Raw genomic sequence first — 57,671 nt, 5'->3', positions numbered from 1 at the left:
CGGGCCTGTGGAACGGCATGATCATGACCCTCAAGCTGATGGCCATGGGCGTGGTCGGCGGGATCATTCTCGGCACGATCCTGGCGCTGATGCGCCTGTCCCATAACAAGCTGCTATCGAACCTGGCCGGCGCGTACGTCAACTATTTCCGCTCGATCCCGCTGCTGCTGGTGATCACCTGGTTCTACCTGGCGGTACCGTTCGTGCTGCGCTGGATCACTGGCGAAGACACCCCGATCGGCGCGTTCACCTCGTGCATCGTGGCCTTCATGATGTTCGAAGCAGCGTACTTCTGTGAAATCGTCCGCGCCGGCGTACAGTCGATTCCCAAGGGGCAGATGGGTGCCGCGCAAGCACTGGGCATGAACTATGGCCAGATGATGCGCCTGATCATCCTGCCGCAAGCGTTTCGCAAGATGACGCCGCTGTTGCTGCAGCAGAGCATCATCCTGTTCCAGGACACCTCGCTGGTCTACGCCGTCGGCCTGGTGGACTTCCTCAACGCTTCGCGCGCCAGTGGCGACATCATTGGTCGCTCCAATGAGTTCCTGGTTTTCGCAGGTCTCGTGTACTTCATCATCAGCTTTGCCGCCTCGCAGCTGGTCAAGCGTCTGCAAAAAAGGTTCGCCGTATGATCTCTATCAAAAACATCAACAAGTGGTATGGGGACTTCCAGGTGCTGACTGATTGCAGCACCGAGGTCAAGAAAGGCGAAGTGATCGTGGTGTGCGGGCCATCCGGTTCCGGCAAGTCGACCCTGATCAAGTGCGTCAACGCCCTGGAACCGTTCCAGAAAGGCGATATCGTGGTCGACGGCACCTCCATTGCCAATCCGAAGACCAACCTGCCGAAACTGCGCTCGCGGGTGGGCATGGTGTTCCAGCATTTCGAACTGTTCCCGCACCTGACCATCACCGAAAACCTGACCATCGCGCAGATCAAGGTGCTTGGCCGCAGCAAGGAAGAGGCCACCAAGAAAGGCCTGCAACTGCTGGAACGTGTCGGCCTCTCGGCTCACGCCCACAAGCACCCGGGCCAACTGTCCGGTGGCCAGCAGCAGCGTGTGGCGATTGCCCGTGCGCTGGCGATGGATCCGATCGTCATGCTGTTCGACGAACCCACCTCGGCACTGGACCCGGAAATGGTCAACGAAGTGCTGGACGTGATGGTGCAACTGGCCCACGAAGGCATGACCATGATGTGCGTGACCCACGAAATGGGCTTCGCCCGTAAAGTGGCCGACCGGGTGATTTTCATGGATGCGGGCAAGATCATCGAGGACTGCAAGAAAGAGGAGTTCTTCGGCGACATCAGCCACCGTGCCGAGCGTACGCAGCACTTCCTCAACAAGATTCTGCAGCACTAAAAACCAGACGGCCGCCCCTCTGTAGGAGCGAGCTTGCTCGCGATGGTCGTCAACGATGACGCGCTCATCCTGGATGTACGCGGCGTCTTTGAGTTCTTCGCGAGCAGGCTCGCTCCGACAGTTGGGGCGAGCGCTGGTTGACCCAAGGCATCTGTGATGAAATGCGACCCCAATCTCTATCGCGCCACGTCGCCATCACTCGCCGTGAAACCTCGCCTGATTCGTCATCTGTTCCTGCCGCCGCTGATCATCGCACTGATGATCGGACTGGGTTATATCGGCTTCTGGACCAGCGAGCACTATGGTATCCGCAGTCTCGGCGAAAACGGCCAGCGCCAGCTGGAACTGCACGCCCGCGCCGTCGAAAGCGAGATCAGCAAGTACACCTACCTGCCCAGCCTGCTGGAACTCGAAACCAGTGTTTCGAAACTGCTGGCCGACCCTACGCCGGAACACCGGCAGACCGTCAACGATTACCTCGAAGGCCTGAACCGGCGTAGCCGCAGCCGGGCCATCTACGTGATGGACACCACCGGCCGTGTCATGGCCACCAGCAACTGGCGCGATGTCGACAGTTACCTGGGTGAAGACCTGTCCTTCCGCGCCTATTTCCAGAACGCCGTGCGCGGCCAGCCCGGACGTTTCTACGGCATTGGCAGCACCAGTGGCGAACCCGGCTACTACCTGGCCCATGGCCTTGAGGAGCACGGCAAGATCATTGGCGTCGCGGTGGTCAAGGTCCGCCTCGAAGCCATGGAAGAACGCTGGCAACGCGCGCGCCTGGAAGCCTTCGTCAGCGACGAGAACGGCATCATCATTCTCTCCAGTGACCCGGCGCGACGCTTGAAGTCAGTGGTACCGCTGAGCGACGAAACCAAGGAAAAGCTCGCCCGCAGTCTCCAGTACTACTGGTTCCCGCTGAACGAACTGCAACCGCTGGCCCGGGAAACCCTGTCCGAGGGCGTGGAAAAACTCACCTTCCCCGCCAACAGCGAACTGGTTTCCGATGACGAAAACATCAGCTACCTGTCGCAAACCCGCCCCTTGAGCGATACCCCGTGGAACTTCACCCTGCTCACGCCACTGCAGGACCTGCGGCGCGAAGCGATCAATCAGGGGATTCTGGTGGCCGTGGCATTTGCCCTCGTGGCGTTCCTGCTGATTGCCTGGAACGAACGGCGCAAGGTGATCGCCACCCGCCTCGCCGCCCGCGAAGCCCTGCAGGAAGCCAACAATCAACTGGAGCGTCGGATTACCGAACGCACCACTGACCTGCGCGCCAGCAACGAACGGCTCAAGGGGCAGATCCGCGAACGCCGTCACGCTGAAGAGACGCTGCGCCGTGCCCAGGATGAACTGGTGCAGGCCGGTAAACTCGCAGCGATTGGCCAGATGTCCACCAGCATCGCCCACGAATTGAACCAGCCGCTGGCGGCGCTGCGCACCCTGTCCGGCAACACCGTGCGCTTTCTCGAGCGCGGTCAGCTGGACGTGGCCAGCACCAACCTCAAGACCATCAACGAATTGATCGACCGCATGGGCCGGATTACCGCCAGCCTGCGCTCCTTTGCCCGGCGCGGTGACGACAAGGGCCAGGCCTGTCTCGGCAAAGCCGTGGAGGCGGCCTTGCAATTGCTCGGCGCCCGGGTGGAAAACGCGCACCTGCAACTGCACCGCCACTTCAAGGATGTCCAGGTGCAGATAGACCAGACCCGCCTCGAACAGATTCTGGTCAACCTCATCGGCAACGCCCTCGATGCCATGCAGGCGCAGCCGCAGCCGGTGTTGTGGCTCGAAGGTGAAACGGACGATGGCAAATATCGACTGCGCGTTCGGGACAACGGCCATGGCATCGACGCCGAAGCGCGCAAGCATCTGTTCGAACCGTTTTTCACCACCAAACCCGGCGAACAAGGCCTGGGCCTGGGCCTGACCCTCTCCGCGAGCCTGGCCGCCGCCACTGGCGGTCACCTGGGTGTCGAACACCCGGCCAGCGGTGGTACCGCTTTCGTCCTCAGTTTACCGTTGGTAAGCCCCACTTCCGCTGAGCCAATATGAACAACGACCTTAGTGTATTGATCGTCGAAGACGACCCCCATGTACTGCTCGGCTGCCAGCAGGCATTGACCCTGGAAGACATTCCCTGCATCGGTGTCGGCAGCGCCGAGGAAGCCCTGGAACGGGTGGGCGAGAACTTCGCCGGCATCGTCATCAGTGACATTCGCCTGCCGGGCATCGATGGCCTGGAACTGCTGAACCGACTCAAGGCTCGCGATCGCAGCCTGCCGGTGGTGCTGATTACCGGTCACGGCGACATTTCCATGGCCGTCGGCGCCATGCAGAAAGGCGCCTACGACTTCATGGAGAAACCCTTCTCGCCCGAACGCCTGGTGGATGTAGCCCGCCGAGCCCTGGAGCAACGCAGCCTGGCACGGGAAGTTTCGTCATTGCGCCGGCAACTGGCCGAGCGCGACTCCCTCGAAGGCCGGATCATCGGCCGCTCGCCGGCCATGCAGAACCTGCGCGAACTGATCGCCAATGTTGCCGATACTTCGGCCAACGTGCTGATCGAAGGCGAAACCGGCACTGGCAAGGAACTGGTCGCGCGCTGCCTGCACGATTTCAGTCGTCGGCACACCCGACAATTCGTCGCGCTCAATTGCGGGGGGCTGCCGGAAAACCTGTTCGAAAGCGAGATATTCGGCCATGAAGCCAACGCCTTCACCGGCGCGGGCAAACGGCGGATCGGCAAGATCGAGCACGCCGATGGCGGCACGCTGTTCCTCGACGAAGTGGAAAGCATGCCCCTGCCCCTGCAGATCAAACTGCTGCGGGTGTTGCAGGAACGCACCCTCGAACGCCTCGGTTCGAACCAGAGCGTGGCGGTGGACTGCCGGGTGATCGCGGCCACCAAATCCGATCTCGACGAGTCGAGCAAAGCGGGTGAATTTCGCAGCGACCTGTATTACCGCCTCAACGTGGTGACCCTGGAACTGCCGCCCCTGCGCGAGCGCCGCGAAGACATCCTGCAATTGTTCGAGTACTTCTTGCAGCAGTCGTCGTTGCGTTTCGACCGCGCCGCACCGGAACTGGATAACCAGACCCTGTCAAACCTGATGAGCCATGACTGGCCAGGCAACGTGCGCGAACTGCGCAACGTCGCCGAGCGATTTGCCCTGGGCCTGCCGGCGTTCAAGAAACCGGGTGCCGGCGGCAGCGCCCAAGGCCTGGCCTTTGCAGAAGCGGTGGAAGCTTTCGAGCGCAACCTGCTGAGCGACGCCTTGCAACGCAGCGGCGGCAACCTGACCCAGGCCAGCCAGGAACTGGGCATGGCCAAGACCACACTGTTCGACAAAGTGAAAAAGTACGGCCTGAGCCATTAAGCCTGCACGGCTGATCAGTGGGTCAAAGCAGGTTGTGTTCCGCCACAGGCTCAACCTGCGCCCAGTGCGAAGTGTCCTCTCGATGAGCCCGCAGATACGGCAACACGGCCGCCAGCAACGGCGCCTTGAACGCTTCCTGGAAACGATGAGCCAACCCCGGTATCAACTTCAACTGGCTGCCCCGCAGATGCGCCGCCAGGTGCACGCCATGCATCACCGGCAACAACGGATCGGCCGTGCCATGCACCACCAGCGCCGGCACCCGCAGTTGGTTGAGCAAGGCCACCCGGCTTGGCTCGGCCAGGATCGCCAATATCTGGCGCTTGGCCCCCTCGGGATTGAAGGCCCGGTCATACGCCTCGGCCGCCTGATGCAGCAGTGCCTGTCGATCGTCAGTCACCGCCGGGCTGCCCAGTGCCGCCAGCAGGTCTGCCTGCTGCTCCAGCGCGACTTCACGATTTGGCGCACCGCGGCGCGCCAGCAACTGCAACAGCGCCGCACTCGGCGCGGGTAAACCTTCGGCGCCGGAAGTGCTCATGATCAGGGTCAGGCTCTCGACCCGTTGTGGCGCCATCGCCGCCATGTGCTGAGCGATCATTCCGCCCATGCTGGCGCCGAGCACATGGAATTGCTCGATGTGCAACGCATCCATCAGCCCCAAGGCATCGTCCGCCATATCGGTCAGGCTGTAAGGCGCCGACACCGGCAGGCCGAGCTTGTAGCGCAGCACTTCGAAGGTCAGGTTGGCCTCAACCGGCGTTTGCCGCCAGGTCGACAGGCCGACGTCACGATTGTCGTAGCGAATCACCCGAAAGCCCTGCTGGCAGAGCGCGACCACCACTTCGTCAGGCCAGTGAATCAGCTGCCCCCCCAGGCCCATCACCAGCAGCAACGCCGGGTCCGAGGCACGTCCGATGCTCTGGTACGCCAGGCTGACCTGATCAAGGTCGACCCGTTCGGTCGCCACATTGACGTCACAGCGAGACGCCGAAAAAGAGGGAAAACTCAACAACAACGCGGTCAAGAAGACCGCTGCCGATAAGAATCGTGCACACATGAAAAAACACCAAAACGCAGAACCCCAGTAGAGCGCGAGTCTGATGAAGTTTGTGCAAGCGCGCTGCCACAGTTGCATGACAGTTTCATGAATACCGCTCAGTGGTCGATGCGATAACTATGTAGTGCCACAGGCCTGGGGGATTTTTCTTAAATGGCGCTTGATCAGGAGTGGACCCGCCGCTCCCCTTGGAAGAGCCCTGTGACCATGACCGAAAGACTGCTCCCGACACTCCCCGCCTCAACGCTACCCGCCATTCCCGAGTCTTCAACGCTGCCGGGCAATATCGATCAAAGCCTGTTGCAAAGCGCCCTGGCCCGCTGGCAAACATCCCAGGAAGGTTTGCAGGCGCTGTTCGCAAACGCGCCAATGAACGACGGCGCAAATACCTATTGGGCTGCCCGCGCCCCCGGTACACCACTGTCGCGGCGTGATCGGGCCAATCAGTTGTACCGCGGGCATATCGAAGCAACGGCTCAAGTGGCATTCGCCCTGGGAACGCTGAACGCCGAACAATTGAAACCGCTGTGGCTGGTTCTGGACTCCGGACCCCAGGCAATGCGTCTGGACGATCAGCCGATCCACTGCGAACACCTGGCGCTGAAATTGAGCGACAACAGCATCCGCAAACTGCCCGCGGCCTGGGTGATCAGCGTGGGCAACCAGCAACCTGTCGCGCAATTGCTCTACTTGCCCACTCGACCGGTTCCCGTCCAGGCCTTCAAAGACCGTAGTGACATGGAGCATTGGTTGTCCACGCAATTACTCGCGCCCCCTGAGTTACCCAGCCATTTCAGGTTTGAATACACGACCAGGACCGGGCCATTGACGACCGGCATCGCGCAGCTGTTTTCGCCCGCACTGCAAGCCCGCCCCACCGAGGTGTTTGCCCAAGCACCCAGCCTTGAGGACCTGGAGTTGACCGAAGGCTTTGGCGATGTAGATCAGTCATCGCTGTTCGATAGCCTGGCTGCCGATATCCCACTGGCCCTGCGTCAGGCCTCACTTGGCAGACAGCGTGCGGCGCTGGAAACGCTGCTGGGGGAGGACCTGGACAGTGACCGTCAAAAAGCACTTGACGACACACTCAAGGCGCTGGAAACCGCAGAGCTCGCTGCGGACACGGCCGCATCCACCCTGCTTTACCGATCGCGTACGCTGGACCTGGAAACGTTCAATCGTGCTTTCAACGCGCTTTACCAGGCACACAAGGACGGCTTGAAGGCCGAGGTTGAACTTCAACGCACGCTCACCCAGCTCGATAGCACGGAACTCGAATTGCTCAAGGTCTTGCTGGACCCGCCTGACGCCGACGATCACGACCCTGACGTTGCATTTGCCAGCCTGTTGCTGAGCATGAGAACCGACACTGGCGCGCCTTTGCGCCAGGAGCTCAACGGAGTGTTTGTCATTGCCCGACAGCAAGCGCTGTCCGATCCAGGCTCAGCTGACAGTCTGCTGCTCTACTGGCCCGGCATCGGCGGCGGCTTGCAGCGTTTCGCTGACCGCAAAGACCTGGAACAGCAGTTGTTGAAAATCCAGGGACAGAACCCCGTGCTGATCCTGCAACTGCAGGCCATCACGACAGATCCGTTGCTTTACAGCCTCAATCAACAGACCCGCCTTTTCGAAGAACAGGCCGCGCAAATACGCCAGCGCTATCCAGACGACACCCTGGCGTCACAACGTGCGCAGGAACTGGAAAAACTGCGCAGACAAACCCTGGCGTTGCTGCAGGTCCCGGTAAACCCAGCGAGAAGTCTGGCCCTCATGCACTTACAGGAACAACGCCTGAGTGCCTCGATGGTTGGCCGTCTTCCCACCTGGCTGGGCACCTTGGCAGCGCCCGATGGTGCCAGGCTAAAAAGCCTGACCAGCACCTACATCCAGGCCATGCAGCGCAGCCACGAGCAACTGCAAACAACCCTGGTGCCCCGCGATGTGTTCACCCGTCGACACCTTCAAGCCCAGCTTCGCGAAGACTTCTCACTCAAAGGCGACTTTGACGTCCAGTTAGACCTGCCCGACTCCGTCACGCTGCAAAAACAACTCTCCGACGGTGCGGCTCCCGGCACCCCGCAAAAACTGGTGGCAGTGCCCAGTACCGCCAGAAGCAAGATGTCACTCGAAGAACTGGCCCAGCTCAACATCGACAACTCGCCGTCCATGCAGCTTGAGCCCTTGTCCCTGCGCCTGGGTTTCATGCGTGTGGAGGTCACGACGGCGGACGACCGCGAACGCCAGGCCCTGACGGCCGGCATCACCCCTGCCTACCTGCGCAAGACGCTGCCGCAGCTGGACCTGCCCAAGGCCTACGAAAAACTCATCTACGACACCTTCATGGGCGATCGAAGCGAACCGTTGTTTGTACGGGAGCATCGCCGGGAATGCCTGATCGAGCCCTGGCGCCTGACCCTCCAACTTCAAGGTGAGTGCGCTCGTCTACAAGGGCAGATCGGCCTCGACGACCTGCAAGCGCTGAACACCGCCATCGACGCCGATAACCCGCAAGCCTGGCAAGCGGGCGGCAAGCGCATCGAGATATTACCGGCCTACCTGAGCGCGGGCGGCAAGGACACCCCCAATGAAGGCCCGGTGACCTTGTCCGGCGTGACGTTCATTCAGGAACAGGTCAGCGGCATGACGTTGTTGTACCTGCCGGACACTCCCGATGGTCAGCCCTTGCGCCGTTACGACAGCCTCGAAGAAGCGCGCAGGGCCCTGTTCAACCTGTGCCTGCGCAGCGAGATGGTCAGCTATCTGGCCGGTCGCGCCTTGCAGGGAGACGTGCGGGCTCATGAAAGCCGGATCAACCAGGCTGTCCTCAAGCACTTCGACGCCATGATCGGTGTCGGGGTGCGCTGGCCGGCGGCCACTTCGCTGGCCGCGCACCTGCTCAATACACAGATGGGACGCCTGATCGAATCGCATCGCGGCACATCGCGTTCCAACGATGCGTTATTCCTGGAACGCTGCGCGCTGAGCGGACCGAAGACGTTGAATTACATAAAAATGGCCATGGGTCTCGTGCCCTTCGTGGGCGCAGCCATTGCGCTGCACGATGCCTGGACCAGTGCCAACCGGGCCGTTGCAGCACTGTTACGCGCTGATGTGGGTGAAGGCCTGACAGAGATAGAGTCGGTGCTGTTGTCTGTGATCGATGCCGCCATGGACATTCTTCCCGGTGCGGCGGCCAGCAAATCGGCTACGGGCGCCCGCGCATTGACCCGTGCTCGTCAGTTGCAGGCGCTCGGCAAAGGCGCCATGGCCTTGCCACCGACGTCAAAATACCGGGCACGGCATATCGCCGAACGCTTCGCCGGTTACGAGTATGAGAAACCGATATCCCTCCTCGGGTTGCAACCCGTCGAGCACGGTGTCTATCGCAATATCTACCGTCATGCCGATGGCGACTTTATCACTCGCCAGGGCCGCCTCTATCAGGTTGAGCCGAGTACGGACTCACGTGGCTGGCGACTGAGTGGCACGCATAAAAAAACCTACAAGCAACCCATCGCTCTCGATGAAGCCGGCCGCTGGGACACCTGGTTCGGTGTCTACGGGGCGACCTTCGAGGGCGGCGGGCTGGGTGGTGGTGGCGTGCTCGGGCATCTGGCGGACACCCTCGACCCGATCTGGCCGGTGGCCATTCGCGAACGACTGCCTCGGTGGTGGGGCGATCGGGTGTTTCGCCATCAGCAAGCATTGACTGAAGCGGCCGACAACTTTGCGCCGCAACTCAATGCCCGGCCCAGCGCACCAGCACGGCCCTGGAAACGTACAACAACAGCGCCATCGAAGCCCGTCCGGCGTTGCTACCGGCCACCGAAGCAGCCTGCATCGGCGACATCGAACTGGCCAGCACGCAGTATCAGACGCTGGCCGAACTGGCACCACTGACCCATGGCAACAAACGGCGGGCAATCATGGAGATGCAAAGTCAGGGCGCCTTCCTGATCGCCGACAGGCAAAAGCACCGGGTGTTTTTTGCCAACCATCGGGCTAATCCGATCATGGACAAAATCGACGCTTTGGTCGACCACCTGGACACGTTACCGGACAATGCGCTCGTCGAACGCATTCAGATCCTGCACGACATCCGAAAACTACGCGTGGAGTTCGTCGGCCACCTGGAGCAGATAGAACGGGTAATGCACGATCTCAACCTATGGTACGAACGCATTACGGTCAGGACCGAAAGGGCACAACTGACACCCGAAGTATCGATGTTGAACGCACGCCACAGCGAAACCAATCTGCTTTACCTGAAAACCGGTAATCTGCTGGAAGTCGTCAAACGCTTCGACACGGCAAAGGATCTTTCCTGGTTCGACCTACAAGTCCAAGCCGAGAGCCTGCGGACCCAAGTCGACCGGGCATTGTTCACCCAATTCAGTCTGCCGGAAGTCACCGCCCCCCGAACCCAGCGCAATCAGATTCTTCAGGAGTGTATTGAGCACTACCGGCAATTCCGCCGCGGTATGAATGCCTGGACCGCCAGCTATCCCCAGCACTTTGACCTCGACGCTGTGCCGCCTTTGCTGGAGGGTATCGAGAAAATGGCCGAACGCGCCCGCAAGGCCATCGACCTGCCGGCTCCCGCCACGCCGGCCGGGCAAACCCGCAAGAAAATTTTCATCACTGAAGACGACCACTTGTTGATCGGGGTGGAACACTGGGAACCGACGACCCAGAAGCGCCAATACGTCCTGTCCGGTCGGGGTGGCGTCGAGGAAATATGGGAACAGGGGGCAAACGGCAAGTTTCGCCTGCTCAATCCACCAGAGCCGACCGCTCGTCCCGCGCAAAGGGACCCGAGTGCCATGATTGAAGATGCACGTAACCGCCTGCAGGCGCAGCCGGGCTACCAGACGAAGGTTCAAGCCTATGCAGCTCAGGACATGCTCCCGGTCGATCTGGAGCACATGATGGTCAGTGAGGCCAACGAACTGACGCGCCGGGCGCTCTATATCGAAGCGGTTGCCCCACAGAGCACGGTCATCGAGCAACTGCGTAACAAGGCAACGGAACTGATTGCCACCGGACGGCAGATGCGCACCCGGCAGTCACTGCGCAGCAAAAACCCTACGGATGGAATGCTCGATGATCTGATCAGCCAAAATGCCGTGGAAATACGTAAAACCAGCCCGATCAAACGTCTGCGAAAGCGCCCTGACGGCCGAACCGATTACCTGCAGGAATACGAAATCTGGGACCAGACCAGCGCCCCACCCAAAGTGTTGTGGTACGCCCATTTTCATTACACCAAGGCGGCACCTGCCTTCGCCGAGTTCGAAAAGGCCCACCTGAAATTGCCGCAGTATCGGTATCTGACCCACGCCGATGACGTCACCCTTCCCTATGCCGACATCGGCAAACGGTCACCGGCATTGCGCCATTTCGATCAGGTCTGACAGGTAAAACGGGAGCGGATGATCCGCTCCCGTTTTTCGTCCTCAAGCCAGTTGGCTGCGCAGTTGTCGTGCCGCGGCGACCATGTTCACCAGGGCGGCCTCGGTTTCCGGCCACGCCCGGGTCTTCAAACCGCAATCGGGGTTGACCCATAGTCGCTCGGCCGGGATCCGCTTCGCGGCTTTGCTGATCAACTTGACCATCTCGGTGGTGTCCGGCACCCGTGGCGAGTGGATGTCGTAGACGCCCGGACCGATGTCGTTCGGGTAATCGAAGGCTTCGAAGGCTTGCAGCAACTCCATGTCCGAGCGTGAGGTTTCAATGGTGATCACATCGGCATCCATCTTTGCGATGGCCTCGATCACATCGTTGAACTCGCTGTAGCACATGTGGGTGTGGATCTGGGTTTCGTCACGCACACCGCTGGCGCTCAAGCGGAACGCTTCTACCGCCCAGTCCAGATATTCCTGCCATTGTGCCCGACGCAGCGGCAGGCCTTCGCGGAACGCCGCTTCGTCGATCTGCACGATCTTGATGCCGGCGGCTTCCAGGTCCAGCACCTCATCGCGCAGGGCCAGGGCCAGTTGCTGCGCCTGCACTTTGCGCGACACGTCTTCGCGGGGGAAGGACCACATCAGCATGGTCACGGGACCGGTGAGCATGCCTTTCATGACCTTGTCGGTCTGGCTCTGCGCATAGCTGATCCAGTCGACCGTCATGGCTTTGGGACGGCTCAGGTCACCGTAGATGATCGCCGGTTTCACGCAGCGCGAACCGTAGCTCTGCACCCAGCCGAAGCGGGTGAAGGCATACCCGTCGAGCTGCTCGGCAAAGTACTCGACCATGTCGTTGCGCTCGGCTTCACCGTGCACCAGCACGTCCAGCCCCAGGCGCTCCTGAATCTGCACGGCGTGGCGGATTTCGTGATGCATGGCATCGGTGTAATCGTTGGCCGACAGCTTGCCTTGCTTGAAAGCCTGGCGCGCCAGGCGAATCGAACCGGTCTGCGCAAACGAGCCGATGGTGGTGGTCGGGAACGCGGGCAACTTCAAGCGCGCCCGCTGCTGCTCAATGCGTTTGGCGAACGGCGAATGACGTTGGCTGTCGGCTGTGCCAATGGCGTCGATGCGAGATTGCACCTCGGTTTTATGGATACGCGGCGATTCGGCGCGACTGGCGGCAATGGCGCGGCTTTCGGCCAGCACGGCCTGCACCTTGGGCGCTTGCGGGTCGTTCAGGGCATCGCGCAGTACGGCGATTTCGCCACATTTTTGCACCGCGAACGCCAGCCAGCTTTTCAGTTCCGGGTCGAGTTTGTCCTCGCGTTCCAGGTCCACCGGGCTGTGCAGCAGCGAGCAGGAGCTGCTGACCCACAGGTTGTCGCCAAATCGCTCCTGGGCAAATTGCAGTTGCGCCAGCACCGGTTCCAACTCACAGCGCCAGACGTTGCGGCCGTTGACCAGGCCCACCGAGAGAATCTTGTAGGTTGGCAGGCGATCGAGCACGTGCAGCAATTGATCCGGCGCACGCACCGCATCGATATGCAAACCTTGCACCGGCAGGCCGACAGCCAGGCCGAGGTTGTCCTGCAGGCCGCTGAAGTAGGTGGCCAACAGCTTTTTCAGCGGCGAGTACTGCAGGATGTGGTAGGCGCGCTCAAACGCGTTTTTCCATTCCTGCGGCAAGTCGAGGGTCAGGATCGGTTCATCGATCTGTACCCACTCCACCCCTTGGGCAGCGAGACGCACGAGGATTTCGTTATAGACCGGCAGCAGGCGTTCCAACAGCTCGAGTTTGTCGAAGTCTGCGCCTTTGACTTTGCCCAGCCACAGGTAAGTCAGCGGGCCGATGATTACCGGCTTGACGGTGTGCCCCAAGGCCTTGGCTTCGTCGACTTCATCGAACAGCTGTTCCCAGCTCAGCGTGAATTGCTGGTCGGCGCTGAATTCCGGGACCAGGTAGTGGTAGTTGGTGTCGAACCACTTGGTCAGTTCCTGGGCGTATTGCGCCTGGCCGTGCTCAACGCCGCAGCAGCTCGCCGAAGCGCCACGGGCCATGGCGAACAGCGTGTCGAGGGTCGGCAGGCCACGCGCGTCCCGGCTGCTGTCGAAACGCTCGGGGATAACGCCGAAGGCCAGGGAATGGGCCAGTACCTGGTCGTACCAGGCGAAGTCGCCGACCGGCAGCAGGTCGATACCGGCGTCTTTCTGCAATTGCCAGTGGGTGGCGCGCAATTGGCGACCGACGCTTTTCAGCGCTTGCTGGTCAAGGTCGCCCTTCCAGTAGGATTCGAGGGCTTTTTTCAGTTCGCGGTCGGCACCGATGCGGGGAAAACCAAGGGTGTGGGCTACGGCCATGTCGAATTGCTCCTGGGTAAAAGATGGCGCTATTGTCGACAGCGAAGCCATCATGAGACAAACTCAACCTTTTCGTGTTGATCACAAGTTTTTCTCATGGAGCCACCCGGTGCTTGAAATCCGTCACCTGAAGACCCTGCACGCCTTGCGCGAAGCCGATAGCCTGGTGGACGCGGCCGACCGCTTGCACCTGACCCAGTCGGCGCTGTCCCATCAGTTCAAGGAGCTTGAGGAACGCATGGGCATGCCGTTGTTCGTGCGCAAGACCAAGCCGGTGCGTTTCACCAGCGCCGGTTTGCGCCTGCTGCAACTGGCCGATGCCACCTTGCCGCTGCTGCGCGCCGCCGAGCGCGACATCGCGCGGCTGGCCGGCGGCACCGCCGGGCGCCTGCACATGGCCATCGAGTGCCACAGTTGCTTCCAGTGGCTGATGCCGACCATCGACCAGTTCCGCGACGCCTGGCCGGAAGTCGAGCTGGACCTGGCTTCGGGCTTCTCCTTCGCCCCACTGCCCGCCCTGGCCCGTGGCGACCTGGACCTGGTGGTGACGTCCGACCCGGTGGAACTGGTAGGGATCACCTACGTGCCGCTGTTTACCTATGAAGCGATGCTCGCGGTGGCGAACCAGCACCGCTTGGCCAGCAAGGCCTACATCGTCCCGCAAGACTTGCTCACCGAGACCCTGATCACCTACCCGGTGGAACGCGACCGGCTGGATATCTTCACGCGTTTCCTGGAGCCGGCCGACGTCGAACCGGCCCAGGTCCGCACCTCGGAACTGACGGTGATGATGATGCAACTGGTGGCCAGCGGGCGCGGCGTATGCGGCATGCCCCATTGGGCGCTGCATGAATACAGCTCGCGGGGCTACGTGAAAGCCAAGCGCCTGGGCGAGAAAGGTTTGTTTGCGACGCTGTACGCGGCCATTCGCGCCGACATGCTCGATGCGCCGTACATGCGCGACTTTTTGCTGACGGCCAAGGACACGTCGTTTTCGACCTTGGACGGGGTCAGCGCCGTCCGCTAGCGCCCCACCGATCGTTCCCACGCTCTGCGTGGGAATGCCTCAACGGACGCTCCGCGTTCGGCTCTGGAAGGGACGCAGAGCGTCCCGGGCTGCATTCCCACGCAGAGCGTGGGAACGATCAGACCCCAGCGAACTTTAGATTTCGCGCCACATGTGAATTTTGTCGAAGTATTGCTCGCCCACATGTTCAGGCCATCCGTTTTTGCTCAAGCATCAAGCGCAGCGCCAGCGCCGACAACACGAAGCCCATGAAGTAACGCTGCATCGCCAGCCAGGCGGGATTGCTGACGAACCATGAGGCGATGCCCGCCGCGAACAGGGCGATCATCAGGTTCACGCAGAAACTGACGCTGATCTGGGTCAGGCCCAGTACGATACTTTGCGTGAACACCGAACCGTGCTCTGGGGTGATGAATTGCGGAAACACCGACAGGTAAAACACCGCGATCTTCGGGTTCAAAGCGCTGGTGAGAAACCCCATGGTGATCAGCTTGCGCGACGAGTCCGGTGGCAACTGCTGCGCTTCGAACGGCGATCGCGCACCCGGCTTGACCGCCTGCCAGGCCAGCCACAACAAATACAGCGCACCGGCCCACTTCAACACTTCATAGGCCATCGGCACCGCCAGGAACACCGCGGTCAAACCGGCCGCGGCGGCGAACAGATGCACGAAGAATCCCGCGACCACGCCGAGCAACGAAGTCACCCCGGCCTTGCGTCCCTGGCAGATCGAACGGGAGATCAGGTAGATCATGTTCGGCCCCGGCGTCAGCACCATCAACAACGCGGCAGCGGCGAAAATCAACAGGTCTTGAAGCGGGATCATGGGCGAAGTCCTTTGCGTGAATGATCAGGCGGTCGCGGTCAGCGAAGCTCGATAAAACGGCAGGATCAGGTCCCGTGTCAATGGCGCCAGAACGACACCACCGTCGGTGCCCGGATCGATCCAGAGCACCTCTTCGATCTCGGCGGCGGGGGTGACATCGGCATCGATGGTCAGCAAAAACAATTCCGCCTTTACGACAAAACCCGGCTCATTGGCGGCCGGCGCCGAGAACTGGCCGAGGAAGGTGGCATGCGCCGGATCGATGACCAGCCCCAACTCTTCTTCCAGCTCACGGGCCAAAGCGTGGACCGGTTGTTCATGGGCTTCGATCTTGCCCCCCGGCTGCATGAATGCCTGGGTGTCGCGCTTGCGCACCAGCAGGGTACGGCCGTCAGGGCCGATCAACAAAGCGGCGGCGATGTGGATAACTCCGGTGGATTGGGCAGCAAACGTCGACATGAACAAAGGCCTTTGACTCAAAAGCGGCAAGGATCACATGTCCGCCGTTTGAGATCAAAAGCCTGAAGCGGCTTGTTTGATCGTTCCTCCGGCAACTTCAGCCGGCGAACAACAGCCCGCCATCCTCCGCTTCCACACGGTTGACCATCAGCGCAAGTGGCAGCGGCCTGACCGACACGGCCCCGGCCTTGCGCGTCACCAACGCAGCGATTGGATCGGGGCCGGTTCTTTCATGACGATAAAACCGTAATCCCCGATCAGGTAAATCCGGTAGTACTGGCTTTCCACCAGCGGCGAGTAATCTAGATAACCCACCCGTGTCGCGTTGCGCCGCTCCTTCTCCGCCACCACGTTGGTGATGCCCACTTTCGGCAGGTTTTCAGCCAGCATGTAGTAGTCGACGTTCAGCAGATAATGCAGCACCGGCAGTTGCTTGAACGAACCCGCGGCCCCCATTAGCCAGTGATCGGAGTAGGTCACCGACATGTAGATGCGCTTGGCGTCACGCAAGGGTTGATGGCTGGCGATGTCGCGTTCAAGGCTGTTCAGTGCGCTGCTGGCGAAGGCTTTCTGCACCGTCAGGACCCGACCATAGGCAAAACACAACGACAACATGGCCAGCAGTGGCACCAGTAACAGCAGTGGCAAACGCTCGTGCATCGTTGCCAGCACCAGATGACTCAAATAGAACAGCAGCACCAGCAACACCGCGAACCCCATCAAGGTCCTGGCGCCTTCGTTGAAGTCGCGGAAAAACAGCGCGACACCGGACACCAACACGACCATGACCGGCACGGTCAGCAGACACAGCAGGCCGATCAGCAGCTTCTTCGACCCGCTGTCCTTGCGCTCGATAATCTTCAATGCCAGACAAACAGCACCGGCGATGGCGCAGAGCAACAAGCCGGCGAACACCCAGGCAAATCCTCCATGGAACAGCAGCACGACTTTTTCCAGGACTCGCGCGATGTTGATGTGGATTTGCAGCAGAGGCTGAGCCGCGCCGTTGAGCAACACCGTGCGACCCTGCCCCATAAAAGGGAATGCGCTGACGCAGTAGATCAGCCAACCGAGAAACAGTTGGGCGATCCGCCAGCCGATCAAAGCGCCCCACCGCGACCAGGCCACTTGGTCATTGACCGCCCTGAAAACTTCAAGACAGCACAGGCCGAGAAACACATTGATGCTGATTTGATACAGGCCCAGCGCCAGCGCAATCAGCAAGGAAGGCACCAGCCATTGCAGAATGCGCGACGGGTGATGAAAGGTGATGGCGAAGATCACCGCCACCACGCTCAGGGTCATGACCGGGCCGTCGTATTGATAGGTCAGGTTTTGCAGGAAGAACGGGCTGTACCACAGCGGCAACAGCACCAGGCAGCAGCTGATGGTCGGCTGGCGGAAGTGATGAAAGGTCAGGCTGGTCAGTGCCCAGGACATGGCCAGGGTGGCGATCAACAGCGGCAGTGGAAAGATGTTCGGCGCGCCATTGCTGAAGGTCAGTGCGTTGTAGAACAACTCGGCGAACAACCGGCCTTCCTGTGCCCAGGCCATGCCGGCCGACAGCGAGCGCCAGTTGTCATCGATGTAGGGAAAATCCGCGAGGATCAACGGCAGGACATACACGAAAGTCGCGGGCAGAAAAAAAAGCCAGGCCTGGCGTCGAGTGAGTTCCTTGATGAAGAAATCGCTGAACCGGCCCATGCTAGGGTTCGCGCCTGTTTTTGCCGCCGATGATGTCCTTGATCACATAGCGCGGCCGATGCTTGGCTTCGATGTAGATGCGGCCGACGTATTCGCCAAGGATGCCGATGCCAATCAGTTGCACACCGCCGAGAAACAGAATCGCGGTCATCAACGAAGGGTAACCGGGTACGCTGTTACCGAAGAAAATCTTGTCCAGCACCATGTACACCGCGTACAGCACCGCAAATATCGAAATCCCGCCGCCAACGTAGGTCCATAGGCGCAACGGCACGGTGCTGAACGACGTCACGCCCTCCAGTGCCAGGTTCCACAGTTTCCAGACATTGAACTTGCTGCTGCCCGCCACGCGCTCGGCCCGCTCGTATTCCACCACCACCGTGTTGAACCCGGCCCAGGACAGTACGCCTTTCATGAACAACTGATGCTCGGGCAAGGTGCGAATCACATCCACCACCTTGCGGTCCATGAGCCGGAAGTCACCGACGTTCTCTTCGATCCGGGTGTAGGAAATCCGATTCAACAGGTGATAGAACAGCGCTGCGCTGTGGCGCTTCAAATAACTATCGGAGGTGCGGTCGCGGCGCTTGGCCAGCACCACGTCCGCGCCTTTTTGCCATTGTTCGATCAACCGCGGAATGACACTGATCGGGTCCTGCAGGTCGACGTCCATCGGGATGACCGCATCGCCGCTGGCATATTCCAGCCCGGCAAACAGCGCCGGCTCCTTGCCGAAATTGCGCGAAAAATTGATCAGCATTACCTGTTCGTCCATCTGCGCCAGAGCCGACGCCTGTGCGGCGGTACCATCGGTACTGCCGTCATTGATAAAGACGATCTCGACCTCGGTCCCGTCGAGTTTCAGCTCTCGTCTTACCGCCTGGTAAAACAGATTGATCGCCTGCTCTTCGTTGAACACCGGGACGATGAGTGAAACCTTCATAGGTCACGCTCACGAAACACCACGTACTTGGAAAACAGGAAGCCGAACACCAGGCTCAACGCAGAAAACAGTGCCACGGTCAGCAAGCCATGCAAACGCCAGACATCGCCGGCATGGCCGATGCCGAGACTGAGCGCACCCATCGCCAGCATGAACGACAGGTAACCGCCAACTGACGCCTTGGCATCAAAGGTATAGAGCGCATTCATATAAAAGGAAAACGAGGCGGCCACGCAAAAGGCCGCCAGGTTGCTGGCCGCTTGCGTGAAGCCGGCAGCCACACTCAGGAGAAAAAAGATCTGCCAGTGAATCAGCGTGTTCGCAACGCCAATCACGGTGTAGCTGGACAAACCCTTGCATGAAAGTCTCACGTGACGCTCCTGCGATAGAACGCTGACCACACAAGTATTTGAGCTTGTCTGCTGTCATAAATCGCAGGTATGGCAAGCTTTCAGACCAGCGGTCAGGGTCTGCGATCACCCCAGGAGACATTCCGAAATACCCCGCCTTTGCAATTGCCGGCGAATCAGTCCACCCTGCGCGCCGCCCATATTCGGCCTGCAACTTTTTGCGCCTTCGGCCAATCCTTTGTTCAATACCTGTCTACGAGCCTGACGTCATGACGCTAGCGCGCGATCACCGGATCGATTTTTTTCGCGGCCTGGCACTGATCTTCATTTTCTGGGATCACGTGCCCCACAACCCTCTGGGTCAAATCACGCTTCGCAACTTCGGCTTCAGCGATGCCGCCGAAGTCTTCGTGTTCCTGGCCGGGTATGCGGCCGTGCTGGCCTACGGCAAAGTCCTTGCGCGCGAGGGCTTTTTGATCGCCTGCGTGAAAATCCTGCGTCGCGCCTGGGTGCTCTATGTAGTACACATCTTCCTGCTGGCGATGCTGATGGGCATTGTGTTCTTCGCCAACAGCCACGTGGAAACCCGCGACCTGGTGGAAGAAATGGGCATGCACCATTTCATCAGCGACCCTCAGCAGGCCTTGATCGATGAGCTGTTGCTGCGCTTCAAACCGAACCTGATGGACCCGCTGCCGCTGTACATCGTGCTGCTGGCGGGCCTGCCGCTGGTGTTGCCGATCCTGGTGCGCAAGGTCTGGCCGGTGGTGGCGGTGTCCTTTGCGCTGTACCTGACCGTGCCGCTGTTTGGCTGGAACCTGGCCGCGATCAAGGATGGCGTCTGGTACTTCAACCCCGTGGCCTGGCAACTGCTGTTTGTGCTCGGCGGCGCGGCGGCCATACAGTCTCAACGCCCACGTTTGCCCGACACCCGGCCGCTGGTGCGCCAGCCGTTGTTCATGACGGCGGCGGTGTATGCCGTATTCGCCGCAGTGTTGACCATCGCCTGGCGCTGGCCACAGATCCACGATGCCCTGATGCCCGCCAGCCTGAGCAACCTGCTGTATCCGATCAGCAAGACCAACCTGTCGCCCGTGCGCCTGCTGCACTTCCTGGCGCTGGCCTACGTCACCGCGAAACTGCTGCCCGATACCGGCTGGACACAAAACTGGCTGGCACAGCAATGCTGTCGCATGGGGCGTTTTTCCCTGGAGATTTTCTGCCTGGGCGTGCTGCTGGCGCCCCTGGCGGACATGCTCAATGCGCTGACCGACGATGCGTTCGCCATGCAGATCTTCACCGCGTTGGTGGGGGCTGGGTTGATGGCGTTGCTGGGGGCGTGGCTTGAGTTCAACAAGCGCTTGAATCGACCAGCTCCAGCGGTCACCGTCGCGTAGGAGCCAGGCTTGCCGGCGAAGGCGTCCTTTCGGGCGCCTTCGCCGGCAAGCCTGGCTCCTACAGGTGAAAAAAAGCCCCGGTCATTTCGACCGGGGCTTTTTCATTTCAGGCGTTACGCGTTACGAAGCCGAACGCATCGCACCTTGCGTCACATTGGTCGGTTGCAGCTTGAACATGTAGAACAACACCGTCAGCAGCACCAGGAACGCAGGCCCTACATACAGCGCCACGCGCGTGTCCGGGAAATACGCCATCAGGCCCACCACCAGCACCAGGAACGCCAGCGCCAGGTAAGAGCTGATCGGGTACAACCACATGCGGTATTTCAGGCCGGCACGCTCGCTGGCGCTCAGGCCTTGGCGGAACTTGAGCTGGGCCAGCAGGATCATCACCCAGGTCCAGATCGCGCCGAAGGTGGCAATCGCCGTCACCCAGACAAACACCTTCTCAGGCACCAGGTAGTTGAGCAGCACGCCCAGCAGCAGGGCGCCAATCGACAGCAGCAAGGCACGACGCGGCACGCCATTGCTGGAGGTCTTGGCAAAACCGGCCGGGGCCTGGCCGTTCTGCGCCAGGCTGTAGAGCATGCGCCCGGTGCTGAAGATGCCGCCGTTGCAGGACGACAGCGCGGCCGTGATCACCACGAAGTTGATGATGCCGGCGGCGGTCTTGATGCCCAGACGCTCGAACGTCATCACGAACGGGCTGCCCTGGGTGCCGATTTCGTTCCACGGGTAGATCGACAGGATCACGAACAACGCGCCGACGTAGAACAGCAGGATCCGCCAGAACACCGAGCCGATGGCGCTGGGAATGGTCTTCTGTGGGTTCTTCGCTTCACCGGCGGTCAGGCCGATCATTTCCACGCCGAGGTAGGCGAACATCACCATTTGCAGGGACATCAACACGCCCTGCACGCCGTTGGGCATGAAGCCGCCGTGGGTCCAGAGGTTGGAAATCCCCAGGGCCACACCGTCGTTGCCGAAACCGAAGGCAATGATGCCGATACCACCGAACACCATGGCAATGATGGTGACGATCTTGATCAGGGCGAACCAGAATTCGAATTCACCGAAGGCCTTTACCGCGATCAGGTTGATCGAGCCCATGCTGACCAATGCCGCCAGCGCCCAGATCCAGCGCGGCACATCGGGGAACCAGACGCCCATGTACACCGCCACGGCAGTGATTTCCGCGACACAGGTCACCAGCCACAGGAACCAGTAGTTCCAGCCGGTCAGGAAGCCCGCCAGCGGGCCGAGGTAGTCTTGGGCGTAACGGCTGAACGAGCCGGCGACCGGGTTGTGCACGGCCATCTCGCCGAGCGCACGCATGATCACCAGGATGGCCAGGCCGCCGATGATGTAGGACAGCATGATGGCCGGGCCAGCCATTTCAATGGCCTTGGCCGAACCGAGAAACAGACCGACGCCGATACAGGCACCGAGTGCCATCAAGCGGATATGCCGTTCGCCGAGTTCACGTTTGAGCGGGCCGCTCTGGGCGGTCTCGCCGTGGGGCAGATGATTGCCTACGGGCATGGGGTACAACCTCGTCTTGTTATTGGATATATCCACCGAGTGGCGAAGCGTTGACCGATAAGCCATCGCCTCCCTTGACCGACCCTGCTTCGTGGGCAGAACCGTCTTGCAGGCCGAAACCTGCGAGATCAGCGGGGGTGCAGTATAAAAAGCTCGCGATAGAGATTTTCACTCTAAAAACCACAAAAATCAGGTGTAAATCTCGGTAAAAGCGTTATCCACGGAGATGAATTATCTGGGCTTTGTAGGAGTTTTCGCTTTAGAGACGGCGGCGAGTATTGCACGGTATTGGTGCGTCGTCATGCCCCGGTAATCCTGTCGAAGGCTCTAGATCAAGCCTGCAGGCGCTGCTTAGTGCAACAAGGCTGCGATCCTTTGACTTTGTTGTGTGAAAGCCAGATCAAAAGATCGCAGCCTTCGGCAGCGCCTACTAAGCTTCAGACAAGTCCGATCAATCTGCGTGAATGGATCAATCGACTATGGGCGCTTTACAGCAATCCGATTCGAGTACAACCGTGGTCCAGACTGAACCTGTGGATGAAGCGCCATTACCTGAAAAACCCCCTCGCAGTCGCGTCAAGCACGGCTGGAAAGCGTTCTGGTTGTTGTTGGTGATCATTGCGATTGTCGTGGGCCTGGCGGCGTCCAAGGAGATGCGCACCTCGAGGTTTCAAGCCAGGGAAGTCAGCAAGTTCGCCAAAACCTTGAGCTATGAACTCAAACCCGGTCCGAGCGACGCGATTCATTACCCTGGCGCCGGGCCATTCGACCTGCGCCTGGGTTACAGCTCGCTGGATGAGTTCCTGCCGCGCCTGCTCAAGCGTGATTACGTCATTTCCGCCCAAACCAGGTTTTCCCCGGCCTTGATGGCCTACACGAACAAAGGCCTGTTCGTGCCTTATGCGGAGAAAATCCAGGCGGGCTTGTCGATCACCGATTGCCGCGCCAACCCCTTGTACCAATACAAGTATCCGCAACAGCTCTACGACAGCTTTGAGGCGATCCCGCCGGTGGTAGTCAATAGCCTGCTGTTCATCGAAAACCGCTTTTTGCTCGACCCGCGCCAGCCCCTCGCCAACCCCGCGGTGGACTGGCCGCGGTTCGGCATGGCGGCGTATACCCAGGTCGCCAAGATGCTGCACCTGCCCGGTCAATCGGCCGGTGGCAGTACCCTGGCAACGCAACTCGAGAAGTATCGGCACTCACCCGATGGCTTGACCGTGTCGGGCGGGGAAAAAATACGCCAGATGATTTCCGCCACCGTGCGTGCCTATCAGGATGGGCCGCAAACGCTCAAGGCGCGGCAGAACGTGGTACGCGACTACCTCAATAGCGTGCCGCTGTCGGCGGTGCCGGGCCACGGTGAAGTGCATGGCATGGCGGAGGGTTTGCGCGTGTGGTACGGCGCCGACTTCAACAAGGCCAACGAAACCCTGGCGAGTAACGCCACCGATCCGCAAAGCATGGCGGAAAAAGGCCTGGCCTTGCGCGAAATGCTGTCGTTGATGATTGCTCAGCGCCGCCCTTCCCATTATCTGACCAAGGGCCACGATGAACTGGCCGACCTCACCGACAGCCACATTCGCCTGCTGGCACAAAATGGTGTGATCGATGCACCCTTTGCCGCCGCGGCCTTGGCCAGCAAAGTCACGTATCGCGACTGGGCGACCCAACCGACCATTCAACCGATCGAAACCAACAAGGGCATCAGCGTGGCTCGCAGCCGCCTGGCCGGGCTGCTCAACCGTCCGCTGTACGATCTCGACCGCCTCGACCTTTCCGCTACCAGCACCCTGCAAGGTGAACTGCAAACCCAGGCCACCGCCTACCTCAAACGCCTGGCCGACCCGGCCTATGCCGCTGAAATCGGGCTGATGGGCGAACGCTTGCTGACCCCCACCAGCACCACTCAGGTGCGCTACAGCTTCACGCTGTTCGAGCTGACTCCGGATGGCTCACGGGTGCGGGTACAAACCGACAGCACCGATCAACCCTTCGATATCAATGAAGGCAGCAAACTGGAACTGGGCTCCACCGCCAAAATGCGCGTGCTGACCACTTACCTGCAGATCATTGCCGAGTTGCACGACAAATACGCCGAGATGTCCGTCCCGGATCTGAAGAAACTTGAGGTGCCGGAACAGGATCGCCTGAGCCGCTGGGTGGTCGATTACCTGATCCAGAACAAGGACCACAGCCTGCAACCCATGCTCGGCGCCGCACTGGATCGCAAGTACTCCGCCAGCCCCGGCGAAGCGTTTTTCACCGGTGGCGGCTTGCACACGTTCAATAACTTCCGCAAGGAAGACAACGGTCGCAACCCGACCCTGCGCGATGCCCTGCGCGAGTCGATCAACCTGCCGTTCATTCGCCTGATGCGCGACATCGTGCGCTACACCACGTATTCGGGCCCTAACAACAGGGCCGAATTGTTCAAGGACGACCGCGACCCGCGGCGCCAGGAGTACCTGGCTTCCTTTGCCGACCGCGAAGGCACCTCGTTCCTGCTCAAGTTCTGGAAAAAATATCGCAACAAGGACACCCAGGCGCGCCTCGAGACTTTCCTCGACAGCATGCGCCCGACCCCGATCCGCTTGGCCGCCGTGCACCGTTACCTGTTGCCGCAGGCCAGCCAGCAAAGTTTCAACACCTTTGTGCGTTCGCACCTCACCGGCGAAAAGGCCAGCATCGACAAGGAAAAACTCACCGACGAGCGCCTCGAACGCCTGTACCTGGCCTATGGACCCGGCACCTACGACTTACCCGACCAGGGCTTCATCGCCAAGGTCCACCCTTTGGACCTGTGGATGATGGGTTACTTGCTGACCCACCCGGACGCCACCTTCAAGGACATCGTCAAAGCCAGCCAGTTCGAGCGCCAGGAAGTCTACAGCTGGCTGTTCAAGAGCCGTCACAAGGGCGCGCGGGACAACCGCATCCGCACCATCCTGGAGATCGAAGCCTTCCTCGACATTCACCAGCGCTGGCAGCAAGTCGGCTACCCCTTCGATCACCTGGTGCCGTCGCTGGCCACTGCCATCGGCAGTTCCGGTGACCGTCCGGCGGCTTTGGCGGAGCTGATCGGCACCATCCTCAACGACGGTGTGCGCATGCCGACGCTGCGCATCGACAGCCTGCACTTCGCGGCGAACACCCCCTATGAAACCAAGCTGATCAATGACCCGGATGTCGGCAAGCGGGTGATGCCGTCCGAGGTTGCCACGGCCATGCGCGAAGCCTTGTCGCAGGTGGTGGATGCCGGTACAGCCAAACGCGTCGCCGGCAGCTTCACCACCCCGGATGGCAAAGCCCTGGCCATGGGTGGCAAGACCGGTACCGGTGACAACCGCATCGAGGCCATCGGTTCGGGCGGTCGCATCCTCAGTTCGAAGTCGATCAACCGCACGGCGACCTTCGTGTTCTACATCGGCGACACCCATTTCGGCACCCTGACCGCGTTTGTGCCGGGGCGCACGGCCGAAGCCTTCAAGTTCACCTCGGCCTTGCCGGTGCAAGTGCTCAAGGGCATGGCACCGATTCTCACGCCGTATCTGCAACCGGGGAGCAACAGTCAGTGCCTGCCGGTCGAGGTGGCACGGCGCTGAAAAAGGAAAGGTGGTACATAGTTGTTTTCGGCATGGATAATTCAAATGGTTTAAGCGGGCAGGCAGCCATTGGGCAACGATAAATCCGTCTTTTACTTTAAGCCCCGAGCGTTAGGCTGGAACACCACTTAACGCTTGAGGTTTATGCAAGACATGCCGCAATTACATGGACGTATATCTGCTGACACCGGCGAAGAAAAAGGTCGCCACTACGACTTCATCAAGGGCCGAATCCACCCCACATTCAAGGATGCCTCGCGCCAACGCATCCACGAACTGAGCCTGAGAAAAAGCACGCCCGGGCAGTGGACAAAGATCTCCAAAGCCTTTGATCACTCACCGCTGCAACAGGCCAACCTCGAACTCTGGTCAGCGCAAAACAGCGTCGACCGCACCCTGGAGAAAGTCCAGGGCGTCTACGAGTTCGCCGAACCGTTACTCACCGACGCCCTGCTGAAACAGTACAGGGTTGATGTCGATGTCACCCAAACCTGCCTGTACCTCTACCTACCGAAAACCCTGCCCTGGTACGCCAGCGACCTGGGTGGCGTGGTCACCCGCACTGTCTCGTTGCTGGACGCGGCCCTGCACAACTTTTCGAGCAAGGAAACCTGCGAAGCGGACTCGGACTTCATCAGCCAGCCCGATGCGCGCGGGCACTTCGATATCCTGCCGATCAAACGCAAGATGAGCATCGCCCAGTTCCAGACCCTGTGCCGTGAGCTGGACATCGGCGCACGCTACAACAAGTACCTGGAAGAACAGTTGAAGCCCAAGGACGGTCTTGCCCAAGGCGTCTTGAAACGCAAGCTCATCGAGAGCGACAAGGCCGCCTTCAAGGCCGCCGCGCAACTGGCGGTCCTGACCGGCGACATCGACGCACAAGCGCGAGACCTGATCCTGAGCATGCTCGATGGCCAGCGCAACCTCACCCGCAAAGGCTGGGTGATGGAGTTCAGCGAGTTGTCCATTCTCGACAGCCGGCTGACCGGCATCGTGTTGCTCACCGCCCGGGCGGAGCAAGATCCCAGTGCCGTCACGCCGGTGATTGCCTATGTCCCGCAAGACCCTGAGCACCCACTCAAGGAATATGCTTCGGGTGTCGCCTTCATGGATGAACTGACCCGCCAACTGCGCAACAACCTCGTCGTGCCGTCCACCGGCATGACCTACCAGCAATTCTTCAGCCGGTTCGTCGATCAGGCGGACCGCGGGCATTTTTTCGGTGGACTGCAACAGCGTCTGTTCGAAGTGAAATGGCATGAAAAAGCACCGCTGGACCCGGGGCCGAGCTGGCGCGAAGTGCCCGTCACCACCCCAACCTGCATTTCGATACAACCCCGATCACCAGAGAACTCTGGCAGTACCGCTTCGAGCTAAAACTCAGCAAAGTGCTCAACGACGCCAAGTACATCGCCGTGTCCACCGCCGAGGCCGACTCCAACGCTCGCTGGGCCTGGTGGGAGAACTTCAGGAAAATAGTCTCGGACCTCTTCAACATCGCCCTGATGGTCGTCACGCCTTTCGTTCCGGGGCTGGGTGAGATAATGCTGGCGTACTCCGCGTACCAGATGACCAGCGACGTCGTCGAAGGCATCCTCGACCTCACCATGGGCTTGCGGATCGAAGCGGGCGAGCATATTACCGCTGCAGTCACCGACTTCCTGTCGCTGGTGGCGTTTGCCGCCGGCGGCCAGATCGGTGAGGTGGCGCGCCTGAAACTGTCGCCGCTGATCGAAGGCATGAAGCCGGTGACCCTGCCCAATGGCGAACCTCGCCTGTGGAACCCCGACCTCACCCCCTATCAACGGCCCGATGTTCAGCTGCCGACGGACTCGCGTCCTGACACGCTGGGGCTGCATACCCACGCGGGCGAAAAAATCCTGCCGCTGGAGAATCAGCACTACGCCCTGCAACAGGATGCGCAAACCGGCACCTGGCGAGTCAAGCACCCCGAACGCGACAATGCCTATCAACCCGAGGTGAAACACAATGGTCGTGGCGCCTGGACCCATGAAGCGGAAAACCCGCGCACCTGGGAACGCCCGACCCTGATGCGGCGCCTCGGCCACTCGGTAGATGCCTTTACCGACGCCGACCTGGAACAGGTACGCATCGCCAGCGGCACCGACGAAGGTGCGTTGCGCCGCATGTATGCCGACAACACTGCCCCGCCGCCCTTGCTCGACGACAGCCTCACTCGCTTGCGCATCCAGCGCCAGGCCCGGCAGAACGTGGAGAAAATTCGCACAGGCCAGGCAATCGATTCTGACGCGTACTGGTTTGAACCGCTGGCGACTTACCTGGACGGCTGGCCGGCGGACAAAGCCCTGAAGGTCTACGAAAAAACCGATAGGACCGGCCCGTTCCGTCAGTATGGCAATGCCGAGGCAACGAACGAGCAGACGCTATCGACCAGCCTCGCACAGCTCACCAGCGCTGAGTTCGCCCCTGACCTGGTCGAGTTTCTAAGCGAAGAAGAACTGCAGGCCATGCCAGGCGGCACGATTGACAAAAGCGCGCAAACGCAGGCCATGCGCGATCGCCTCGCGGATGAAGCCACCCGACTGAACACCGACATCGTCAATCAGTTGTATCAGGGCGCGCAAGCCAGCGACGATGCGCAGGTGAGCCTGATCCGGCAGACTTATCCCGAGCTGCCATCCCGGGCAGCGAGAACGCTGCTGGACACTGCCGAACCGGGCGAGCGCGCTCGCTTGGTCCGGGAGCAACGGCTCCCCCTGAGCCTCAAGAGCCGCGCCCGTGAAGCCGCGTTCGAAGCCCGGGCGAACCATGCCTACGAAGGTTTCCACGACGGCGCGCAGTGGTCGGCGCAAACCGAAAGCCTGGTGCTGAACGCCTTGAGGATTCATACCGACACCTTCGCGCAGCTGCGCATCGAGGTTCGCGAGGGCGTCACCGACGGCGCTGTGCGTACGAGCGTGGGCAACGAGGACGCCTCGACCGTTCGGCTGCTGGTCAGGAATCAGCAGAACCAGTTCGAAGTCCGGGACAACACCCAACGCAAACTGCATGACGCCGCTGATTTTTACGAGGCCGTGCTCAATGCCGTACCGAGCGACAAGCGCGCACAGCTTGGGTATCAACCCGGCCAGGGCGAGCGCTTCAGGCAATGGGTCATGGCAAAGACCGACACCCCGGCCGAACGCCGCACCGCCCTCGCCGCACCGCCGATCCTGCCCACGGCCAACCACGAAGACATGACGCTTTTGCGCGGCCCCACGCTCTCGCGCACCGCCACCACGCTGACCGAACGAGTGGAAGACCTGTATCCCCATTTCAACGAACGCGAGGTCAGCATCTTTGTACAGTCGCTGGGTTCGCACGAACAGGCGCATCAGACGCTCGACAGGCTGGACCGTGAACTGGATGACCTGGACGTGCTGTTGAATCGCTGGCGCTACGAACGAGCCGAGAACTGGGGGCCGGATGGCGATGGATTCGTGAACGGTGGCGGGTTGCACATTTCTGAACGGCTCATCGAATGCTTCCAGCGAAAGCCCACGGTGCTGGGTGAGCGCAACACCAGCGCCAACGGCCGTTACGTACTGGACCTGTCCGGCGACATGAGTGCCATCGACCTTGAGCTATGGTGGCAGAAGCTGCCGGACATCAAGCACTATCTGGATCAGGTCGACACCCTGAACCTGGACCGCACGAGCTTTTCCGTCACCTCCTCCGGCCTGCTGGAAAACTTCCCTCACCTGCGCCAACTGAGTGCCAGGAGCTGCGGCTTGACGCAACTGCCGCAAAGCATCGGCAAGATGCACTTCCTGCGCACCTTGCGCCTGATGAACAACGACATCACCCTGACGGCGCCAGCCGTCGAGCAACTGCGCAACCTGACCCACCTGGAAACCCTCAGGCTCGATGACAACCCGCGCCTGGGGCTACCTCCAGATGTCTCGCGCATGCCCAAGCTGAGGATCCTGGGTTTGAGCACCACGGGTGCAACCCGATGGCCGGAGGGTCTGTTCGGGCCGTTCAGCAAACATCGCCCGCGGGGGTTTTTCCTGGACTTGCTGAACAACCCGATCAGCGAAATGCCGAACGTGGTTCCCGGTTCCGCCGATGCCTTTATCGTGGCCCGCACCCTGATCCACGAAACCCCCTTGTCAGAGCGCAATCGACTGCTGTACCGGGAGTATCGCCGCTCGGTCGGCATCCCCGCCGAGCAGGTGTACGCCGTCCATGCGCCTCGCGCCATGGAGCAGTGGCCGATGAACAACGATTCGACCTGGTGGAGTAACCGGGCGCCGGGCCTGGGGACCTTCCGCGAAGAAGCCTGGGACGAACTGATGACCGAGCCGAACTCCGCCGGCTTTTTTACCCTGATCGACAAGCAGACCCGCTCGGCCGATTACCGCGCCGGTGGCCAGTTGCGCCAGCAGCTCAGCGATCGCGTGTGGCGCATGATCGAAGCCATGGAACTGGACACGGACCTGCGCAGGGACCTGTTCGAAATGGCCAGCGCGCCCACCACTTGCGCCGATGCCGGCGCCCAGGTGTTCAACCATATGGGCATCAAGGTGCTCGCCTCCGAAGCCTATGCCCTGTCGACTTCCAATGCCGTTCTGGAAAGCAAGCTGGTGCGCCTGGCCAAAGGCGCTGCGCGCCTGGGGCGGGTGGATGATATCGCCCGCGCGGATTTCGCCAGCCGGGAGGGCAACCCGGATGAAGTGGAAGTCTACCTTGCCTATGAAACCGGCCTGGCCCAACGCCTGGAGCTCCCCTGGCAGTCGGAGTCGATGATGTTTCGCCAAATTGCCGGCGTGAGTGCCGAGACCCTCGATACCGCCTTCGACACCGTGACCTCGATGGAGGCCGGCGACGGTTTGGTCAACGAGATGATCGAGCAACCGTTCTGGCAGAAGTACCTGCTCGATACCCATCCGGACGCCTTCAGGCGCAATGCCCGGGCGTTCGAAATCAAGAGCAGTCTGCTCGATGACCTGCGCGAAGCCCAACAGGCCTGGGCCAGCACCAAGGGTCAGCCGGAGTCGCAACGCCGGGCACTGCAACAGCGTCTGCAAACCATTGCCCAGCGCCTGGAAGTGGATGACGACATCGTGATGACCGAGGAAGGCATGACCGATGAGACCTACAACCGGCTGTTTCAGGACATGGCCTACGAAGAAAAAGAGCTGAGTAGAACCCTGACCCATGCCGCGCTGAAAAAAGACGCCGAGCAGTAACGGGTAACCCTGATGCATCGACCGATGCATCAGGGTGCTTCATCAACCCACCTCCGAGTCCCAGATCACCGTGACATTGCCCGAATAGGATCGAGTGATTCCGGGCTTGAGCATCTCGTCTGTTTCACCCGGCGCAATCTCGAAGTGCAGGGTTCCCGGCTTGCGGTCGACATAAAAACGCGGCTGGAACAACTCGGTGCCACTGCCGTCGCGACGCAATGGCCGCCGGTTGACCGGCTGCAAGGTGGCATCCAACAGGCCCGAGGGCAGGGTCACGCTGACATCCAGCGGCACGACATGCCCGGAAACCGGGTCGCGCACTGAGCAGCGGTTGCCATCGAGGCTGTACTGGCAGTCCATGTTCATCTTGAAGCGGCTCGATGCGGAGAGATTGAAGGTCTGATCACGAAACAGCCGTGTCGGCTTGCGGCCCTGCGTCAGCCAGGCCTGCCAGCCGCCCTGCGGGACCAGTTCCACGCGATTGCCGCCGGGGGGAATCTCGGCTTTGAGCGTGTGCTCAACGTTCAGGGTGAAGTTGAGGGTGATCAATTCATCGTCAGGCAACATGACATCACCCATGTCGAAATCCCCCCCTGGCCCAACAGTGTAGTTCAACACCCCGCGGTACGTTCCCGTCGACATGGTGAGCGGATTGGGAGTGATCAGCTCGTAGGAAAAACCGGCGTTCTCATAAGCAAACTGGTAGTCCTCGGTAATGTCCCTTTGAGCCTGCTTGACACACACACCCGCATTGGCAGGGACTCGCCAGAAAAAGGCGTAATACAGACTGTGGCCATAACCTACTCCTCCGTAGGTGCAAGGGGCAGGTGGATAGACCCACGAACTCTGCCAGATTCCTACGGGTAAAGGCTTTTTGATCGTATAAGCCGCTCCGATGCCATTCACGCGCATTTTTACCGTCTCGGATTCACCTGTCGCCTCATGAATGACCGTGACGTCCTTCCAGTACGAAGGCACCCGGAACATCGGTCCCCGACGCTCATCATGTAACGCCGTAATTTCTGTCACGGACTTGAACCGAATGGGCAAAGCGACGCTGAAAACACCATTCTCACAGTACGCAGGATGACCCTGGCAATACCCTCCCGGTGGCGTTGTATTCTCGAAAGAATTTTGCATCGGACGGGCTGGATCTGGCCGGAACACGGCCGTCATCTCCAGTGTTGCGGCCTCGACCGACATTGTGCATCCGCCCACCAACACCATCGCACACAGGCGGTTCACTGTTCTATTCATGTTCATGGCGCTATCAACTCCCTATCCACCAACGACCTCTCTCTGGCCGCTATCCCCGGCCCAGTGATTATCACGCCCCCGGCAGCACCGCGTTGAAAACCATATTGACGCTGCCAAAATAACTGCCGGGCTTGTAAACGCCGTCGGCTGGCGGCATTGGCTGCACGTCCAGCAACACGCGCTTGCCTTGCGCCGCTTCGCTCTTGGGCACCACCTCGCTGCTGGTAAGTTCGCTCAGCACCTTGCCGTTGAACAGCACCCGCAACGCTATGTCATCGACCTCCCTGCCGTTGGACAGGTAAGGTCGACCTTCCAGCCGAGCCTCGATGGAGCCGGCTTCACTCCTCACATCGAAATACTTGCGCAAGCCGCCCAGTGTCGAAGTCGACGGATTCCACGGCAGTCGCTGCTCGCGGTGAATCCAGTCAGGGTCCGCCGGGATGACGTAGAACGCCTGGCTCGGAATCGTCACGAACACCTCAAAGTGCTGCACCTCGCGGGCAGCCAGTACTGAATGGCATGCCAGGGCGGACACCATCAGAACCGTCAATTTTCTAAACATGGTCATCAGCCCTTCACATCGAGTTTCTTGCTGCTCTCGCCTTCAATCAGCGTAAAGCGGTACTCGCGACCGGCCTGTTTCTCGAATTGAAAACTGCGGCCCGCCAGAATGTGATGCTTGGTAGTCGGCATACAGTCCTGCTCGTTGCTGACCGAACAATCCTTGAACTCATCGATCACCACCACGGTGTTGCCGTTGTTGCGGATGCGGTAGTCCTTTGCGCCGTTCTCGATCACGCTGGCGTACCGCGTATCTTTGGGCCGCACGAAGAACACCGCGCCGTAACCGGCCAGTACCGTGACCCCGGCGGACAGAGCCTCGCGGTACGCCTCACGCTCCTCCACGGACACCGCGAACTCGTCTTCCTTCTCGGGCACCACCGGCACAAAGCGCACGCGAAAATATCGCTCGCGTTCGCGTTCGCCCATGTACAGCAGGCGCGTGCCCTGCATGCCGTTGGCGGGCACGATCAAGCGCGCCGGGCTGGCCATCAGGCCATCCCGGGCGGCGCCGTCGGGACTGACTTGGAGCGGCACTTCCCGGGCCTTGCCGTCGGCGTCGTAGAGGATTTCGAGGATATTGACCTTGACGAAGGCGGTGCTGTCGCCGCCATTGAATACCCGTTTCAAGTAGGTACTTTTATCGCCGTCCATGTAGTCGTAGACGGTGCCGATATTGATATTGGGGCCGGCGTGGGCCAGTTGCGTGAACAGGAAAAAACCAAACAGCGCCAACAGGGGTTTCATCGTTGCGAACCTCGTTAATGGGAAAAAGAGCAAAGGGCGAGCCGCTAGACTTGCGAATCCCAGATCACCGTGACGCTGCCCGAGTAGGACCGGCTAATGCCCGGTTTGAGCATCTCGCCTGTTTCGTCCGGGGCAATCTCGAAGTGCAGGGTTCCAGGCTTGCGCTCCACATAAAAACGCGGCTGGAACAGTTCGGTGCCACTGCCGTCACGTCGCAATGGCCGTCGGTTGACCGGTTGCTCGGCACCGTCCACCAGGCCATGGGGCAGGCTCACGCTGACATCCAGCGGCACGACATGCCCGGAAACCGGGTCGCGCACTGAGCAGCGGTTGCCATCCAGGCTGTACTGGCAGTCCAGGTTCATCTTGAAGCGGCTCGACGAAGAGAGATTGAAGGTCTGATCACGGAACAGCCGTGTCGGTTTGCGCCCCTGCGTCAGCCAGGCTTGCCAGCCGCCCTGCGGGACCAGTTCGACGCGATTGCCGCCTGGGGGGACCTCGACCTTGAGGGTGTGCTCGACGCTCAGGGTGAAGTCGAGCTGGATGATGTTGTCCGAGGGTATGACGATGTCGCCCAGATCGAAGTCGCCGCTCGGGCCAATCGTGTAAATCTGAGTTCCTTCGTATACCCCCGTAGCCATCTTCAGCGGATCCGGGGTGCGCAGCTCGTAGGTAAAGTCCAGATAGTGGAACGTAAAACCGGGAATCAGGAACTTGGCCTGCTTGGCACACACGGTCTCCTGAGGAGTCAGCCAGAAAAACATGAAACCGGTAAAACCGTGATAGGAGGTAGAGCCGATCCCCACGCATGGGCTGGGCGCAATTCGCCAATCGCTTCCCCACAACACCGTGTGTGCCCAGGTAAGACTCGATTCACCGGTAAGCTCTCTTACATTCTGACTGAGGCGGTACACACCACCCAACCCGGCAACACGGATCTGCACTATGGCGGGTTCGCCAGTTTCACGATTAACGACTGTCAATGAACGCCAGTTGGCGGGCGTCTTTATCATCGCGCCCTGTCGCACATCTGAATGGTTGGGCAGGACGGGACCACCGGCCGGAATATTCCCAACGTGTGAGCGCAGACTAAAAATGTTGTGAGCTTTGCATATGGCGGGTTGGTCCGTGCAAAACCCCATATTGGGCGTCGTATTCCTGAATTCATTTTTCTGCGGGTTACTCGGGTCCGGATTGAAGGTGGCCGTGATCGGCAACACCCTCGCCTCGATCTGCTGACTCGATACCGCCAGGCAGGCGCCGATGAGCACCACCCTTGCCGTGTGCCAGGGAAAGCCAGTCAATACATTGAGCATGTGAAAAACTCCAGATAAGTGGGATCAACCGGCCCTCTGCACGGCATCGGCCACATTCGCCAACGTATCCGGCGTGCACCGCAAGTCGCCGATCATCAGCACATTGTTTTCCGTGCGGCCCTGGCTCGGATCCAGGCGGAACTGGCACAGCAACTGGCTGCCGTGGCGAACTTCCAGCGTCGGCGACCCGGCGTTCATTTCCATGGAGAAGAAGCCGTCCACTTCACTGACCCCGCGACTGGCGTGGTTGATGATGTGGTGGCCCTTGAGCGGGTTGCCCTGGGGGTCGACCAGACGACCGAGCACGGTGAGGGTTTTCATCACGCGAACCTGGCGATACTCGACGCCGCCCTTGTTCAAGTGATAACTGGAACGCGCCGGCTGGATGGTGGCGGCGGGCACGTGATTGCCTTCGAAGTCGAAGCTGACCGAGCTGCTCTTGTACGCGGTGATCGGCACGAAATTGCGCCCCGGCCTGAGGACCGCGCTGGCGCCGCTCAAGTCGTCGGCGCGCAGGGCGATGCCGTCGATGTCGGATTCGACATCGATGATCATGCCGGCGCCGTTGCGGCTGTACTGGCTGGTCATGACCATCTTCTGGCCACCCACCGCCACGGTGCTGTCCATGTTCAGGCCGCCGGTGAAGTCATTGTTGTAGGACGAGCGCTGGATGAAACCGTCAGCGTTGAGGACGTCCGTTTGCATCGTCGCCATCGCGTTCATGCCGACGCCGTAGGTGTCGGTGATGGCCGTGGCCGAGACGTTTTGCAACAGGTGATCCTGCAGGTCTTTGCGGTAGGTGACCGAGGCATTGTTATCCCGGCCGCCCTCTCGGGCCGTGCGCGTGCCAATGCTGCCGGAGATCTGCTCACCCGGGCCGCCCAAGGCGATGTTGATGCTCAGGTCGATGCCACGGTTGCGGTCGTCACCCGAACTGAAGCTGCCGGGTCGGTCGAACAATGACAGCCGCCAGTTGGCGTCACTGCCAAACAATCGGGTGCGCTGGGTCCAGCCCAGATCCACGCCGGTGCCTTCGGTGTTGCCTTCGCTGTGGGAGACCCGGGCATTGACCGAGCTTTTGCTGGTGATTCGGTGATTCACCGACAGCGACGAGTTACTGGTCTGACCGACAAACACATTGCGTTGGCGCACCCGTGTGCCGTCGGGCAGGGTGTCGTAGAGCCGAGTGGTGTCGAGCCAGCTGCGGTTGTGGCTGGCGACGATGCTGCCGCTGCCATAGGAATACAGCCCCTGCACATCCAGGCCGGTGCCGTGGTCTTCGGTCTGGTAGACGTTGGCATAGACACTGGCATTGTTGACGATCGCCCAATCCACCGACGTGCCGTACTGCAACGCGTCGCGCACCTGTCGCCCGCTCAACCCCAGAATGACCCGTGGGTGCAGCAGGAAGTTGAAGGCCGCGCCAGCGGTCATGTCGCCATCGTCCTGCTCATCCCAGTTGCTGAGCACTTTGGACTCACGACCGGCAAACAGGTTGTAGCGCCAGCGTTCTTCGTGATTGCGCCAGTTACTCGGTTTGTAGACCAGCTCCTGGGTGCTGGAGGTGATCTGACCGTCTTCGATCAGGCGTACTTCCACTTCGTAGATGCCACCCGGTAGCGGGCGGGTATCGAGGGTTTGCAAGCCGGCGGGCATCGCCTGGGTATTGATCAACAGACCGTCGCGGTAGATTTCCACCGAACCCTGGCGGTTGGCAGTGACATAAATCGGATAGACCGCCGGCTTCGGGTTATTGATGGCCAGGCTGTCGGAACTGCCATACATCACGCCCAGCGTGGTGTCGGGGCTGGTGCCGAACGTACGGGGTTGTCGGGTCAGCCCTTCGGACGAGGGAGTGAACAAACCCAAACGCAGAAAACTGCCCTCCAGTTCGCGTTGCGTGTAGAGCTCGTTCACCGAGTGATAAGTCTGATCATCCAGGCCACCCAGTCGTGACAGTTGGATGTTGACCGCCTGGGTCCAGTTGCCCAGGCTGCTGCTGGCTTCAAGGCCATAGCGCCCACCCAGGTCCTGGTTCTGCCCACCATTGAGGTTGAGCTGGTTACGCACGATCAACCCGGTGCTGCCGCCTTCGGGCTGACTGTAATAAAGTGGCGCCTGGTCATCGCGCTCGGCGTTTTCCGTGAGGATCGACACCAGGGAATTTTCCAGGCTGTAGTGCACCGCCATCAGTTGCTCCGGGCAGTTGGCCTGGCAGCCACCCAGCGCTACACCTTGCTTCAAATAGTTCGACCAGGTGTCGCGCTCACCCGCCTTGATCGTACTGTCGCTGACATCCGCGAAGTCAACGAGGGTGATGCGATCGTCGCGTGTTAACACCACCATCGCCTCACCGAGAAATTGTTGGTCAAGCTCCACGCGCACAGCCAATGGCACATCAAAAAAATGCTCTTCGAACTCACTGGGCAAACCCTTGGCTTGCGCCAGCAAACTTCGAGGCGTATTAGTGTTATCCGCTGGTGCGGCCAAGGCCGTTGCACAGAAAAAAAGGGCAAGCGCCGTCGCGATGGAAGTCATCGGGAACATGAACGAAATACTCTGAGGATAAGTGCGTTAAAACCCGATCGACAGGCAGTAACTGCCCATCGACCGGCAAGTGTTAACGAATAAGGCCGAGCCTTGAGTTATGCTGTCTTAGTTGATGCGCGGAATAGCATCGAAGATCACCACTGGAGTGGCCGTGAACAGGCCCGTTTGTGCGGCAGTGGGTTTGGCTGCGGCAATCACCAGATCCGCGCGCATGCCGCCGTTGGACTCGGTATCGCCAACCACTTCCTGAGAAGCGCCGGTCAAGGTGACGCCGTTGAAGCTATAGGTCAGGGCGATGTTGCTGCTACCGTTGAACAGCGGTTGCGGGCCGCCTTCCACATAAGCGCCCACCGAACCGTTGGTGTGGCGAATATCGTAAGTCGCACGCAGCGGATCCAGGGTGCCATCTGTCAGGCGGTAAGCCATTTTTTCATCTTTACCAAAGTCAGGGTTGACCGGTTGGGCATGGAAGACCTGGGTAGGAATGGTGGCGCTGATGTTGATGGAGGAGCGCGATTCTTCCGCAGCGAACGCCACCGAAGAGCTCAGGGCCAGGAGGGTCATCGGAACGGCGATTGCAAACTTCTTGAACATTGTGGAGTACCTGTTTTTTTCGAGTAATTGGTATGTGAAAGTCGGCATTTTATTTTTATCGCCTCAAATAGTGGCGATCTGGCTCAACTTTCGACGGAGTGAATAATCAACCAATTTCCTAAGAAAGTAAGTACGTAAAGTCCACACAGCACGTAGTAAAAGCGAACTACAGGCAGAAAGAAAAAACCTCATAACATTAGATTTAAACTGTTTGACCGTCAGAACCATACTACATACAGTTTTAACCAAAAAAACATACAGGAATAAAACCCTTTATTTCCGGGCATGTCGGCACTTATATATAAATACCAAACGCTCAATTAGATTAATAGCTCTAAATTACCTTTGGCGAATTTCCGCAACGCGCCCGGGCTTTCCTACAAACCACCCCCTTGACCGCCGATCCATCGCGTTTGCTTTCTTTTAAGATATATCTTACGTTGTATCTAAACACGACGAGAGAAGACGCAGATGAGAGACCATCATTCCCCCCACCGCGAGCACGGCGACGGCCGTGACGGCTTCGAAAAACGTCCCGGCCGGGAACGCGGCGGCCGCGGCCCACGGGTGTTCGCCCCCGGCGACCTGAAATTGCTGCTGCTGGCGTTGATTGCCGAGCAGCCTTGCCACGGCTACGACCTGATCCGCCAGATCGAAGGCATGTTCGACGGCGCCTACAGCCCCAGCCCCGGGGTGATCTATCCGACCCTGACCTTTCTGGAAGAGAGTGAAATGATCCAGGGCGATGCCGAGGGCGGAAAAAAACGCTACAGCGTGACCGACGCCGGACGTCTGTCTTTAAGCGAGCAAGCGATTGCCCTGGAAGGTGTGCGCACACGCATCGATGTCAGCAAGCGCTCGTTGCGCGGCCATGATCGCCCGCCGCAAATCCACGAGGCTGTGCATAACCTGCGCCATGCCTTGCAACTGCACCACGGTCGCTGGAGTGCCGAAGAAATCCAGCGCGTCGCCACACTACTCAACAACACCGCCAAAGCCATTGTCGACGGCCCCGCCGTTCAATCTGCCCAGGAGCCCGCCGTATGACTGAAGTAACCGTGCCGTCCCAAACCATTCACCGCGTCATGCATGAAATTAAACGCCGTCGCCTGGAGGTGCTACGGGTGGTCGACCTTACGCCACGCATGCGCCGCATTACCCTGGGCGGCCCTGAGCTCGCCGGCTTCGTCAGCCTCGGCACCGACGACCACGTCAAACTGCTGTTCGCGCAAAACGCGGCAGAACAAGCGGCGCTGCAAACCCTGGTGCTCGGCGCCGGTAAAGACAACGGCCCGATGCCGGCCATGCGCGACTACACCCCGCGCCGCTACGACCTGCAAACCCTGGAGCTGGATATCGATTTCGTGCTGCACGGCGACGGCCCTGCCTCGACCTGGGCCGAACAGGCCCAACCCGGGCAGTTCCTGCACATCGGCGGGCCTCGGGGCTCGATGATCGTGCCGGATATCTTCGACAGCTACCTGCTGATCGGCGACGAGACCGCCCTGCCCGCCATCGCCCGACGCCTCGAAGGCCTGGCGGCCAATCGGCGGGCGCTGGTGGTCATTGAGGTGGAAAACGGTGCCGAGCAGCAAAAGCTGGAGAGTGCGGCGCAGGTCGATGTGATCTGGGTGTTGCGCGAGGGCGGCAAGGACCATTTGTTAAGCACCGTGAAACAACTGACGGTGCCCGGTGGCAGCCTCTATGCGTGGGTGGCGACCGAGACCAAAGTGTCACGGCAGATTCGCCGGGTGCTGCTGGACCAGCATGGGCTGAATGAGCAGTTCGTCAAGGCGGTCGGCTACTGGCGCCTGGATGACAGCGAGGAAGAGTGAGCCCGCCGGTCCAATCCGATCACTATCAGCGCAATCAGGACAAAACCCGCCAGCAGCCCGCCGGCGTTGGCGAACACCTGTGGATAACCCAGTTTGTCCACATCGATGAACGGATACGGATAGACCGCCAGTACATGCCCGCGCAGCAACGAGTAGGCGAAGTACACCAGCGGGTAGGTCACCCAGAGGCCGATGTGCCACAGGCGCAACGTGCCTTTGGGGACGCACCACCACCAATAGCCCAGGAACAGCAGTGGCATGACGTCATGCAATAGCTCATCGGCCAGCCACTGCCAGCCTTCGGGGTGCCACAAATGGCGCAGCAATACGCTGTAGCCAAGGCCGACCACGGCGATGCTCACCACCACCGCGCTGCTCACCCATGGCTGTAGAAACCAGCGCCGCAACGATGATTCCCGGGTGGTCCATTCGCAGGTCAGGACGGTTGCCACCAGGGTGTTGCTCAGCACCGTGAAAAAGCTGAAAAAACTCAGTAACCCGCCCATCAGGCTGGCGTCGATGCTCCAGCGTGAATAGAGGATCAGGTACAGCTGAATACTCAATCCCGCCCAGCCGAGAAACGCGGCAACTGCCACAAAGCGCCGCCGTGCGGCAGTCGGCTGCCCCATGCTCAGACCGGACGCTTGGTGCGCATCAGTTTTACGTACAGGCGCTCGACTTTCTCTCGCGCCCACGGCGTTTTGCGCAGGAACGTCAGGCTCGACTTGATGCTCGGATCGCTCTTGAAGCAACGGATATCGATGCGCTCGGCCAACCCCGACCATTCATAGTGTTCAACCAGGGCGTTGAGGATCTGCTCCAGTGTCACGCCGTGCAGCGGGTTGTTGTTCTGTTCGGTCATGCCGGGCCTTCGAGCGTAGTGTGAATTGGAAGCCGCGCACCTTAGCCGAGGGCTTCGTCCGGGGGAAGTGATCTGTGTCCTGTGTGTTTAATGTAGGTGATCTGCACCTACTGTTACCGATTTTGAAAGGCAGCTTGTCAGTAAAAGCCCTTTCTCTATTTGTAACAGAACATTATCCTTACGCCCGTCCTGGCTGAAACGCTTCCGCTGCCCGCCTCACCCTGCTGCTTTCAGTTTATTTCCCCAGAAAAAGATCAAGAATTTCTTCCCTATGCCTGATTTACAATTCTCGAAAGACAGCGCTGTCCTTACGTCTTTCACTCGCCAAAAAGCTTTGAGTCTGTTCGCCGGGCTTAGCGTTTTGAGCCTCGCCGCGGCTACCCAGGCGGCGCCCGCCTTCGATAGCGACTCACCCTGGATGCTGGGTGACTGGAACGGTACCCGCAGCGAACTCTCGGCAAAGGGCTACGACTTCAAGATCGACTACACCGGCGAAATGGGCAGCAACCTGCACGGCGGCTACGACCACGATCGCACCGCTCGCTACAGCGATCAGTTCGCGCTTGGCACTCACCTGGACCTTCAGAAAATCCTCGGCTGGGACGACGCCGAGTTCCAGCTGACCATCACCAAACGCAGCGGCAACAACATCAGCAACGACCGGATCAATGACCCGCGGGTCGGTGGATTCACCTCGGCGCAGGAAGTCTGGGGTCGTGGCCAGACCACGCGCCTGACGCAGATGTGGTACCAGCAGAAATTCTTTGACCAGACACTCGACATCAAGGTCGGCCGCTTCGGCGAAGGCGAAGACTTCAACAGCTTTCCCTGCGACTTCCAGAACCTGGCGTTCTGCGGCTCCCAGGTCGGTAACTGGGTGGGCGACATCTGGTACAACTGGCCCGTCAGCCAGTGGGCGCTGCGGGTCAAGTATCACCTGACGACCGAGCTGTATGCACAGGTCGGCGCCTATGAGCAAAACCCATCGAACCTCGACCGCGACAACGGCTTCAAGCTCAGCGGCAGCGGCACCCAAGGGGCCATCCTGCCGGTGGAACTGGTGTGGACACCAAAGCTCAACGGTCTACCGGGTGAATACCGGGCCGGCTACTACTACAGCAACGCCGACGCCACCGATGTCTACAAGGACAGCAACGGCCAGCCTGCCGCCCTGAGTGGCGAGGCTTACCGCAGCGCATCGAGCAAGCACGGTGTGTGGCTCGGCCTGCAGCAGCAAGTCACCAGCATCGCCAGCGACCATTCCCGTGGCCTGAGCCTGTTCGCCAACGGCACGATGCACGACAAGAAAACCAACGCCATCGACAACTATGTCCAGGCCGGCATCGTCTACAAAGGCCTGTTCGATGCCCGCGCCCGGGACGACATCGGCTTTGCCATGGCCCGCGTGCACGTCAACCCGGCGTATCGCAAGAATGCCCAGGCGAGCAATCAGGCCAAGGCGGTCTTTGACTACGACAACCCGGCCTTCCTGCCACCGCAAGACACCGAATACAGCGCCGAACTCTATTACGGCGTGCACGTCACGAACTGGCTGACGGTGCGCCCGAACTTGCAATACATCCGTCACCCCGGTGGCGTGAACGAGGTCGATGACGCGCTGATTGGCGGGATCAAGATCCAGTCGTCCTTCTAACCAACACCACACCCCCCCGTAGGAGCTGGCTTGCCAGCGAAGGCGGTGTATCAGTCGACATCTATGCCAGCAGACACACCGCTTTCGCTGGCAAGCCAGCTCCTACAAGGGATTGCGTCAAACATCGATTTTTGCATGAACCACGCCCACACAGGATCGTCATCTACAGTGAACCTGCGCGGGCCCCTTTGAAACGTCACGGAGAACCACACTATGAGCACTGACGGTGCTTTGAGTCGAAGCCGTCTATTGCCGACCCTGCTCGGCATTCTGCTTCTGCTAATGGGCCTGGCCATGCTGGCCGGCGGGATCAAGCTGAGCATGCTCGGCGGCTCGCTGTACTACCTGCTGGCCGGTATCGGCCTGGCGCTGACCGGCCTCCTCCTGATCGCCGCGCGCCGTGCCGCGCTGGGCCTGTACGCACTGGTGCTGTTCGCCAGCACCGTCTGGGCACTGTGGGAAGTCGGCCTCGACTGGTGGCAGCTGGTGCCGCGCCTGGCGATGCTGTTCGCGCTGGGCCTGGTCATGTTGCTGCCGTGGCTGCGTCGTCCACTGCTGCGTGATGGCGCCGCCCCCATGGGCACCGGCGCCCTGAGCGTGGCCGTGGTGATCGCGGGCGCAACGGCCCTGGCCAGCCAGTTCACCAACCCGGGTGAAATCAAGGGTCAACTGGACCGCGACAGCGTGCCGGGCATGACCAACACCGCCCCGGCCATGCCCGACGGTGACTGGAACTCCTACGGCCGCAGCGCCCACGGTGACCGTTACTCGCCGCTGGCGCAGATCACCCCGCAAAACGTCAACAAGCTGGTACCGGCCTGGACCTACCGCACCGGTGACCTGCCAGGGCCGAACGACCCGGGCGAAACCACCGCCGAAAACACCCCGCTGAAAGTCAACGGCATGCTCTACGTGTGCACGCCGCACAGCCAGGTGATCGCCCTGGACCCGGACACCGGCAAGGAAATCTGGCGTTTCGATCCGAAGCTCTCGACGCAGAATGCGGCGAACTTCAAGGGTTGGGCGCACATGACCTGCCGTGGCGTGACCTATCACGATGACGCGGTATATGCCTCCGAACAAAGCCCGACCGGTTCGGCCAGCCCGGCCCCGGCCAGCGCTTGCCCGCGCAAGATCTTCCTGCCGACCGCCGACACCCGCCTGATCGCGCTGAACGCCGACACCGGCAAGATGTGCGAAGACTTCGGCGACAAGGGCCAGGTCGACCTGCGCGCCAACATCGGCGGCTTCACGGCCGGCGGTTACTACTCCACCTCGCCACCCGCTGTCACCAAGGACCTGGTGGTGATTGGCGGCCATGTTACCGACAACGTTTCCACCGACGAGCCAAGCGGCGTGATCCGCGCGTTCGACGTGCACACCGGCAAACTGGTGTGGAACTGGGACAGCGGCAACCCGGACGATACGACGCCGATTGCCGAGGGCAAGACCTACACCCGCAACTCGCCGAACATGTGGTCCATGTTCGCGGTCGATGAAAAACTCGGCATGTTGTACCTGCCGATGGGCAACCAGACTCCGGACCAGTTCGGCGGCGCGCGTACCCCCGAGTCGGAATTGCACGCGGCCGGCCTGACCGCCCTGGACATCGCCACCGGTAAAGTGCGCTGGCACTTCCAGTTCACCCACCATGACCTGTGGGACATGGACGTTGGCGGCCAGCCGACCCTGATGGACCTGAAAACCGCTGACGGCGTGAAACAGGCCGTCCTGGCTTCGACCAAGCAAGGCAGCATCTACGTGCTGGACCGCAGCACCGGCCAGGCCATCGTGCCGATCAACGAAGTGCCGGTGCCGCAAGGCGCGGTGGAAGGCGACCACACCTCGCCGACGCAACCGAAATCCGACCTGAACCTGATGCCGCCGCCGCTGCAAGAGCGCGACATGTGGGGCGTGACGCCGTTCGACCAACTGATCTGCCGGATCGACTTCAAATCCATGCGCTACGACGGCCCGTTCACCCCGCCATCGCTGCAGGGTTCGATCGTGTACCCGGGCAATTTCGGTGTGTTCGACTGGGGCGGTATCTCGGTTGACCCGGTGCGTCAGATCGCGTTCGTGAACCCAAGCTACATGGCGTTCAAATCGAAAATGATCCCGGCCGCCGAAATCGCCGCCCAAGGCCCGCGTAAAAGCGAAACCGAAGGCGTGCAGCCAAACAAGGGCGCGCCGTACGGCGTGGTGCTCGAAGCCTTGCTGTCGCCAATGGGCCTGCCGTGCCAGGCGCCAGCGTGGGGTTACGTGGCCGCGATCGACCTGACCACCCAAGAAAAAATCTGGATGCACAAGAACGGTACCGTGCGCGACAGCTCGCCGGTTCCGATCCCCCTGAGCATGGGCGTCCCGAGCCTGGGCGGCACCTTCACCACCGCCGGTGGCGTCGGTTTCCTCAGCGGCACCCTGGACCAGTACCTGCGTGCCTACGACGTGAAAAACGGCAAGCAACTGTGGGAAGGCCGCCTGCCAGCAGGCGCGCAAACCACGCCGATGACCTACACCGGCAAGGACGGCAAGCAATACGTGCTGGTCGTGGCTGGCGGTCACGGTTCGCTGGGCACTAAACAGGGTGACTATGTGATTGCCTACAAACTGTCGGAATAAGCGACAACCGTAGTTAAAGCCAAGGCGACTCCCGCAGGGGGTCGCCTTTTTTGTGGGCGAGCGACCAGTCCAAAAGCAGCGCCCGGCACCTTGCCTCAACGCCACAGCCGTCTAACATCAATCAAAAGGAAATTTTGTCCCATTCCCCTCAAGTTGAAGGACTCGACTACCGACACAGTACTGATTGGGCAATTGCCCCAGACAACAGCAAATCGGCCAAGCTGCAGGCAATATCCCGCAGGATGGATTGTCCCTTTGACTGCCATCACGGGATTGCCAATACTCATGGCAACTTGATGCTACCCGCACGGAACAAGGAATTACCCTTTGAAGCTGGAACTCAAGAACAGCTTGTCGGTGAAGTTGCTCCGGGTCGTGCTCCTGTCGGCATTGATCGTCGGCGTGGTCTTGAGCTGCGCGCAGATCGTTTTCGATGCCTATAAAACACGCCAGGCCGTCGCCGGCGATGCCGAACGCATCCTCGACATGTTCCGCGACCCCTCGACCCAGGCCGTCTACAGCCTGGACCGGGAAATGGGCATGCAGGTGATCGAAGGCCTGTTTCAGGATGATGCCGTGCGTCAGGCTTCCATAGGCCATCCCAACGAGGCCATGCTGGCGCAAAAATCCCGTGAGTTGCAGCACTCCAGCAGTCGCTGGCTGACCGACCTGATCCTCGGCAAGGAGCGCACCTTCACCACCCAGTTGGTGGGACGCGGCCCTTACAGCGAGTATTACGGCGACTTGAGCATCACCCTCGACACCGCCACCTACGGCAAGGGCTTCATCGTCAGTTCGGTGATCATCTTCATTTCCGGGGTACTGCGTGCCATGGCAATGGGCCTGGTGCTGTACCTGGTCTATCACTGGCTGTTGACCAAACCCCTGTCGCGAATCATCGAGCACCTGACCGAAATCAACCCCGACCGCCCCAGCGAGCACAAGATTCCATTGCTCAAGGGCCACGAGAAGAACGAACTGGGGCTGTGGATCAACACTGCCAACCAGTTGCTCGAATCCATCGAGCGCAACACCCACCTGCGCCACGAAGCGGAAAACAGCCTGTTGCGCATGGCCCAGTACGATTTCCTTACCGGCCTGCCGAACCGCCAGCAATTGCAAACACAGCTGGACAGGATCCTCGTTGACGCCGGCAAGCTGCAACGCCGGGTCGCGGTGTTATGTGTCGGGCTCGATGACTTCAAGGGCATCAACGAACAGTTCAGCTACCAGACCGGCGACCAGTTGCTGCTGGCCCTGGCCGATCGCCTGCGCGCGCACAGCGGACGCCTTGGCGCCCTCGCCCGCCTGGGTGGCGACCAGTTCGCCCTGGTGCAGGCCGATATCGAGCAACCCTACGAAGCCGCCGAACTGGCCCAGAGCATTCTCGATGACCTGGAAGCGGCGTTTGCCCTGGATCATCAACAGATCCGCCTGCGCGCCACCATCGGCATTACCCTGTTCCCCGAGGATGGCGACAGTACCGAGAAGTTGCTGCAAAAAGCCGAGCAGACCATGACTCTGGCCAAGACACGCTCGCGCAACCGCTATCAGTTCTATATCGCCAGCGTCGACACCGAAATGCGCCGCCGCCGCGAGTTGGAAAAAGACCTGCGCGATGCACTGGCCCGCGACCAGTTATACCTGGTCTACCAACCGCAGATCAGCTATCGCGATCACCGGGTGGTCGGCGTCGAAGCGTTGATCCGCTGGCAGCATCCCGACCACGGGCTGGTACCACCAGACCTGTTCATCCCGCTGGCCGAGCAGAACGGCACCATCATCGCCATCGGTGAATGGGTACTGGACCAGGCCTGCAAGCAGTTGCGCGACTGGCACGACCAGGGCTTCAGCGACATGCGCATGGCCGTGAATCTTTCCACCGTGCAGCTGCACCACGCCGAGCTGCCACGGGTGATCAACAACCTGATGCAGATGTATCGCCTGCCTCCGCGCAGCCTGGAGCTGGAAGTCACCGAAACCGGCCTTATGGAAGACATCAGCACCGCCGCCCAGCATTTGCTCAGCCTGCGCCGCTCCGGTGCGCTGATTGCGATCGACGACTTCGGTACGGGGTATTCGTCACTGAGTTATCTCAAGAGCCTGCCGCTGGACAAGATCAAGATCGACAAGAGTTTCGTCCAGGACCTGCTCGATGACGATGACGACGCAACCATCGTTCGCGCCATCATTCAATTGGGCAAGAGCCTGGGCATGCAGGTGATTGCCGAAGGCGTGGAAACCCTGGAGCAGGAGGCCTACATCATCTCCGAAGGCTGCCACGAGGGTCAGGGCTACTTCTACAGCAAACCCCTGCCGGCCCGGGAGCTGGTGGCTTACCTGAGGCAAGCCCAGCGCAGTAACGCCGCTATCTTGTAAAAATCGCTCCTACAAATAAGAAATATTTCCAAGCACAACCCTTTACACATAATGCGAAAGATTTGCATTATGTGTCACTTTTGCGCGCCGGACGCGTTATTCCACCCCCTCTCGAAGCAGGATGTTCGCCATGATTCGTATGCCTCTGGCTACCGCCAGTCTGTTGGCCATCGCAATTTCCCTCGCCGGTTGCGGTGAAGGCAAAGACAAAGAAAAAGCGGTCGCTCCTGCGCCAGCGGCCAGCACTGCCGCAGCCCCGGTCGCACCAGCCGCTGCGCCTGCCGCTGCCAGCAAGGTCGATGAAGCGGCTGCCAAAGCCGTTGTCGCGCATTATGCCGACATGGTTTTCGCTGTTTACAGCGACGCCGAATCTACCGCGAAAACCCTGCAAACCGCCGTCGACGCCTTCCTCGCCAAGCCGAACGCCGACACCTTGAAAGCCGCCAAGGCCGCCTGGATCGCTGCTCGTGTTCCTTACCTGCAGAGCGAAGTGTTCCGCTTTGGCAACACCATCATCGACGACTGGGAAGGTCAGGTGAACGCCTGGCCACTGGACGAAGGCCTGATCGACTACGTCGACAAATCCTACGAGCACGCACTGGGTAACCCTGGCGCCACGGCCAACATCATCGCCAATACGCAAATCCAGGTCGGCGAAGACAAGGTCGACGTGAAAGACATCACCCCGGAAAAACTCGCCAGCCTGAACGAGCTGGGCGGTTCCGAGGCCAACGTCGCCACCGGCTACCACGCCATCGAATTCCTGCTCTGGGGCCAGGACCTGAACGGCACTGGCCCTGGCGCCGGCAACCGTCCAGCGTCCGACTACCTGGAAGGCAAAGGCGCCACCGGCGGTCACAACGATCGTCGCCGCGCTTACCTCAAATCCGTGACTCAATTGCTGGTCAGCGACCTGGAAGAAATGGTCGGTAACTGGAAGCCGAACGTGGCCGACAACTACCGCGCCACCCTGGAAGCGGAACCGGCTGAAAGCGGCCTGCGCAAAATGCTGTTCGGCATGGGCAGCCTGTCCCTGGGCGAACTGGCGGGCGAGCGCATGAAGGTTTCCCTGGAAGCCAACTCCCCGGAAGACGAACACGACTGCTTCAGCGACAACACCCACAACTCGCAGTTCTACGATGCCAAAGGCGTGCGTAACGTGTACCTGGGCGAATATACCCGCGTCGACGGTACCAAAATGACCGGCGCCAGCCTGTCGTCCCTGGTGGCCAAGGTCGATCCAGCGGCAGACACCGCATTGAAAGCTGATCTGGCTGCGACCGAAGCCAAGATGCAGGTCATCGTCGACCACGCCAACAAGGGTGAACACTACGACCAGCTGATCGCTGCCGGCAACACCGCCGGCAACCAGATCGTCCGTGACGCCATCGCATCCCTGGTCAAGCAGACCGGTTCGATCGAAGCCGCCGCTGGCAAACTGGGTATCAGCGACCTGAACCCGGACAACGCTGATCACGAGTTCTGATCAACGCTGGCTCTTCGGCTGCCGATCGTTCCCACGCTCTGCGTGGGAATGCAGCCCGGGACGCTCCGCGTCCCAAATCAAAAACCGAACGCGGAGCGTCCGTTGAGGCATTCCCACGCGGAGCGTGGGAACGATCAGCGTGGGAATGATCATCCGTCCAAGCAAACGATAATTCCTCTTATTCAAATTCCCATCCCCTGTTAGACTTTGCGCCCTTGTTTTGCTCGTCTTGCAGGATGTCTGATGCCCTCGCTGCCTCTTCGCTTGTCCGCACTGTTGCTGGCCCTGGGCCTGAGTGCCTGCGATGACGCCCCGAAGTTTACCCAGGCCGAACCCGGTGAAGCCCGCTCCGGCGGCGGCACGACCGTGCGCAAGACCGACCAGAACGCCTTTTCGCTGCCCTCCGCCAACCTGCCGCCGTCGCGGCGCGTGGACTTCAGCGTCGGCAACAGTTTCTTTCGCAACCCCTGGGTGATCGCTCCGTCGACCACCACCGCCCGCGACGGCCTCGGCCCGCTGTTCAACACCAACGCCTGCCAGGGCTGCCATATCAAGGACGGCCGCGGTCACCCGCCGGCGCCCGATGCGCAAAATGCCGTGTCGATGCTGGTACGCCTGTCGATTCCCGACACCCCGGCCTACGCCAAGGTCATCGAGCAACAGGGGGTCGTACCGGAACCCGTCTATGGCGGGCAGTTCCAGGACATGGCCGTGCCTGGCGTCACGCCGGAAGGCAAGGTGCGGGTCGAATACACGCCGGTGATGGTTCGTTTCAAGGACGGTACCGAAATCGAGCTGCGCAAACCGAGCCTGAACATCACCCAGCTGAACTACGGCCCTATGCACCCCGACACGCGATTCTCGGCACGTGTGGCGCCGCCGATGATTGGCCTGGGTTTGCTGGAGGCCATTCCCGAAGAGGCTATCCTGGCGAATGCGCACGCGCAGGCTAAAGCGAAAAACGGCATTGCCGGACGCCCGAACCAGGTCTGGGATGACGTGCAGCAGAAAACCGTGCTCGGGCGCTTTGGCTGGAAAGCCGGGCAGCCGAACCTCAATCAACAGAATGTTCACGCGTTTTCCGGTGATATGGGCCTCACCACCCGCCTGAAGCCCTTTGACGACTGCACCGAGGCGCAAACGGCCTGCAAGCAGGCACCGAGTGGCAACGGCCCCGATGGCGAGCCGGAAGTCAGCGACAATATCCTGCGCCTGGTGCTGTTCTACACCCGCAACCTCGCCGTACCGGCACGCCGCGATGTCGGCACGCCGCAAGTGCTGGCCGGCAAGAACCTGTTCTACCAGGCCGGCTGCCAATCCTGCCACACACCCAAGTACACCACCGCCGCCAACGCCGCCGAACCTGAATTGGCCAATCAAGTGATTCGCCCGTACAGCGATCTGCTGCTGCATGACATGGGCGACGGCCTGGCCGACAACCGCACTGAATTCCAGGCCGGTGGCCGCGACTGGCGTACCCCACCGTTGTGGGGCATCGGCTTGACGCAGGCGGTCAGTGGCCACACCCAGCTCCTGCATGACGGCCGCGCCCGCAATCTGCTCGAAGCCGTGCTCTGGCATGGCGGCGAGGCCAAAGCGGCGCAGCAACAGGTCTTGTCTTTCAATGCCGAGCAGCGCGCTGCGTTGCTGGCGTTCTTGAATTCCCTTTAATACGCACTCTTCCCGCGGGAGCCCGACATGTTCCGTCCCAAATTGTTGTTCACCAGCCTTGCCGCGCTAGCCCTGGGCGCCTGTTCGCCGCAGGACCCACAAGCTGTCACCTCGGCCGCGATCGCCAAGTCAGTGATTCTGCCGACCTACACCCGCTGGGTTGAAGCAGACCGCCAGTTGGCCGTCAGCGCCCTCGCCTACTGCGAAGGCAAGGCAAACCTCGAAACCGCCCGCGCCGACTTCCTGCACGCGCAAAAAGCCTGGGCCGAGCTGCAACCGCTGCTGATTGGTCCACTGGCCGAGGGCAACCGTGCCTGGCAGGTGCAATTCTGGCCGGACAAGAAGAACCTGGTCGGCCGCCAGGTCGAGCAACTGGTCAGCGCTCAACCGCAGATCGACGCCGCCGCCCTGGCCAAGTCCAGCGTGGTGGTTCAAGGCCTGTCCGCCTACGAATACATCCTGTTCGACAGCAAGCCTGATGTGGCCAACGCCGAGCAGAAGGCCAAGTACTGTCCGCTGCTGATCGCCATCAGTGAGCGTCAGAAACAGCTGGCTGAAGATATTCTCAAGAGCTGGAACAACACCGACGGCATGCTCGCGCAGATGAGCAAGTTCCCGAACCAGCGTTACGCCGACTCCCACGAAGCGATCGCCGATCTGTTGCGCGTGCAAGTCACCGCCCTCGATACCTTGAAGAAGAAGCTCGGCACACCGATGGGCCGCCAGAGCAAAGGCGTGCCGCAACCGTTCCAGGCCGATGCCTGGCGCAGCCAGTCGTCCCTGACCGCCCTGGAGGCCAGCCTGGCCGCCGCCAAAACCGTGTGGGAAGGTGTCGACAACAAAGGCCTGCGCGGCCTGTTGCCGACCGAGCAGAAGCCCTTGGCCGACAAGATCGACGCCGCCTATGCCGCCTCGTTGAAACTGTTCGCCAGCAACCAGCGCTCGTTGACCGAAATGCTCAACGACGACGCCGGTCGCCAGCAACTCAATGATCTCTACGACAGCCTCAACGTCGTCCACCGCCTGCACGAAGGCGAGCTGGCCAAGGCGCTGGGCATCCAACTGGGCTTCAATGCCAACGACGGTGACTGATGAGGGCGAGTTCCATGCTGCGACGCCAGGCTCTGAAGTTAGGGAGTTTGCTGCTGGGTGCGGTGTCACTGGGCGGCTGGACGCTGTTCAGGCACAAGGATAAAAGCCCGCTGCTGCTTTCGGCGCGGGACGATACCGACGGCAAGCACTACGCCGTCGGTTACCGGCTGGACGGCACCCGGGTGTTTGCCACTCAGGTCGGCCAGCGCTGCCATGACATCATCAACCACCCGGCATTGCCGATCGCGCTGTTCGTTGCCCGGCGTCCGGGCACCGAGAGCTACCTGATCGACCTGCGTGACGGCACGTTGCTGCAAACGGTGACCTCGCGGCCCAACCGGCACTTCTACGGTCACGCGGTGATCCACCACAGCGGTGACTGGCTGTACGCCACCGAAAACGACACCACCGATCCGGGTCGCGGCCTGCTCGGTGTGTACAGGTTTGAAGGCGAACGCCTGGTCCATAGCGGCGAGATTTCCACCCACGGCATCGGCCCGCATCAAGTGTCGTGGATGCCCGACGGCGAAACCCTGGTGGTGGCCAACGGCGGCATCCGCACCGAAGCCGAAAGCCGGGTCGAGATGAACCTCAATGCCATGGAGCCGAGCCTGGTCCTGATGCAGCGCGACGGCACTCTGCTGAGCAAGGAAACCCTCGGCCAGCAGATGAACAGCGTGCGACACCTGGGCATTGCCAGCGATGGCACCATCGTCGCCGGCCAGCAATTCATGGGGGCGGCTCACGAGCACTCGGAGCTGCTGGCGATCAAGCGTCCCGGCCAGCCGTTCGTGGCATTCCCGGTGCCTGAGCATCAGTTGCAGGCCATGGGGCATTACACCGCCAGCGTGGCGGTGCACAGCGACTTGCGCCTGGTCGCGCTGACCGCGCCTCGGGGCAACCGCTTTTTCATCTGGGACCTGGACAGTGGCGAAGTGCGCCTGGACGCGCCACTGCCCGACTGCGCCGGGGTGGGTGCGGTGGCCGACGGTTTCGTCGTGACCTCGGGCCAGGGGCGTTGCCGGTACTACGATTGCCGCCAGACAGATCTGCTTGCAAAACCGCTGGAACTGCCAGCGGGGCTCTGGGACAACCATCTTCATCTGATGGCGTGATGGCGATCTTGTAGGCGCTGGCTTGCCGGCGAAGGCGCCCCAAAGATCGCTGCAAATCCAGCGGCCCCTTCGCCGGCAAGCCGGCTCCTACAGATAGGGGGGAAGGCCAAAAACATCCATTGGAATCACCCACGGAGTCGGGGTAAGGTTCCCAACTGTCTCACCTGATTTTCTCCAAGGAACTGGAATATGCTGCGTCGCCGCATGCTGATCATGTTGGGTGTTGTTCTGCTGATCGTGCTGGTGCTGGCCGGGTATAAAGCCTTCTCCATCTACACGATGATCCAAGGCTTCTCTGCGCCCAAACCGCCGATCAGCGTCGCCGTGGCCACCGCCACCGAACGGCCATGGCAAGCGCGCCTGCCTACGGTCGGCACCCTCAAGGCGCTGCAAGGCGTCGACCTGAGCCTTGAGACCGACGGCACGGTCGTCGATTTGCAGTTCGAGTCCGGGCAGAAGGTCAAAGCCGGGCAACCCCTGCTGCGCCTGGACAGCGCCGTGGAAAGCGCCTTGCTCGAAACCGCCCTGGCCGACCTCGGGCTGGCCCAACTCGATTACGGTCGCGGTAGCCAGCTGGTGGGCAGCCAGGCCATTTCCAAAGGCGAGTTCGATCGACTGTCGGCGGTACTGAAGAAGAGCAAGGCCACGGTCAATCAACTCAAGGCAGCGCTCGGCAAAAAAAGCATCGCCGCCCCCTTCAGCGGGACCATCGGCATTCGTCAGGTGGACGTGGGCGACTACCTGGCCAGTGGCACCATGATTGCCACCCTGCAAGACCTCAGCAGCCTCTACGTCGACTTTTTCGTGCCCGAGCAGTCGGTGCCGAAGATCGCCCTCGGCCAACCGGTTGAAATCATCGTCGCGGCCTATCCGTCCCAAACCTTTCCCGGCACCATCAGCGCGATCAACCCGAAGCTGGAAAACAGTACGCGCAACATGCAGGTCCGCGCGACCCTGGCCAACCCCGATGGCAAGCTGCTGCCAGGCATGTTCGCCAGCCTGCAGGTGATGTTGCCCGACCCACGGCCGAGCATCGTCGTGCCAGAAAGCGCGATCACCTACACGCTCTATGGCAACTCCCTTTATGTCGTCGCAGAAAAAAAGGCCGACGACGGCAGCCTCGAAAAAGACGACAAGGGCCAACCGATCCTGATCGCCGAACGGCGGTTCATTGAAACCGGTGAACGCCGCGACGGTCAGGTGGTGATCAGCAAAGGTGTGCAGAACGGCGAAAAAGTGGTCACGGCCGGCCAGATCAAACTGGACAACGGTGCGCACATCGCCATCAGCGACGACAAGACCCTGGCCGAGAAGAACAGTCAGCCACGCGCGGACTGATCAAGGAACCCCCAATGGCTTTTACCGACCCGTTCATCCGTCGCCCGGTGCTCGCCACCGTGGTCAGCCTGTTGATTGTGCTGCTGGGCTTCCAGGCCTGGAACAAGTTGCCGTTGCGCCAATACCCGCAAATGGAAAATGCCCTGATCACGGTCACCACCGCGTACCCCGGGGCCAACGCCGAAACCATCCAAGGCTACATCACCCAACCGTTACAACAGAGCTTGGCCAGCGCCGAGGGCATCGACTACATGACCTCGGTCAGTCGCCAGAATTTCTCGGTGATCTCGATCTACGCGCGTATCGGCTCCAACAGCGACCGCTTGTTCACCGAACTGCTGGCCAAGGCCAACGAGGTCAAGAACCAGCTGCCCCAGGATGCCGAAGACCCGGTGCTGAGCAAGGAAGCCGCCGACGCCTCGGCACTGATGTACATCAGTTTCTTCAGCAAGGAACTGAGCAACCCGCAGATTACCGACTACCTGTCGCGGGTCATCCAGCCGAAACTGGCGACCCTGCCGGGCATGGCCGAAGCCGAGATTCTCGGCAACCAGGTATTCGCCATGCGCCTGTGGCTGGACCCCGCGAAGCTGGCCGGTTTCGGCCTGAGCGCCAGCGACGTGACCAACGCGGTGCGCCAGTACAACTTCCTTTCCGCCGCTGGCGAATTGAAAGGCGAGTACGTGGTCACCAGCATCAACGCCAACACTGAACTCAAATCAGCCAAAGCCTTCGCCGCGATCCCGCTCAAGGTTGAGGGTGACAGTCGCGTGCTGCTGCGCGATGTCGCGCGGGTCGAGATGGGGGCGGAAAACTACGACTCCATCAGCTCGTTCGGCGGTACGCCCTCGGTGTACATCGGCATCAAGGCCACGCCCGCGGCCAACCCGCTGGACGTGATCAAGGAAGTGCGCAAGATCATGCCGGAGCTGGAGGCCCAGTTGCCGCCCAACCTCAAGGGGGAAATCGCCTACGACGCGACGCTGTTCATCCAGGCATCGATCGATGAGGTGGTGAAGACCCTGTTCGAAGCGGTGCTGATCGTAATCGTGGTGGTGTTCCTGTTCCTCGGTGCGTTGCGCTCGGTGGTGATCCCGGTAGTCACCATACCGCTGTCCATGATCGGCGTGATGTTCTTCATGCAGATGATGGGTTACTCCCTGAACCTGCTGACCCTGCTGGCGATGGTGCTGGCCATCGGCCTGGTGGTGGACGACGCCATCGTGGTGGTGGAAAACATCCACCGCCACATCGAGGAAGGCAAGACACCGCTGGACGCCGCCCTCGAGGGCGCCCGGGAGATCGCCATGCCGGTGGTCTCGATGACCATCACCCTGGCGGCGGTGTATGCGCCGATCGGCTTCCTCACGGGCCTTACCGGGGCGTTGTTCAAGGAGTTCGCCCTGACCCTGGCCGGTGCGGTGGTGATCTCCGGCATCGTCGCCCTGACCCTGTCGCCGATGATGTGCGCCCTGCTGCTGCGTCACGATGAAAACCCCACGGGCCTGGCCCATCGCCTTGACCTGATTTTCGAAGGCCTCAAGCGCCGTTACCAGAGCATGTTGCACGGCACCCTCAACACCCGGCCGGTGGTGCTGGTGTTCGCGGTGATCGTGCTGTGCCTGATTCCCGTATTGCTCAAGTTCACCAAGTCGGAACTGGCGCCGGATGAGGACCAGGGCATCATTTTCATGCTGGCCAACGCCCCTCAGCCGACCAACCTCGACTACTTGAACACCTACACCGACGAGTTCATCGAGATCTTCAAGGCGTTTCCCGAGTACTACTCGTCGTTCCAGATCAACGGCTTCAACGGGGTGCAATCGGGCATCGGCGGTTTCCTGCTCAAGCCCTGGAACGACCGCAGCCGCACGCAGATGGAGATCCTGCCCGAGGTTCAGGCCAAGCTGGAGAGCATTTCAGGGTTGCAGGTGTTCGGCTTCAACCTGCCTTCCCTGCCGGGCACGGGCGAGGGTCTGCCGTTCCAGTTCGTCATCAATACCGCCAACGACTACGAGTTGCTGCTGCAAGTGGTTGATCGGGTGAAAAAGCGCGCGATGGAGTCGGGCAAATTCGCCTTCGTCGACGTCGACCTGGCCTTCGACAAACCGGAAGTGGTGGTGGATATCGACCGCGCCAAGGCTGCCCAGATGGGCGTGTCGATGCAGGACCTGGGCGGGACACTCGCGACCTTGCTGGGGGAGGCGGAAATCAACCGTTTCACCGTCGATGGCCGCAGTTACAAAGTCATTGCCCAGGTCGAACGACCCTTCCGGGACAACCCGGACTGGCTGAACAACTACTACGTCAAGAACACCCAGGGCGAACTGCTTGCCCTCTCGACCCTGATCACCGTGACCGACCGGGCGCGCCCTCGGCAACTGAATCAGTTCCAGCAACTCAACTCGGCGATTCTTTCCGGGGTGCCGCTGGTCAGCATGGGTGAAGCCATCGACGCCGTGCGGCAGATCGCCCGGGAAGAAGCCCCGGCGGGCTTTGCCTTCGACTATGCCGGTGCATCGCGGCAGTACGTTCAGGAAGGCAGTGCGCTATGGGTGACCTTCGGCCTGGCACTGGCGATCATTTTCCTGGTACTGGCTGCCCAGTTCGAAAGCTTCCGCGACCCGCTGGTGATCCTGGTGACCGTACCGCTGTCGATCTGCGGCGCCTTGCTGCCGCTGTTCCTCGGCTGGTCGAGCATGAACATCTATACCCAGGTCGGGTTGGTGACGTTGATCGGCCTGATCAGCAAGCACGGGATCCTGATCGTCGAATTCGCCAACCAGCTGCGCAAGGACAAGGGCCTGACGCCCCGCGAGGCGGTGGAGGAAGCCGCGGCCATTCGTCTGCGTCCGGTGTTGATGACAACGGCGGCAATGGTGTTCGGCATGGTGCCATTGATCATCGCTACGGGGGCGGGGGCGGTAAGCCGGTTCGATATCGGTACGGTTATCGCCACGGGGATGTCGATCGGGACGTTGTTTACCCTGTTTGTGTTGCCGTGCGTATATACGGTGCTGGCCAAACCCGATAAACCGTAGTGCTGCGGATCGCTCTGGGTTGCTGATCGTTCCCACGCTCTGCGTGGGAATGCAGCCCGGGACGCTCCGCGTCCCATCCGAAGCCGAACGCAGAGCGTCCGTTGAGGCATTCCCACGCAGAGCGTCACTAGTGTCCGGTAAACATGTTTCATAGCTGAAGGCTGCCTTGGGCAGCCTTCAGCTTTTCTCGCTTTTGCCTTCGTCGATCCGTCACTTCTGAGGGAACGGCCCGCTCATGCAGGACATAAGCGATACGCACCGAGAACTCGAACAATGAGCCGGTGAATCCTGAGCGACGGTGGAAAAGTTGCAGTAACAGGTAGCTGATCAAGGCGCTGTAAATTTGCAGGCGCACTGCGTTTTCAGAGAAGGCATAGAAGCGTTTGAGCTTCAGGTGTTGCTTGATCCACTTGAAAAATAGCTCGATCTTCCAGCGATCTTTGTACAGGGCTGCGATTTCCTCGGCTGTTCTCGTGAAGTCGTTGGTCACCAGGATTAACGGGGTGGCATGCCCCTCACGCTTAACCACAACGCGTCTTACCGGTGTTTCCAAGTAGTCATTCAGGCGCTTCCCGGCCAAACGTTTTTTGCCAAACTGGACGACTTCATCAGTCATGACCGAGCTATGCTCGGTTGCGCTCGAGTACTCGTGCAAAAGCGTGATATTGGCGTTTTTCTTCAAACGGGTGACAAAAAGAGCCCCTTTGGCCTGCAACTGGTACCACCAGTTGTAATCGCAGTAGCCCTTGTCAAAGACATACGTCATACCCGCCTGAATCGGCATTTTCAGGGCATCGCTCAGGTCGTTGACATTAGCCGGCGTAATGTTCACGTACATCGGGGCCAGTTGCGCTAGATCCAGCCCCACATGCACCTTGAGGCCTTGAGTTATGCGGGTTTTCGTCGC

General features: G+C 60.6%; 39 protein-coding genes (1 of these 39 running past the window's edge). 22 read left to right on the top strand and 17 right to left on the bottom strand.

The window, feature by feature from the left end; genetic code table 11:
- The 4 genes from ACIO0C_RS14110 to ACIO0C_RS14095 form a co-directional block, all read left to right on the top strand.
- Positions 1-635: the 3' portion of an amino acid ABC transporter permease gene (locus ACIO0C_RS14110; protein ID WP_401312918.1), read on the top strand. Its footprint begins 37 nt before the window's first position; the window shows 635 of its 672 coding nt (coding positions 38-672); its start codon lies beyond the left edge, outside the window; the stop codon is at positions 633-635.
- On the top strand, positions 632-1,366 hold the full coding sequence (locus ACIO0C_RS14105; protein WP_401312915.1) for an amino acid ABC transporter ATP-binding protein: 735 nt from the start codon (positions 632-634) through the stop codon (positions 1,364-1,366). The genes ACIO0C_RS14110 and ACIO0C_RS14105 overlap by 4 nt, the downstream gene beginning before the upstream one ends.
- 156 nt (positions 1,367-1,522) lie before the next feature.
- Positions 1,523-3,424, top strand: coding sequence for an ATP-binding protein (locus ACIO0C_RS14100; protein ID WP_401312912.1), 1,902 nt, complete (start codon positions 1,523-1,525; stop codon positions 3,422-3,424).
- The gene (locus ACIO0C_RS14095; protein WP_401312909.1) at positions 3,421-4,749 is read left to right on the top strand and encodes a sigma-54-dependent transcriptional regulator; all 1,329 of its coding nucleotides are present in this window, start codon (positions 3,421-3,423) and stop codon (positions 4,747-4,749) included. Before ACIO0C_RS14100 ends, ACIO0C_RS14095 begins: the two co-directional genes overlap by 4 nt.
- 22 nt (positions 4,750-4,771) lie before the next feature.
- Here ACIO0C_RS14095 and ACIO0C_RS14090 read toward each other — a convergent pair whose 3' ends face one another.
- Entirely contained in the window at positions 4,772-5,806 is a 1,035-nt protein-coding gene (locus ACIO0C_RS14090; RefSeq protein ID WP_401312906.1) for an alpha/beta fold hydrolase, read from the bottom strand.
- A gap of 207 nt (positions 5,807-6,013) precedes the next feature.
- Between ACIO0C_RS14090 and ACIO0C_RS14085 the strand changes: the two genes are divergently transcribed.
- On the top strand, positions 6,014-9,706 hold the full coding sequence (locus ACIO0C_RS14085) for a dermonecrotic toxin domain-containing protein (RefSeq protein ID WP_401312903.1): 3,693 nt from the start codon (positions 6,014-6,016) through the stop codon (positions 9,704-9,706).
- 113 nt (positions 9,707-9,819) lie between these two features.
- The gene (locus ACIO0C_RS14080) at positions 9,820-11,220 is read left to right on the top strand and encodes a hypothetical protein (protein WP_401312901.1); all 1,401 of its coding nucleotides are present in this window, start codon (positions 9,820-9,822) and stop codon (positions 11,218-11,220) included.
- A 42-nt stretch (positions 11,221-11,262) separates the two neighbouring features.
- Here the strand turns inward: ACIO0C_RS14080 and metE are convergent, their stop codons facing one another.
- Entirely contained in the window at positions 11,263-13,575 is a 2,313-nt protein-coding gene (metE, locus tag ACIO0C_RS14075; RefSeq protein ID WP_401312898.1) for a 5-methyltetrahydropteroyltriglutamate--homocysteine S-methyltransferase, read from the bottom strand.
- Positions 13,576-13,684: 109 nt separating this feature from the next.
- Between metE and metR the strand changes: the two genes are divergently transcribed.
- On the top strand, positions 13,685-14,602 hold the full coding sequence (gene metR, locus ACIO0C_RS14070; RefSeq protein WP_008056654.1) for a transcriptional regulator MetR: 918 nt from the start codon (positions 13,685-13,687) through the stop codon (positions 14,600-14,602).
- A gap of 187 nt (positions 14,603-14,789) precedes the next feature.
- On the opposite strand, the gene ACIO0C_RS14065 is transcribed toward metR, so the two are convergent.
- The 5 genes from ACIO0C_RS14065 to ACIO0C_RS14045 all read right to left on the bottom strand — a co-directional run bounded on the left by ACIO0C_RS14065 (position 14,790) and on the right by ACIO0C_RS14045 (position 18,905).
- The gene (locus ACIO0C_RS14065) at positions 14,790-15,428 is read right to left on the bottom strand and encodes a LysE family translocator (protein WP_008056656.1); all 639 of its coding nucleotides are present in this window, start codon (positions 15,426-15,428) and stop codon (positions 14,790-14,792) included.
- Between the two features lie 24 nt (positions 15,429-15,452).
- Positions 15,453-15,887, bottom strand: a complete 435-nt coding sequence (locus ACIO0C_RS14060; protein WP_401312894.1) for an NUDIX domain-containing protein — start codon at positions 15,885-15,887, stop codon at positions 15,453-15,455.
- 195 nt (positions 15,888-16,082) lie between these two features.
- Positions 16,083-17,591: a glucosyltransferase domain-containing protein gene (locus ACIO0C_RS14055; RefSeq protein ID WP_401312891.1), complete on the bottom strand. Its 1,509-nt coding sequence runs from the start codon at positions 17,589-17,591 to the stop codon at positions 16,083-16,085.
- A gap of 1 nt (position 17,592) precedes the next feature.
- Positions 17,593-18,534 (bottom strand): glycosyltransferase family 2 protein, encoded by a 942-nt coding sequence (locus ACIO0C_RS14050; protein ID WP_401312888.1) that lies wholly within the window; start codon positions 18,532-18,534, stop codon positions 17,593-17,595.
- Positions 18,531-18,905, bottom strand: a complete 375-nt coding sequence (locus tag ACIO0C_RS14045; RefSeq protein WP_401312886.1) for a GtrA family protein — start codon at positions 18,903-18,905, stop codon at positions 18,531-18,533. The genes ACIO0C_RS14050 and ACIO0C_RS14045 overlap by 4 nt, the downstream gene beginning before the upstream one ends.
- Before the next feature lie 248 nt (positions 18,906-19,153).
- Here ACIO0C_RS14045 and ACIO0C_RS14040 point away from each other — a divergent pair, with 248 nt between their 5' ends.
- Positions 19,154-20,281, top strand: coding sequence for an OpgC family protein (locus tag ACIO0C_RS14040; RefSeq protein WP_401312883.1), 1,128 nt, complete (start codon positions 19,154-19,156; stop codon positions 20,279-20,281).
- A 120-nt stretch (positions 20,282-20,401) separates the two neighbouring features.
- Here the strand turns inward: ACIO0C_RS14040 and ACIO0C_RS14035 are convergent, their stop codons facing one another.
- Positions 20,402-21,823, bottom strand: a complete 1,422-nt coding sequence (locus tag ACIO0C_RS14035; RefSeq protein WP_401312880.1) for an amino acid permease — start codon at positions 21,821-21,823, stop codon at positions 20,402-20,404.
- 479 nt (positions 21,824-22,302) lie between these two features.
- Between ACIO0C_RS14035 and ACIO0C_RS14030 the strand changes: the two genes are divergently transcribed.
- From ACIO0C_RS14030 to ACIO0C_RS14020, 3 genes are all read left to right on the top strand, one after another.
- On the top strand, positions 22,303-25,428 hold the full coding sequence (locus ACIO0C_RS14030; protein ID WP_401312877.1) for a transglycosylase domain-containing protein: 3,126 nt from the start codon (positions 22,303-22,305) through the stop codon (positions 25,426-25,428).
- 153 nt (positions 25,429-25,581) lie between these two features.
- A complete protein-coding gene (locus ACIO0C_RS14025; RefSeq protein WP_401312875.1) occupies positions 25,582-26,808 on the top strand; it encodes a dermonecrotic toxin domain-containing protein in 1,227 nt (408 codons plus the stop codon).
- Between the two features lie 11 nt (positions 26,809-26,819).
- Positions 26,820-30,644 (top strand): NEL-type E3 ubiquitin ligase domain-containing protein, encoded by a 3,825-nt coding sequence (locus tag ACIO0C_RS14020; RefSeq protein ID WP_401312872.1) that lies wholly within the window; start codon positions 26,820-26,822, stop codon positions 30,642-30,644.
- Positions 30,645-30,686: 42 nt separating this feature from the next.
- Here ACIO0C_RS14020 and ACIO0C_RS14015 read toward each other — a convergent pair whose 3' ends face one another.
- The 6 genes from ACIO0C_RS14015 to ACIO0C_RS13990 form a co-directional block, all read right to left on the bottom strand.
- Positions 30,687-31,871, bottom strand: a complete 1,185-nt coding sequence (locus ACIO0C_RS14015) for a hypothetical protein (RefSeq protein ID WP_401313160.1) — start codon at positions 31,869-31,871, stop codon at positions 30,687-30,689.
- 100 nt (positions 31,872-31,971) lie between these two features.
- Entirely contained in the window at positions 31,972-32,463 is a 492-nt protein-coding gene (locus ACIO0C_RS14010) for a CS1 type fimbrial major subunit (RefSeq protein ID WP_401312870.1), read from the bottom strand.
- 5 nt (positions 32,464-32,468) lie between these two features.
- Complete coding sequence (locus ACIO0C_RS14005) at positions 32,469-33,209, bottom strand: molecular chaperone (RefSeq protein ID WP_401312867.1); 741 nt, start codon at positions 33,207-33,209, stop codon at positions 32,469-32,471.
- 44 nt (positions 33,210-33,253) lie between these two features.
- Positions 33,254-34,525 (bottom strand): hypothetical protein, encoded by a 1,272-nt coding sequence (locus tag ACIO0C_RS14000; protein ID WP_401312864.1) that lies wholly within the window; start codon positions 34,523-34,525, stop codon positions 33,254-33,256.
- 24 nt (positions 34,526-34,549) lie between these two features.
- Positions 34,550-37,072, bottom strand: coding sequence for a TcfC E-set like domain-containing protein (locus ACIO0C_RS13995; RefSeq protein WP_401312861.1), 2,523 nt, complete (start codon positions 37,070-37,072; stop codon positions 34,550-34,552).
- A gap of 108 nt (positions 37,073-37,180) precedes the next feature.
- The gene (locus ACIO0C_RS13990; protein ID WP_401312858.1) at positions 37,181-37,669 is read right to left on the bottom strand and encodes a CS1 type fimbrial major subunit; all 489 of its coding nucleotides are present in this window, start codon (positions 37,667-37,669) and stop codon (positions 37,181-37,183) included.
- 471 nt (positions 37,670-38,140) lie between these two features.
- On the opposite strand from ACIO0C_RS13990, the gene ACIO0C_RS13985 reads away from it, so the two are divergent.
- The gene (locus ACIO0C_RS13985) at positions 38,141-38,716 is read left to right on the top strand and encodes a PadR family transcriptional regulator (protein ID WP_008057572.1); all 576 of its coding nucleotides are present in this window, start codon (positions 38,141-38,143) and stop codon (positions 38,714-38,716) included.
- Complete coding sequence (locus ACIO0C_RS13980) at positions 38,713-39,504, top strand: siderophore-interacting protein (protein ID WP_401312855.1); 792 nt, start codon at positions 38,713-38,715, stop codon at positions 39,502-39,504. The genes ACIO0C_RS13985 and ACIO0C_RS13980 overlap by 4 nt, the downstream gene beginning before the upstream one ends.
- On the opposite strand, the gene ACIO0C_RS13975 is transcribed toward ACIO0C_RS13980, so the two are convergent.
- Both ACIO0C_RS13975 and ACIO0C_RS13970 read right to left on the bottom strand, forming a co-directional pair.
- Positions 39,471-40,133 carry a Pr6Pr family membrane protein gene (locus ACIO0C_RS13975; RefSeq protein ID WP_401312852.1) on the bottom strand — a complete coding sequence of 221 codons (663 nt, stop codon included), beginning with the start codon at positions 40,131-40,133 and terminating at the stop codon, positions 39,471-39,473. The two genes, ACIO0C_RS13980 and ACIO0C_RS13975, sit on opposite strands and share 34 nt — an antisense overlap.
- A 2-nt stretch (positions 40,134-40,135) precedes the next feature.
- Positions 40,136-40,366 (bottom strand): VF530 family DNA-binding protein, encoded by a 231-nt coding sequence (locus tag ACIO0C_RS13970; RefSeq protein ID WP_007944895.1) that lies wholly within the window; start codon positions 40,364-40,366, stop codon positions 40,136-40,138.
- Between the two features lie 271 nt (positions 40,367-40,637).
- Between ACIO0C_RS13970 and ACIO0C_RS13965 the strand changes: the two genes are divergently transcribed.
- From ACIO0C_RS13965 to ACIO0C_RS13925, 9 genes are all read left to right on the top strand, one after another.
- Entirely contained in the window at positions 40,638-42,020 is a 1,383-nt protein-coding gene (locus ACIO0C_RS13965; protein WP_401312849.1) for a carbohydrate porin, read from the top strand.
- Between the two features lie 213 nt (positions 42,021-42,233).
- A complete protein-coding gene (locus tag ACIO0C_RS13960) occupies positions 42,234-44,642 on the top strand; it encodes a glucose/quinate/shikimate family membrane-bound PQQ-dependent dehydrogenase (RefSeq protein WP_401312846.1) in 2,409 nt (802 codons plus the stop codon).
- Positions 44,643-44,969: 327 nt separating this feature from the next.
- Complete coding sequence (locus ACIO0C_RS13955) at positions 44,970-47,021, top strand: putative bifunctional diguanylate cyclase/phosphodiesterase (RefSeq protein ID WP_401312845.1); 2,052 nt, start codon at positions 44,970-44,972, stop codon at positions 47,019-47,021.
- A gap of 130 nt (positions 47,022-47,151) precedes the next feature.
- Positions 47,152-48,507 carry an imelysin family protein gene (locus tag ACIO0C_RS13950; RefSeq protein ID WP_401312842.1) on the top strand — a complete coding sequence of 452 codons (1,356 nt, stop codon included), beginning with the start codon at positions 47,152-47,154 and terminating at the stop codon, positions 48,505-48,507.
- 243 nt (positions 48,508-48,750) lie between these two features.
- Positions 48,751-50,178 (top strand): di-heme oxidoredictase family protein, encoded by a 1,428-nt coding sequence (locus ACIO0C_RS13945; protein WP_401312840.1) that lies wholly within the window; start codon positions 48,751-48,753, stop codon positions 50,176-50,178.
- A gap of 27 nt (positions 50,179-50,205) precedes the next feature.
- The gene (locus ACIO0C_RS13940; RefSeq protein ID WP_401312838.1) at positions 50,206-51,270 is read left to right on the top strand and encodes an imelysin family protein; all 1,065 of its coding nucleotides are present in this window, start codon (positions 50,206-50,208) and stop codon (positions 51,268-51,270) included.
- Between the two features lie 14 nt (positions 51,271-51,284).
- Positions 51,285-52,385, top strand: coding sequence for a DUF1513 domain-containing protein (locus ACIO0C_RS13935; protein ID WP_401312836.1), 1,101 nt, complete (start codon positions 51,285-51,287; stop codon positions 52,383-52,385).
- Between the two features lie 189 nt (positions 52,386-52,574).
- Positions 52,575-53,723: an efflux RND transporter periplasmic adaptor subunit gene (locus tag ACIO0C_RS13930; protein ID WP_401312833.1), complete on the top strand. Its 1,149-nt coding sequence runs from the start codon at positions 52,575-52,577 to the stop codon at positions 53,721-53,723.
- Between the two features lie 14 nt (positions 53,724-53,737).
- Entirely contained in the window at positions 53,738-56,764 is a 3,027-nt protein-coding gene (locus ACIO0C_RS13925) for a multidrug efflux RND transporter permease subunit (protein ID WP_401312830.1), read from the top strand.
- A 148-nt stretch (positions 56,765-56,912) separates the two neighbouring features.
- Here ACIO0C_RS13925 and ACIO0C_RS13920 read toward each other — a convergent pair.
- Positions 56,913-57,671 (bottom strand): IS4 family transposase (locus tag ACIO0C_RS13920; RefSeq protein ID WP_401312827.1); only part of this gene is annotated, 759 nt, incomplete at its 5' end.

Source organism: Pseudomonas sp. NPDC087336 (genome assembly GCF_044744285.1).
Lineage (GTDB): Bacteria > Pseudomonadota > Gammaproteobacteria > Pseudomonadales > Pseudomonadaceae > Aquipseudomonas.
This window is presented reverse-complemented; position numbering and strand designations above follow the sequence as displayed.

What these genes read in the sequence shown, in the direction of transcription:
- ACIO0C_RS14010 (WP_401312870.1), bottom strand. Translation starts at nt 32,463, where the DNA reads ATGTTTAGAAAATTGACGGTTCTGATGGTGTCCGCCCTGGCATGCCAT.
- ACIO0C_RS14015 (WP_401313160.1), bottom strand. Translation starts at nt 31,871, where the DNA reads ATGGTGTTGGTGGGCGGATGCACAATGTCGGTCGAGGCCGCAACACTG.
- ACIO0C_RS14095 (WP_401312909.1), top strand. Translation starts at nt 3,421, where the DNA reads ATGAACAACGACCTTAGTGTATTGATCGTCGAAGACGACCCCCATGTA.
- metE (WP_401312898.1), bottom strand. Translation starts at nt 13,575, where the DNA reads ATGGCCGTAGCCCACACCCTTGGTTTTCCCCGCATCGGTGCCGACCGC.
- ACIO0C_RS14005 (WP_401312867.1), bottom strand. Translation starts at nt 33,209, where the DNA reads ATGAAACCCCTGTTGGCGCTGTTTGGTTTTTTCCTGTTCACGCAACTG.
- ACIO0C_RS14090 (WP_401312906.1), bottom strand. Translation starts at nt 5,806, where the DNA reads ATGTGTGCACGATTCTTATCGGCAGCGGTCTTCTTGACCGCGTTGTTG.
- ACIO0C_RS14100 (WP_401312912.1), top strand. Translation starts at nt 1,523, where the DNA reads ATGAAATGCGACCCCAATCTCTATCGCGCCACGTCGCCATCACTCGCC.
- ACIO0C_RS13935 (WP_401312836.1), top strand. Translation starts at nt 51,285, where the DNA reads ATGCTGCGACGCCAGGCTCTGAAGTTAGGGAGTTTGCTGCTGGGTGCG.
- ACIO0C_RS13990 (WP_401312858.1), bottom strand. Translation starts at nt 37,669, where the DNA reads ATGTTCAAGAAGTTTGCAATCGCCGTTCCGATGACCCTCCTGGCCCTG.
- ACIO0C_RS13965 (WP_401312849.1), top strand. Translation starts at nt 40,638, where the DNA reads ATGCCTGATTTACAATTCTCGAAAGACAGCGCTGTCCTTACGTCTTTC.
- ACIO0C_RS14055 (WP_401312891.1), bottom strand. Translation starts at nt 17,591, where the DNA reads ATGGGCCGGTTCAGCGATTTCTTCATCAAGGAACTCACTCGACGCCAG.
- ACIO0C_RS13945 (WP_401312840.1), top strand. Translation starts at nt 48,751, where the DNA reads ATGCCCTCGCTGCCTCTTCGCTTGTCCGCACTGTTGCTGGCCCTGGGC.
- ACIO0C_RS13995 (WP_401312861.1), bottom strand. Translation starts at nt 37,072, where the DNA reads ATGTTCCCGATGACTTCCATCGCGACGGCGCTTGCCCTTTTTTTCTGT.
- ACIO0C_RS14050 (WP_401312888.1), bottom strand. Translation starts at nt 18,534, where the DNA reads ATGAAGGTTTCACTCATCGTCCCGGTGTTCAACGAAGAGCAGGCGATC.
- ACIO0C_RS14105 (WP_401312915.1), top strand. Translation starts at nt 632, where the DNA reads ATGATCTCTATCAAAAACATCAACAAGTGGTATGGGGACTTCCAGGTG.
- ACIO0C_RS13925 (WP_401312830.1), top strand. Translation starts at nt 53,738, where the DNA reads ATGGCTTTTACCGACCCGTTCATCCGTCGCCCGGTGCTCGCCACCGTG.
- ACIO0C_RS14000 (WP_401312864.1), bottom strand. Translation starts at nt 34,525, where the DNA reads ATGCTCAATGTATTGACTGGCTTTCCCTGGCACACGGCAAGGGTGGTG.
- ACIO0C_RS13980 (WP_401312855.1), top strand. Translation starts at nt 38,713, where the DNA reads ATGACTGAAGTAACCGTGCCGTCCCAAACCATTCACCGCGTCATGCAT.
- ACIO0C_RS14065 (WP_008056656.1), bottom strand. Translation starts at nt 15,428, where the DNA reads ATGATCCCGCTTCAAGACCTGTTGATTTTCGCCGCTGCCGCGTTGTTG.
- ACIO0C_RS14085 (WP_401312903.1), top strand. Translation starts at nt 6,014, where the DNA reads ATGACCGAAAGACTGCTCCCGACACTCCCCGCCTCAACGCTACCCGCC.
- ACIO0C_RS14035 (WP_401312880.1), bottom strand. Translation starts at nt 21,823, where the DNA reads ATGCCCGTAGGCAATCATCTGCCCCACGGCGAGACCGCCCAGAGCGGC.
- ACIO0C_RS14080 (WP_401312901.1), top strand. Translation starts at nt 9,820, where the DNA reads ATGGACAAAATCGACGCTTTGGTCGACCACCTGGACACGTTACCGGAC.
- ACIO0C_RS14040 (WP_401312883.1), top strand. Translation starts at nt 19,154, where the DNA reads ATGACGCTAGCGCGCGATCACCGGATCGATTTTTTTCGCGGCCTGGCA.
- ACIO0C_RS13985 (WP_008057572.1), top strand. Translation starts at nt 38,141, where the DNA reads ATGAGAGACCATCATTCCCCCCACCGCGAGCACGGCGACGGCCGTGAC.
- ACIO0C_RS14025 (WP_401312875.1), top strand. Translation starts at nt 25,582, where the DNA reads ATGCCGCAATTACATGGACGTATATCTGCTGACACCGGCGAAGAAAAA.
- ACIO0C_RS13970 (WP_007944895.1), bottom strand. Translation starts at nt 40,366, where the DNA reads ATGACCGAACAGAACAACAACCCGCTGCACGGCGTGACACTGGAGCAG.
- ACIO0C_RS13975 (WP_401312852.1), bottom strand. Translation starts at nt 40,133, where the DNA reads ATGGGGCAGCCGACTGCCGCACGGCGGCGCTTTGTGGCAGTTGCCGCG.
- ACIO0C_RS14030 (WP_401312877.1), top strand. Translation starts at nt 22,303, where the DNA reads ATGGGCGCTTTACAGCAATCCGATTCGAGTACAACCGTGGTCCAGACT.
- ACIO0C_RS13950 (WP_401312842.1), top strand. Translation starts at nt 47,152, where the DNA reads ATGATTCGTATGCCTCTGGCTACCGCCAGTCTGTTGGCCATCGCAATT.
- ACIO0C_RS13930 (WP_401312833.1), top strand. Translation starts at nt 52,575, where the DNA reads ATGCTGCGTCGCCGCATGCTGATCATGTTGGGTGTTGTTCTGCTGATC.
- ACIO0C_RS14060 (WP_401312894.1), bottom strand. Translation starts at nt 15,887, where the DNA reads ATGTCGACGTTTGCTGCCCAATCCACCGGAGTTATCCACATCGCCGCC.
- ACIO0C_RS13940 (WP_401312838.1), top strand. Translation starts at nt 50,206, where the DNA reads ATGTTCCGTCCCAAATTGTTGTTCACCAGCCTTGCCGCGCTAGCCCTG.
- ACIO0C_RS13960 (WP_401312846.1), top strand. Translation starts at nt 42,234, where the DNA reads ATGAGCACTGACGGTGCTTTGAGTCGAAGCCGTCTATTGCCGACCCTG.